The organism is Paenibacillus ginsengarvi (assembly GCF_003626695.1).
Lineage (GTDB): Bacteria > Bacillota > Bacilli > Paenibacillales > NBRC-103111 > Paenibacillus_AB > Paenibacillus_AB ginsengarvi.
In genome coordinates, this window is record NZ_RBAH01000007.1 from 1 (window position 1) to 56,293 (window position 56,293).

Annotated in this window: 62 protein-coding genes, 1 tRNA gene and 1 other annotated feature (1 of these 64 cut by a window edge); of the genes, 6 read left to right on the forward strand and 57 right to left on the reverse strand. The window is 54.4% G+C overall.

What is annotated here, in order from left to right; genetic code table 11:
* The 27 genes from D7M11_RS11220 to galT form a co-directional block, all read right to left on the reverse strand.
* On the reverse strand, positions 1 to 1,511 hold a 1,511-nt coding region (locus D7M11_RS11220), incomplete at its 3' end, for a hypothetical protein (RefSeq protein ID WP_205127047.1).
* 690 nt (positions 1,512 to 2,201) lie between these two features.
* A complete protein-coding gene (gene trpA, locus D7M11_RS11225) occupies positions 2,202 to 3,008 on the reverse strand; it encodes a tryptophan synthase subunit alpha (RefSeq protein ID WP_120747309.1) in 807 nt (268 codons plus the stop codon).
* Positions 3,005 to 4,207 (reverse strand): tryptophan synthase subunit beta, encoded by a 1,203-nt coding sequence (gene trpB, locus D7M11_RS11230; RefSeq protein WP_120747310.1) that lies wholly within the window; start codon positions 4,205 to 4,207, stop codon positions 3,005 to 3,007. Before trpB ends, trpA begins: the two co-directional genes overlap by 4 nt.
* Complete coding sequence (locus D7M11_RS11235) at positions 4,185 to 4,883, reverse strand: phosphoribosylanthranilate isomerase (RefSeq protein ID WP_120747311.1); 699 nt, start codon at positions 4,881 to 4,883, stop codon at positions 4,185 to 4,187. Before D7M11_RS11235 ends, trpB begins: the two co-directional genes overlap by 23 nt.
* Positions 4,884 to 5,684 carry an indole-3-glycerol phosphate synthase TrpC gene (gene trpC, locus D7M11_RS11240; RefSeq protein WP_120747312.1) on the reverse strand — a complete coding sequence of 267 codons (801 nt, stop codon included), beginning with the start codon at positions 5,682 to 5,684 and terminating at the stop codon, positions 4,884 to 4,886.
* The gene (gene trpD, locus D7M11_RS11245) at positions 5,674 to 6,714 is read right to left on the reverse strand and encodes an anthranilate phosphoribosyltransferase (RefSeq protein ID WP_120747313.1); all 1,041 of its coding nucleotides are present in this window, start codon (positions 6,712 to 6,714) and stop codon (positions 5,674 to 5,676) included. The genes trpC and trpD overlap by 11 nt, the downstream gene beginning before the upstream one ends.
* Positions 6,715 to 6,731: 17 nt before the next feature.
* Complete coding sequence (gene trpE, locus D7M11_RS11250; RefSeq protein WP_120747314.1) at positions 6,732 to 8,267, reverse strand: anthranilate synthase component I; 1,536 nt, start codon at positions 8,265 to 8,267, stop codon at positions 6,732 to 6,734.
* Positions 8,268 to 8,668: 401 nt separating this feature from the next.
* Entirely contained in the window at positions 8,669 to 9,043 is a 375-nt protein-coding gene (aroH, locus tag D7M11_RS11255; protein WP_120747315.1) for a chorismate mutase, read from the reverse strand.
* A 6-nt stretch (positions 9,044 to 9,049) separates the two neighbouring features.
* Entirely contained in the window at positions 9,050 to 10,144 is a 1,095-nt protein-coding gene (aroB, locus tag D7M11_RS11260) for a 3-dehydroquinate synthase (protein WP_120747316.1), read from the reverse strand.
* Position 10,145: 1 nt separating this feature from the next.
* Entirely contained in the window at positions 10,146 to 11,309 is a 1,164-nt protein-coding gene (gene aroC / locus D7M11_RS11265) for a chorismate synthase (protein ID WP_120747317.1), read from the reverse strand.
* A 195-nt stretch (positions 11,310 to 11,504) separates the two neighbouring features.
* Complete coding sequence (locus D7M11_RS11270) at positions 11,505 to 11,798, reverse strand: hypothetical protein (RefSeq protein ID WP_120747318.1); 294 nt, start codon at positions 11,796 to 11,798, stop codon at positions 11,505 to 11,507.
* Positions 11,776 to 12,873, reverse strand: coding sequence for an ABC transporter substrate-binding protein (locus D7M11_RS11275; RefSeq protein WP_120747319.1), 1,098 nt, complete (start codon positions 12,871 to 12,873; stop codon positions 11,776 to 11,778). The genes D7M11_RS11270 and D7M11_RS11275 overlap by 23 nt, the downstream gene beginning before the upstream one ends.
* A gap of 162 nt (positions 12,874 to 13,035) precedes the next feature.
* Positions 13,036 to 13,188 carry a hypothetical protein gene (locus tag D7M11_RS36720; protein ID WP_168928301.1) on the reverse strand — a complete coding sequence of 51 codons (153 nt, stop codon included), beginning with the start codon at positions 13,186 to 13,188 and terminating at the stop codon, positions 13,036 to 13,038.
* 56 nt (positions 13,189 to 13,244) lie between these two features.
* On the reverse strand, positions 13,245 to 14,033 hold the full coding sequence (locus tag D7M11_RS11280) for a CheR family methyltransferase (protein WP_120747320.1): 789 nt from the start codon (positions 14,031 to 14,033) through the stop codon (positions 13,245 to 13,247).
* Between the two features lie 162 nt (positions 14,034 to 14,195).
* Entirely contained in the window at positions 14,196 to 14,639 is a 444-nt protein-coding gene (ndk, locus tag D7M11_RS11285; RefSeq protein ID WP_120747321.1) for a nucleoside-diphosphate kinase, read from the reverse strand.
* A 66-nt stretch (positions 14,640 to 14,705) separates the two neighbouring features.
* Positions 14,706 to 15,680, reverse strand: coding sequence for a heptaprenyl diphosphate synthase component II (gene hepT, locus D7M11_RS11290; protein WP_120747322.1), 975 nt, complete (start codon positions 15,678 to 15,680; stop codon positions 14,706 to 14,708).
* Between the two features lie 4 nt (positions 15,681 to 15,684).
* Entirely contained in the window at positions 15,685 to 16,536 is an 852-nt protein-coding gene (locus D7M11_RS11295; protein WP_120747323.1) for a menaquinone biosynthetic enzyme MqnA/MqnD family protein, read from the reverse strand.
* Between the two features lie 2 nt (positions 16,537 to 16,538).
* Positions 16,539 to 17,147, reverse strand: a complete 609-nt coding sequence (locus D7M11_RS11300) for a UbiX family flavin prenyltransferase (protein WP_120747324.1) — start codon at positions 17,145 to 17,147, stop codon at positions 16,539 to 16,541.
* Positions 17,141 to 18,016 (reverse strand): UbiA-like polyprenyltransferase, encoded by an 876-nt coding sequence (locus D7M11_RS11305; RefSeq protein WP_120747325.1) that lies wholly within the window; start codon positions 18,014 to 18,016, stop codon positions 17,141 to 17,143. Before D7M11_RS11305 ends, D7M11_RS11300 begins: the two co-directional genes overlap by 7 nt.
* Positions 18,006 to 18,737, reverse strand: coding sequence for a demethylmenaquinone methyltransferase (locus D7M11_RS11310; RefSeq protein WP_120747558.1), 732 nt, complete (start codon positions 18,735 to 18,737; stop codon positions 18,006 to 18,008). Before D7M11_RS11310 ends, D7M11_RS11305 begins: the two co-directional genes overlap by 11 nt.
* Positions 18,738 to 18,756: 19 nt before the next feature.
* Positions 18,757 to 19,620, reverse strand: a complete 864-nt coding sequence (locus tag D7M11_RS11315) for a heptaprenyl diphosphate synthase component 1 (protein WP_120747326.1) — start codon at positions 19,618 to 19,620, stop codon at positions 18,757 to 18,759.
* Between the two features lie 141 nt (positions 19,621 to 19,761).
* Positions 19,762 to 20,301, reverse strand: coding sequence for a hypothetical protein (locus D7M11_RS11320; protein ID WP_120747327.1), 540 nt, complete (start codon positions 20,299 to 20,301; stop codon positions 19,762 to 19,764).
* A 93-nt stretch (positions 20,302 to 20,394) separates the two neighbouring features.
* Positions 20,395 to 20,622 (reverse strand): trp RNA-binding attenuation protein MtrB, encoded by a 228-nt coding sequence (mtrB, locus tag D7M11_RS11325; protein WP_120747328.1) that lies wholly within the window; start codon positions 20,620 to 20,622, stop codon positions 20,395 to 20,397.
* A gap of 183 nt (positions 20,623 to 20,805) precedes the next feature.
* Positions 20,806 to 20,879, reverse strand: a tRNA-Pro gene (locus tag D7M11_RS11330).
* A 163-nt stretch (positions 20,880 to 21,042) separates the two neighbouring features.
* Positions 21,043 to 22,032 carry a UDP-glucose 4-epimerase GalE gene (gene galE / locus D7M11_RS11335; protein ID WP_120747329.1) on the reverse strand — a complete coding sequence of 330 codons (990 nt, stop codon included), beginning with the start codon at positions 22,030 to 22,032 and terminating at the stop codon, positions 21,043 to 21,045.
* A 37-nt stretch (positions 22,033 to 22,069) separates the two neighbouring features.
* Positions 22,070 to 23,269, reverse strand: a complete 1,200-nt coding sequence (locus tag D7M11_RS11340; RefSeq protein ID WP_120747330.1) for a galactokinase — start codon at positions 23,267 to 23,269, stop codon at positions 22,070 to 22,072.
* Positions 23,266 to 24,249 carry a galactose-1-phosphate uridylyltransferase gene (gene galT / locus D7M11_RS11345; RefSeq protein WP_120747331.1) on the reverse strand — a complete coding sequence of 328 codons (984 nt, stop codon included), beginning with the start codon at positions 24,247 to 24,249 and terminating at the stop codon, positions 23,266 to 23,268. Before galT ends, D7M11_RS11340 begins: the two co-directional genes overlap by 4 nt.
* 252 nt (positions 24,250 to 24,501) lie before the next feature.
* Between galT and D7M11_RS11350 the strand changes: the two genes are divergently transcribed.
* The gene (locus D7M11_RS11350) at positions 24,502 to 25,725 is read left to right on the forward strand and encodes an ROK family transcriptional regulator (RefSeq protein WP_240041057.1); all 1,224 of its coding nucleotides are present in this window, start codon (positions 24,502 to 24,504) and stop codon (positions 25,723 to 25,725) included.
* 123 nt (positions 25,726 to 25,848) lie between these two features.
* On the opposite strand, the gene D7M11_RS11355 is transcribed toward D7M11_RS11350, so the two are convergent.
* Complete coding sequence (locus D7M11_RS11355) at positions 25,849 to 26,133, reverse strand: HU family DNA-binding protein (protein ID WP_476703835.1); 285 nt, start codon at positions 26,131 to 26,133, stop codon at positions 25,849 to 25,851.
* A gap of 212 nt (positions 26,134 to 26,345) precedes the next feature.
* A complete protein-coding gene (gene spoIVA / locus D7M11_RS11360) occupies positions 26,346 to 27,824 on the reverse strand; it encodes a stage IV sporulation protein A (RefSeq protein ID WP_120747333.1) in 1,479 nt (492 codons plus the stop codon).
* A gap of 443 nt (positions 27,825 to 28,267) precedes the next feature.
* Here spoIVA and D7M11_RS11365 point away from each other — a divergent pair, with 443 nt between their 5' ends.
* Positions 28,268 to 29,167 carry an AraC family transcriptional regulator gene (locus tag D7M11_RS11365; protein ID WP_240041077.1) on the forward strand — a complete coding sequence of 300 codons (900 nt, stop codon included), beginning with the start codon at positions 28,268 to 28,270 and terminating at the stop codon, positions 29,165 to 29,167.
* 13 nt (positions 29,168 to 29,180) lie between these two features.
* Here the strand turns inward: D7M11_RS11365 and D7M11_RS11370 are convergent, their stop codons facing one another.
* From D7M11_RS11370 to D7M11_RS11390, 6 genes are all read right to left on the reverse strand, one after another.
* Positions 29,181 to 29,936 (reverse strand): hypothetical protein, encoded by a 756-nt coding sequence (locus D7M11_RS11370; RefSeq protein ID WP_240041058.1) that lies wholly within the window; start codon positions 29,934 to 29,936, stop codon positions 29,181 to 29,183.
* 25 nt (positions 29,937 to 29,961) lie between these two features.
* On the reverse strand, positions 29,962 to 30,306 hold the full coding sequence (locus D7M11_RS11375) for a 2Fe-2S iron-sulfur cluster-binding protein (RefSeq protein WP_240041059.1): 345 nt from the start codon (positions 30,304 to 30,306) through the stop codon (positions 29,962 to 29,964).
* Positions 30,303 to 30,956, reverse strand: a complete 654-nt coding sequence (locus D7M11_RS11380; RefSeq protein WP_120747335.1) for a nucleotidyltransferase family protein — start codon at positions 30,954 to 30,956, stop codon at positions 30,303 to 30,305. The genes D7M11_RS11375 and D7M11_RS11380 overlap by 4 nt, the downstream gene beginning before the upstream one ends.
* Complete coding sequence (locus D7M11_RS37740; protein ID WP_275671685.1) at positions 30,919 to 31,047, reverse strand: hypothetical protein; 129 nt, start codon at positions 31,045 to 31,047, stop codon at positions 30,919 to 30,921. Before D7M11_RS37740 ends, D7M11_RS11380 begins: the two co-directional genes overlap by 38 nt.
* Before the next feature lie 22 nt (positions 31,048 to 31,069).
* Positions 31,070 to 31,240 (reverse strand): DUF2768 family protein, encoded by a 171-nt coding sequence (locus D7M11_RS11385; RefSeq protein WP_338042486.1) that lies wholly within the window; start codon positions 31,238 to 31,240, stop codon positions 31,070 to 31,072.
* A gap of 288 nt (positions 31,241 to 31,528) precedes the next feature.
* The gene (locus tag D7M11_RS11390) at positions 31,529 to 32,839 is read right to left on the reverse strand and encodes an ABC transporter substrate-binding protein (protein ID WP_120747337.1); all 1,311 of its coding nucleotides are present in this window, start codon (positions 32,837 to 32,839) and stop codon (positions 31,529 to 31,531) included.
* 276 nt (positions 32,840 to 33,115) lie between these two features.
* On the opposite strand from D7M11_RS11390, the gene D7M11_RS11395 reads away from it, so the two are divergent.
* Positions 33,116 to 33,988, forward strand: a complete 873-nt coding sequence (locus D7M11_RS11395) for an ArsR/SmtB family transcription factor (RefSeq protein WP_240041060.1) — start codon at positions 33,116 to 33,118, stop codon at positions 33,986 to 33,988.
* Between the two features lie 102 nt (positions 33,989 to 34,090).
* Here the strand turns inward: D7M11_RS11395 and D7M11_RS11400 are convergent, their stop codons facing one another.
* From D7M11_RS11400 to D7M11_RS11495, 21 genes are all read right to left on the reverse strand, one after another.
* Positions 34,091 to 35,314 (reverse strand): fibronectin type III domain-containing protein, encoded by a 1,224-nt coding sequence (locus tag D7M11_RS11400; RefSeq protein WP_120747339.1) that lies wholly within the window; start codon positions 35,312 to 35,314, stop codon positions 34,091 to 34,093.
* A 177-nt stretch (positions 35,315 to 35,491) separates the two neighbouring features.
* Positions 35,492 to 36,217, reverse strand: coding sequence for a hypothetical protein (locus tag D7M11_RS11405; RefSeq protein ID WP_120747340.1), 726 nt, complete (start codon positions 36,215 to 36,217; stop codon positions 35,492 to 35,494).
* A gap of 2 nt (positions 36,218 to 36,219) precedes the next feature.
* Positions 36,220 to 36,966 carry a hypothetical protein gene (locus D7M11_RS11410; RefSeq protein ID WP_120747341.1) on the reverse strand — a complete coding sequence of 249 codons (747 nt, stop codon included), beginning with the start codon at positions 36,964 to 36,966 and terminating at the stop codon, positions 36,220 to 36,222.
* A gap of 11 nt (positions 36,967 to 36,977) precedes the next feature.
* Entirely contained in the window at positions 36,978 to 38,195 is a 1,218-nt protein-coding gene (locus D7M11_RS11415) for an SPFH domain-containing protein (RefSeq protein WP_120747342.1), read from the reverse strand.
* Positions 38,196 to 38,370: 175 nt separating this feature from the next.
* On the reverse strand, positions 38,371 to 38,649 hold the full coding sequence (locus tag D7M11_RS11420) for a stage VI sporulation protein F (RefSeq protein ID WP_120747343.1): 279 nt from the start codon (positions 38,647 to 38,649) through the stop codon (positions 38,371 to 38,373).
* Positions 38,650 to 38,724: 75 nt separating this feature from the next.
* Positions 38,725 to 39,771, reverse strand: a complete 1,047-nt coding sequence (locus tag D7M11_RS11425; protein WP_120747344.1) for an NAD(P)H-dependent glycerol-3-phosphate dehydrogenase — start codon at positions 39,769 to 39,771, stop codon at positions 38,725 to 38,727.
* Positions 39,768 to 40,400, reverse strand: a complete 633-nt coding sequence (gene plsY, locus D7M11_RS11430; RefSeq protein ID WP_120747345.1) for a glycerol-3-phosphate 1-O-acyltransferase PlsY — start codon at positions 40,398 to 40,400, stop codon at positions 39,768 to 39,770. Before plsY ends, D7M11_RS11425 begins: the two co-directional genes overlap by 4 nt.
* A 13-nt stretch (positions 40,401 to 40,413) precedes the next feature.
* Positions 40,414 to 41,736 carry a ribosome biogenesis GTPase Der gene (gene der, locus D7M11_RS11435; protein ID WP_120747346.1) on the reverse strand — a complete coding sequence of 441 codons (1,323 nt, stop codon included), beginning with the start codon at positions 41,734 to 41,736 and terminating at the stop codon, positions 40,414 to 40,416.
* A gap of 216 nt (positions 41,737 to 41,952) precedes the next feature.
* On the reverse strand, positions 41,953 to 42,135 hold the full coding sequence (locus D7M11_RS11440) for a capping complex subunit for YIEGIA (protein ID WP_120747347.1): 183 nt from the start codon (positions 42,133 to 42,135) through the stop codon (positions 41,953 to 41,955).
* Between the two features lie 3 nt (positions 42,136 to 42,138).
* The gene (locus tag D7M11_RS11445) at positions 42,139 to 43,050 is read right to left on the reverse strand and encodes a YIEGIA family protein (RefSeq protein WP_120747348.1); all 912 of its coding nucleotides are present in this window, start codon (positions 43,048 to 43,050) and stop codon (positions 42,139 to 42,141) included.
* Positions 43,047 to 43,676 carry a hypothetical protein gene (locus D7M11_RS11450; protein ID WP_120747349.1) on the reverse strand — a complete coding sequence of 210 codons (630 nt, stop codon included), beginning with the start codon at positions 43,674 to 43,676 and terminating at the stop codon, positions 43,047 to 43,049. The genes D7M11_RS11445 and D7M11_RS11450 overlap by 4 nt, the downstream gene beginning before the upstream one ends.
* A 165-nt stretch (positions 43,677 to 43,841) precedes the next feature.
* Complete coding sequence (rpsA, locus tag D7M11_RS11455; RefSeq protein WP_120747350.1) at positions 43,842 to 45,068, reverse strand: 30S ribosomal protein S1; 1,227 nt, start codon at positions 45,066 to 45,068, stop codon at positions 43,842 to 43,844.
* Between the two features lie 122 nt (positions 45,069 to 45,190).
* The gene (locus D7M11_RS11460; RefSeq protein ID WP_120747351.1) at positions 45,191 to 45,766 is read right to left on the reverse strand and encodes a lysophospholipid acyltransferase family protein; all 576 of its coding nucleotides are present in this window, start codon (positions 45,764 to 45,766) and stop codon (positions 45,191 to 45,193) included.
* 1 nt (position 45,767) lies between these two features.
* Positions 45,768 to 46,451: a (d)CMP kinase gene (gene cmk, locus D7M11_RS11465; protein WP_120747352.1), complete on the reverse strand. Its 684-nt coding sequence runs from the start codon at positions 46,449 to 46,451 to the stop codon at positions 45,768 to 45,770.
* A 121-nt stretch (positions 46,452 to 46,572) separates the two neighbouring features.
* Positions 46,573 to 46,890, reverse strand: coding sequence for a hypothetical protein (locus D7M11_RS11470; protein WP_193556180.1), 318 nt, complete (start codon positions 46,888 to 46,890; stop codon positions 46,573 to 46,575).
* 41 nt (positions 46,891 to 46,931) lie between these two features.
* A complete protein-coding gene (locus tag D7M11_RS11475; RefSeq protein ID WP_120747354.1) occupies positions 46,932 to 47,585 on the reverse strand; it encodes a flagellar brake protein in 654 nt (217 codons plus the stop codon).
* A 175-nt stretch (positions 47,586 to 47,760) separates the two neighbouring features.
* Complete coding sequence (gene ypeB / locus D7M11_RS11480; protein WP_120747355.1) at positions 47,761 to 49,113, reverse strand: germination protein YpeB; 1,353 nt, start codon at positions 49,111 to 49,113, stop codon at positions 47,761 to 47,763.
* Positions 49,114 to 49,266: 153 nt separating this feature from the next.
* Positions 49,267 to 49,422 (reverse strand): hypothetical protein, encoded by a 156-nt coding sequence (locus D7M11_RS36725; RefSeq protein WP_168928302.1) that lies wholly within the window; start codon positions 49,420 to 49,422, stop codon positions 49,267 to 49,269.
* A 52-nt stretch (positions 49,423 to 49,474) separates the two neighbouring features.
* The gene (prsW, locus tag D7M11_RS11485) at positions 49,475 to 50,170 is read right to left on the reverse strand and encodes a glutamic-type intramembrane protease PrsW (protein WP_120747356.1); all 696 of its coding nucleotides are present in this window, start codon (positions 50,168 to 50,170) and stop codon (positions 49,475 to 49,477) included.
* Positions 50,171 to 50,301: 131 nt separating this feature from the next.
* The gene (locus tag D7M11_RS11490) at positions 50,302 to 50,904 is read right to left on the reverse strand and encodes a genetic competence negative regulator (RefSeq protein WP_120747357.1); all 603 of its coding nucleotides are present in this window, start codon (positions 50,902 to 50,904) and stop codon (positions 50,302 to 50,304) included.
* A gap of 184 nt (positions 50,905 to 51,088) precedes the next feature.
* Positions 51,089 to 51,418: a hypothetical protein gene (locus D7M11_RS11495; protein WP_120747358.1), complete on the reverse strand. Its 330-nt coding sequence runs from the start codon at positions 51,416 to 51,418 to the stop codon at positions 51,089 to 51,091.
* A gap of 157 nt (positions 51,419 to 51,575) precedes the next feature.
* On the opposite strand from D7M11_RS11495, the gene D7M11_RS11500 reads away from it, so the two are divergent.
* Positions 51,576 to 52,412 (forward strand): polysaccharide deacetylase family protein, encoded by an 837-nt coding sequence (locus tag D7M11_RS11500; protein WP_120747359.1) that lies wholly within the window; start codon positions 51,576 to 51,578, stop codon positions 52,410 to 52,412.
* Positions 52,413 to 52,583: 171 nt separating this feature from the next.
* On the opposite strand, the gene D7M11_RS11510 is transcribed toward D7M11_RS11500, so the two are convergent.
* A complete protein-coding gene (locus D7M11_RS11510) occupies positions 52,584 to 53,192 on the reverse strand; it encodes a CPBP family intramembrane glutamic endopeptidase (RefSeq protein ID WP_120747361.1) in 609 nt (202 codons plus the stop codon).
* A gap of 78 nt (positions 53,193 to 53,270) precedes the next feature.
* On the opposite strand from D7M11_RS11510, the gene D7M11_RS11515 reads away from it, so the two are divergent.
* Both D7M11_RS11515 and serA read left to right on the forward strand, forming a co-directional pair.
* On the forward strand, positions 53,271 to 54,194 hold the full coding sequence (locus D7M11_RS11515; RefSeq protein WP_120747362.1) for a hypothetical protein: 924 nt from the start codon (positions 53,271 to 53,273) through the stop codon (positions 54,192 to 54,194).
* A gap of 269 nt (positions 54,195 to 54,463) precedes the next feature.
* Positions 54,464 to 54,701, forward strand: a binding site (T-box leader).
* An 86-nt stretch (positions 54,702 to 54,787) separates the two neighbouring features.
* A protein-coding gene (gene serA / locus D7M11_RS11520; RefSeq protein WP_120747363.1) for a phosphoglycerate dehydrogenase crosses the window boundary here: on the forward strand, positions 54,788 to 56,293 show its 5' portion. The gene runs 87 nt beyond the window's last position; only the first 1,506 of its 1,593 coding nucleotides appear in the window; its start codon is at positions 54,788 to 54,790; its stop codon lies beyond the right edge, outside the window.

Below are 56,293 nucleotides of genomic sequence, written 5' to 3' on the forward strand. Positions count from 1 at the left end.
GCATGGCAGTCTTCCAGCGTCAGGTCCGTCAGCCGCTTGTTCGCGATGATCCGCGACGCGATATGCTTCTTCACCGTCACCCGCTTCGCGCTGTCGCCCCATGTCGTGCCGCTGTTCGCAAACGACAACATCCCCGAGTTGTTAATGTACGTCAGGTCGTGCTCGAACTGCCCGTGCGTCACGAACGGACCGTACTCGTCTCCGTCTCCGTGGCAGTTCTCGACCAGGCAGTACGCCGCGCACGTAAAGTCGTTCAAGTGGCGCGCGTTGCTCGTGTTGCAGTCCTTGATATGCCCGTACAACACGTTGATCTGCTGCGTCAAATAACCCGTTCCGCCCCAGTCGCGCTCCTCCGGATTCATCAGCTGGCACCGCTCCGTCACATAGTGCGAGTTGTACCGCCGCATGACAACCGGCCAAAATACTTTCGTCGCCTTGATCCCGATCGCGTCGCATTCCACAGCGTATTCGTACGCCACCGGGTTCGAGCCGAGCATATCCCAGTCCGGCGTCGGACGCTGGCTCGTTCCGTTCGGCGGTACCGGGACACCGACGAAGTTCATATTTTTCACGACACAGCCGATCGCCGGATTGATTTTTTTGTATGTGATTTGCCGTCCCGCCGCCAGCTGCCAGCCGGATTTGTAGTTCAGCCGCACTCGCGTCGCATCGAACACTTCCGTCACTTTCACCAGGTAGTCCAGCTCGCGCTGCGCGCTGCCTCCGGAATTGTTCTTCACCTGCGCATGCCACCAGCTGCCGACCTCGAATACCGACGAATCCGCCACCTCGTAAATGTCCGCATACTCTTCCACGTTCGACGCCAACGTCACCGTTTGCGTCACACCCGTTTGCGTTCCTTGGAAAAACAACACCGCCCCGAACGGATTGTCGATCGTATTCAGTTCGATCCCTTCCGTCGTCACCGTATGATACAGAAAGTCGACCTCGATGTTGCTGCGATGATACACGTGGCGCTTCTTGAAATTGAGGTCGCTATGCGCTTCGATCCGGTGAATCGTCTCGTCGTTCACCATCGCGTCCAGCGCAGCGTCCGGCTCCTGTCCCGGACCGAACACGCCGAACCAGCGGAAGTCCGCTACACCGCTATGTACCGTCTCAAACCGGCCGCTTGAGCCGTTCGTCCCGTCCAGACTATGCACCGTTCCGCCGTTATGAGGCTTCGTGCTGTTCGCTGCCCAGCGGACAAGCTTGCCGCCTCCGTCGCCGCTTGTTTTGAATCCGCTTACAAGGATGTGCTGACCGTCTTTCAGCTTTCCCGGAGGTAAGGTAGACAGAGCCGCTACGTTTGCGACTTGAATTACTTTTTTGCCATCCAGAGCTTCGGCCGAAGGCTCACTGGCCGCCATCGCCATTTTCGATGCGAACGCGCTGCCGGCCAGCACCACTCCGCCAATGCCAAGCGTGCGGAGAACATTTCTTCTGCTGATCGATGGCAGCTCGCTGTCTGCCGCGATGTCCGTCTTCCCCTTGCTCTTGCTCTCATTCATTGACAACAGCTCCTTTGTACAAGGTCGGTTCGGTCGCTCACAATCTGACTCAACCCTGATTTGGAAAATAGATGAAATCAATCCTGTTTACTGCTTTAAATCATTTTCAGGTTTGATCCTGATTTGTTTTTATTATAGCTCGGTGATGAAAACGCCGTCAACGAGACATTTCAACTTTTTCGACAAAGAAGTTAAGCGGCAGTTTTTCTTCCTCATCGCCCGATCCGCGGCGTTCCGTCAGCCATAGCGGAACTCCCGCTTCCGCTCCCGCTGTCTCAGCGGAACTGTCAGTTCCGTTATTGCCGTTTCGTGAACCTCCCACACCTACATAAAGGAAGTCCCACTTCCTTTATGGCTCCATAACCCGGCTCCACTCGAGCTTTTGGCTGCTTTAACGGAACTTTTGCTTCCGTTATCATCCGACCCGCGCAACCCCGCCAGCTATAGCGGAACTTTCACTTCCGCTTCCCCGCTCGCCCCTCACCAGCTCCAATCCTGGCATGAAGGAAAAACTTCCAGGGCATGGCTTAGGAAGGTATTCCGTCCCAAAATCTCTATAACAACGTTTTCTCACCATACTTGGGCCTGCCACATTTTAACGCTTTACCGAACTTAAACTTTAACGTTAAAAAACAAAAAGCCTTAACCGGATAACCGGTTAAGGCTTTTTGCAAGGCTGCACGTATGCGGTTATCCCCGCAGCTGTCTGACGAATTCGCGAACTTGCACCAGACCGTCGGAACGCGACGACTCGGACAGTAGAAGCGGCGTCGCCTCTTCGATTTTGCGGACGATCGCGCTGCCGATCACAACGCCGTCGCAGGTTTGCGAGAAATGAACGAACTGCTCGCTCGACGAGATGCCGAAGCCGATCGCGATCGGCAGATCGGTCGAACGGCGTACCGAGGCAAGGAAGTCGTCGATTCCCGAGAAGAAGTCGGAACGAACGCCTGTAACGCCGAGCGACGATACGCAGTATATGAAACCCGAAGCCGTAGCGGTTATTTTGGCGATACGGTCGTCGGAAGTCGGGGCAACGAGCGGAATCAGATGAATGTTATAGCGATCGGATAAGGCCTTGACCGGGCCGTTCTCCTCGAACGGCAAATCCGGGATAATGATACCGCTGATGTCATGCTCCACGAGCAGCTCGAAAAACCGTTCCAGTCCTAGCTGCAGCACCGGATTGTAATACGTAAACAGAATAAACGGCAAATTGACGTTATGCTCGCGCGCCTGCTTGGCAATCCGGATGCAATCAAGGATCGTAATCCGATGCTTAAGCGCGCGTTCCGACGCTCGCTGGATGACCGGACCGTCTGCAAGCGGGTCCGAGTACGGAACGCCCAGCTCGACGATATCCGCTCCCGCCAGCTCCAGCTCCCGGAGCAAGGAAAGCGAAACTTCCGGGCTCGGGTCGCCCATCGTAATATAGGGGATAAGCGCCGTACGGCCCTGGCGCTTCAGCTCCGCAAACTTCTCGTCTATGCGATTCACTGTGCGCCACCTCCCAAATAACCCATAATCGACTCCACATCTTTGTCGCCGCGGCCCGAGAGGCTGACGACGATAACTTGATCCTTGCCCATCGTCGGAGCTACCTTGAGCGTATGCGCGATCGCGTGGGAGCTTTCCAGCGCGGCGATAATGCCCTCGGTCCGACTGAGCAGCTGGAGCGCGTCCAGCGCTTCCTTGTCCGTAACCGGCACATATTCGGCGCGGCCGCTGTCCTTCAAATAAGCGTGCTCCGGTCCGATACCGGGATAGTCGAGCCCGGCCGATATCGAATGCGCCGGCAGTACCTGACCGAATTCATCCTGCAGCACGTAGCTGAGCGAGCCCTGGAATACGCCCGGGCTTCCTTTTGTCATCGTAGCCGCATGCTCTTCCGTATCGACGCCGCGCCCCGCCGCTTCCACGCCGATCAGACGCACCGATTCGTCCCCGACAAACGGGTAAAACATGCCCATGGCGTTGCTGCCTCCGCCTACGCAGGCGATGACGGTATCCGGCAATCTGCCTTCCTTCTCCACGATTTGAGCGCGAGTCTCGTCGCCGATAATGCGCTGGAAGTCCCGTACCATCATCGGATACGGGTGAGGTCCCGTCACCGAGCCAAGAATGTAGAATGTGTCGTGCACGTTGCTGACCCAGTAACGGAGTGTTTCGTTACAGGCGTCCTTCAGCGTTCTCGTACCGGAGGTAACCGGCACGACTTCCGCGCCGAGCAGATTCATCCGGAATACGTTGAGCTGCTGCCGCTTCGTATCTTCCTCGCCCATGAACACTTTACATTCCAGACCGAGCAGAGCCGCGATCGTGGCCGAGGCAACCCCGTGCTGCCCGGCGCCGGTTTCGGCGATCACTTTTTTCTTGCCCATCCGTTTGGCGAGCACCGCCTGCCCGATCGTATTGTTGATTTTGTGGGCTCCGGTATGGTTCAAGTCTTCCCGCTTCAAATAAATCTTCGCTCCGCCCAAATGCTCGGTCAGCCGTTCAGCATAATACAGCCGGGACGGCCGCCCTGCATATTCGTTCAGAAGCTTCTGTACGTCCTTCATAAATTCCGGGTCTTGCGAATATTTGCGATACGCTTCCTCCAGCTCGATTAAAGCGTTCATTAACGTTTCCGGTACGTAACGGCCCCCGAAGGCACCGAAACGTCCCTGCTCGTCAGGCACTGGCATGCGGCTCATGAAGTTTCACCCTTTCGACGAAAGCTTGTATTTTCGTAATATCTTTAATTCCATCCGTTTCGACGCCGCTGGACACATCTACCCCGTCAGGCGAATACTCGGCAATTAGCTTCTCCACATTATCCGCCGACAGTCCGCCGGCGACGAGCAGAGGTAGCCCAGCCGATCTGGCCCAAGCGGCATATGCCGGGATCAGACTCCAGTCGAACTTCCGCCCCGTGCCGCCCCCGGCCGTATCGAGCAGCAGACCGTCGATGCTGCCCGCATAAGAAGCGAGCGAATCGGTGATCGCCTGCGCACGTTCGAGGCCGTCCGCGGAAGCGGCCGCTTCGGGAGCCGAAAACACCCGATACACACGTACGCCAAACCGCTCTCGCACGAGCTGGCAAAAGTCGGCCGACTCCGCTCCATGAAGCTGCACGATATCGAGCGGAGCGATCCGAAGCGTCTCCTCCAGCTGCTCCATGGACGGATTCACGAACACGCCGACGGTGAGCGGCACAGGCTGTCCGCTTGCACGGCGTTCCTTCACTAGACGGACAAGCTCTCCCGCTTCCCCCGGAGTCACCTGCCGCTTGCTTTTGGCGAATAAGAAGCCGATATGGTCGACCGGCAATTCCAGGACGGAAGCGAGCGTGTTTCTATCTTTCAACCCGCATATTTTGACCGTCGTCATTTACTTGGCCTCCCGGGCCGCCGCTTGTACCATCAGCTCCAGAACGGCATCCTCGATAACCGGCTTGCGCATGAAATGCTCGCCGACGAGCACTGCATTCGCGCCGATCGATTGCAGGTAGGTTATCTCGCCGGACTCAGAAATGCCGCTTTCGCTGACGATCGTTTTGCCGGCCGGTATATCGCGAATCAGCTCTTCCGTTGTCTTCAAATCGGTGACGAACGTCCGCAGGTTGCGGTTATTGATGCCGATCAGGGTGGCGTCGAGCGTCAGAACGCGCTCCAGCTCTTCGCGGTCGTGCACTTCCACCAGCACGTCGAGTCCAAGCTTGCGGGCAAGCGCCAAATAGTCGCGCATCTGCTCCGTCGTCAAGATAGCCGCGATCAGCAAAATCGCATCCGCGCCGATCAGCCTTGCCTCATAAATTTGCGTCTCGTCTATCGTGAAATCTTTGCGCAAGATCGGCACGTCGACCGCTTCCCGCACCGCCTGCAAATAGTCGTTCGAACCCTGGAAATAGTCCACGTCGGTCAGCACGGACAGGCAATCCGCACCTGCCGCTTCGTAGGAACGGGCGATCGATACCGGATCGAAGTCGGCGCGAATGAGCCCCTTCGATGGCGATGCCTTCTTGACCTCGGCGATTAGTCCCATGCTTCGATTCCGACCGATGAGCGCTTTCTCGAAGCCCAGGCAAGCCGGCATCGATGCGATACGACGCTCGGCGTCTGCTATCGACAACGCCGATTTGAGACGCTCGACCTCGATTTTTTTGGTAGCTACAATTTTATCAAGAAACATGTGTTTGTTCTCCCGTTACTTGGACTAGCTGCCCCAGCTTCTCCGTCGCTTTCCCGGAGTCGATGACCGCACCCGCTAATTTTACACCTTCCTGCAAAGTGGAGCAACGTCCGGTCACGTAGAAGCACGCTCCCGCGTTAGCCAGTATGATGTCGCGGCAAGCGCCCGGAGCGCCTCCGAACACGTCGCGAATAATTTCCGCGTTGCGCGCGGCATCGCCGCCGACGACGTCGCTCATCGGATAAGCGCGAAGTCCGAGATCGTCCGGGCTAATATCAAACGTACGAATGGCGCCGTCCTTCACTTCTGTCACCTTCGTCGCCGACGAAATGCTGATTTCGTCCAGCCCGTCATAGCTGGCGACAACGAGTCCGCGCTTGATGCCAAGCGTGTGCAGCACCTCGGCGATCAGCTCCGTCCGGTTGCGGTCGAAAATGCCGAGCAGCTGCCGGTCGGCCCCGGCCGGATTCGTAAGCGGACCGAGCAGATTAAAGACGGTGCGGATGCCGATCTCCCGGCGCGGTACGGCCGCATGTTTCATCGACGGATGATGCGCCTGCGCGAACATGAAGCAGATGCCGATGCGGTCCAGACAGCGGGCCGCCTCTTCCGCGTTCAGGCCGATGTTCACGCCGAGCGCCTCCAGCACGTCTGCGCTTCCGCTTTTGCTGGACATCGCCCGGTTGCCGTGTTTCGCTACGCGGATGCCTCCCGCGGCCGCCACGATTGCCGATGCCGTCGAGATGTTGAACGTATCCGCCCCGTCGCCGCCCGTGCCGCACGTATCGAGCAGATCGGACTGCTCCGAGCGAACCGCATTCGCCTTGCTGCGCATCGTTTCCGCGAAACCGCCGATCTCGTCGGCCGTTTCTCCTTTCATCCGAAGCGCTGTCAGCAAGCTTCCGATCTGCGATTGCGAGGCTTCACCGTCCATGATGACGTTCATCGCCGCCTTCGCCTCGTCTCGGGTCAGATGAGCGCCCCCGACTACCTTCGAGATTGCTTGCTGGATCGTTTTTCCGGTTGTCATCTTCCTTCCCCTCCCTGTCAATAATAGTCCTGATTCGTTACGACAGCCGCTTTCTCCGACTCGCCGAATATCGCTTCGGCCATCCGTACCGCCTTGAGCATCCCCATCGCTTTATTGACGGTTTCGTTATATTCCATCTCCGGTACGGAGTCCCATACGATCCCGGCCCCGGCTTGCATATAGGCTTTTCCGTTTTTGAAAATTAGCGTCCGGATCGTAATGCAGGTGTCCATATTGCCCGAAAAGCCGAGATAACCGATCGCGCCCGCGTACGCCCCTCGCGCTTCGCTCTCAAGATCGGCGATAATTTCCATCGCCCGCAGCTTCGGTGCGCCCGAGACCGTTCCCGCCGGCAGGCAGGAAATGAACGCATCGAAAAAGTTTTTATCTTCCCGCAGCTTGCCGGACACGTTCGAGACAATGTGCATGACGTGCGAGTACCGCTCGATCTCCATGAACATGTCGCACTTGACCGAGCCGAACTCGGATACGCGGCCGATATCGTTCCGTCCCAGATCGACGAGCATCAGATGCTCCGCCCGCTCCTTCTCGTCGGCGAGCAGCTCCTTCTCCAGCGCGATATCGTGCTCCGGCGTCTTCCCTCTCGGCCGGGTGCCCGCGATTGGCCGCGTCTCGACGCGATCGCCGTTTACCTTTACGAGCGCTTCCGGGGACGTTCCCACGATAACCTCGTCGTCCATTTTCAAATAATACATGTAAGGCGAAGGGTTCATCGTGCGCAGCACGCGGTATACGTACAGCGGATCGATTTCCGTCTCGATATGGAAGCGCTGGGACAGCACGACCTGGAAAATGTCTCCGGCACGGATGTACTCCTTCGCTTTCTCCACATTGCCTATATACTGCTCCTTCGTGAGATTCGAGTGAATCTCGCCTAGATCGATATCGGCAGGTATCGCATTTTGCTTCGTCGGCTGCGGCACGGGCTGCTGAAGTCTATCGATCGTCGCATCGATCTTGGCGCAAGTCCGTTTGTACGCTTCGGCAATTTGCGCGTCGGTCGCATGTTTCTCAATGTGCACGTTGCCGATCACTTTAATCTGCTGTTTGAAATGGTCGAATACGATGACCTGGTCGCAGAACATGAACTCGATATCGTTCATTGTCAAATCGTCGTGCCGGTGCGCCGGGAGCTTCTCGTAATATTGCAGCAGATCGTAGCCGAAAAATCCGATGGCGCCGCCGCTGAACGGAGGGAAGTCCGGCAGCTTCGGGCTGGAATACGTCCGCAGCAGCCCTTTCAGCATCTCGAGCGGCTTCTCGTCCACGACGCGGCGAACGCCGTTCAGCTCGACTTCCATGACGCCGTGTTTGCCCTTCACCATCAGGAACGGGTCCGTACCGATAAACGAATACCGCGCCCATTTTACGCCGCCCTCTACGCTTTCCAGCAAGAAAGCCCGATCGTCCTCGTAAAAATGCTGAAACACGCGAATCGGCGTCTCGGTGTCGGCCATCAAATGACGGACAACCGGAATCAAATTATAATCGTCTGCGAGACGAATTACTTCTTTCAACTCGGGAGTATACATCGTCTTCTCTCCTCTGCGGCTACGGCCGGTATAGATGCAAAAAAACCTCTACCTGAAGGTAGAGGTTTGTTGAAATCGATAGTTTCGTAGAATAGGGCTGTTTCAGAATGCAACGAAAGAGAGGATCGTCCGATAAACGCGGCTCGCTTATCCGGCACATCCATATCAAGCTCTTCTCCATGTAAGGTAACAAACGATAGACGGAACCCGTCCATCTCGCACCTTGCCATTCGCTGATCTGATCTCGAAGCGCCGGCCAACTGATGGCAACGCCGTCTTACCCTTACCTCGACTCTGCTCGACTCGCTCTCAAAACTCTAACTCCTCAACTCAGCTAAACCATTGCTTTTGTTCACTATACCGCAAGACCGGACTCCGGTCAATCCTTTTCGGGCAAAAACTTAATTCGCCGCTTTGGACAAATCCGGACGCAGCTTGATCGCATTGTTCAAGTAAACGTGACGAATCTCCTTCTGGGATTTGTCGGTATTCACCGTGACCATAAGCCGGATGCACTTTTCCAGGCCGCCCGGAACTGGAATTTCCAGCGCGCACATAAGCGGGACCAGCTCCCAGCCCTGCATTTCACGTATGACCTTGGCCGGAAAAGCCGCATTCAAGTCCTGCGTTACCGTCACGAGAACACTTGCGATATCCTCCGGCTTGATGGCGTTTTCGGCCACGATCTGCCCCAGCAGCTCGGCCGTCGCATATAGAATTTCCGCTTCCTCGTTGCGTTCCACCGTGATAGCCCCGCGTACTCCCCGTACATACATGTCGACTTAGTCCTCCCTTTTCAATCCCTCGACGACTTCCTTGACCCAAACGGACGAGACATTTTTGTTAATCTCAACGTCTCCGATAGCTTTGGGTATAATAAACACCATGTTGCCTTCCGAAAACTTCTTGTCGTGCATCATCGCGCTCATGATCGCGTCCGTATCCATATGCGCCGGAATACGCACGGGCAGGCCGAATTTGCGTAAAATCCGCTCCGTTTCCGCCGCAATCGTCTCCGGATTGCCAAGCTTCGCGGACAATCGGGCCGCGCCGACCATGCCGATCGCGATCGCTTCGCCGTGAAGCAGCTCGCCGTAGCCGGCTACAGCTTCAAGGGCATGGCCGATCGTATGGCCGAGGTTTAAGATGGCGCGAAGTCCGCCTTCCTTCTCGTCCTCGGACACGACCTTCGCCTTGACGCCGCAGCCGATATACAAAGCGTGCTGCAGCGCTTCCGAGTCCAGCGTCAGCAGCCGCTCCGCATTGGTGTCGCACCAGTACACGAACTCGCGGTCGAGGATAAACCCTTCCTTGACGAGCTCGGACAAGCCTGCGCGCGCGTCTCGCTCCGGGAGCGACTTCAGCGTGGCGATATCGTACAAGACGAACTCCGGCTGATGGAATGCCCCGATTACGTTTTTGGCGAGCCTGTGGTTCACCGCGACTTTGCCGCCGACGCTGCTGTCATGCGCCAAAATGGTCGTCGGGATCTGTACGAACCGGACGCCGCGCATATAGCTGGCTGCGACGAAGCCGGCCAAGTCCCCGACAACGCCCCCGCCGAGAGCGATCACCGCGGAATTGCGGTCCAGCCCGGCCTCCAGCGCTACCGTGATTACTTCCTCGAGCACGGCCAGCGACTTGGACTTTTCTCCTGCGGCCACAACCGCCGTAGCGATCCGGTAACCGCCCGCTTCGAGCAGGGACTGGACGCGTTCCAAATAATGCTCCGCCACATTCTCGTCAGTAACGATCAGATGAGGCGACTTCGTGCCGATCTGGTGCTTGCCGAGCGTGTCGGCCAAGTCGTTCAGCAGGCCTTCCCCGACATAGATCGGGTAGGAGCGTTCTCCGAGATCCACAGTCAGCTTTTTCATATTAATACCGCCCAACTTGAGCGAGGTAACTCTCATAGTTGGCGCGAATTTCCTCCATCGAGTCGCCGCCGAACTTCTCCATGAACGCCTTCGCCACTTCCCAGGCAATGACGCTTTCCATAATAACGCCGGCTGCCGGCACCGCGCACGTATCAGAACGCTCGACCTGCGCCGAGAACGGCTGTTTCGTATCGATGTCGACGCTGGCAAGCGGCTTGTACAGTGTAGAGATCGGCTTCATGACGCCGCGAACGACGATCGGCTCGCCGGTCGTCATCCCGCCCTCGAAGCCGCCAGCGCGGTTCGAGCCGCGACGGAACCCGTTTTCCTCGGTGTACAAAATTTCGTCATGCACCTTCGAGCCTCTACGCTCGGCTGCCTCGAAGCCGATGCCGAATTCGACGCCCTTGAACGCTTGAATCGAAACGACAGCCTGAGCGATGCGTCCGTCCAGCTTGCGGTCCCACTGCACATGACTGCCCAGTCCGACAGGCACGCCCTCGACGATGACTTCGACGATACCGCCGAGCGTGTCGCCTTCCGCCTTCGCCTGATCGATCGCGGCGATCATGAGCGCTTCAGCGTTTTTGTCGACGACGCGCACCGGGGATTCCTCGGTGATGCGGATCAATTCGTCGATCGCCAGCTCCTGGCGGTTCACTTCGATCTCGCCGATCCGGATGACTTGTCCGGCTACCTTAATGCCGAACTGCGCCAAAAACTGGCGTGCGATCGCGCCTACAGCTACGCGCACCGTCGTTTCCCGGGCGCTTGAGCGCTCCAAAATGTTGCGCAAATCTTTCTGATTATATTTCAGCCCGCCGTTCAGATCGGCATGTCCCGGGCGCGGACGGTTGACGCGGCGTTTGCCCTCGCTGCCCTCTTCCACGTCTTCGATGCTCATGACGGTCGTCCATGCTTTCCAATCTTTATTTTCTACGACCAGCGCAACCGGAGCTCCGGTCGTTTTGCCGTGGCGGACGCCTCCGACGAGCTGCGCCGTATCTTTCTCGATCTGCATCCGTTTGCCGCGCCCGTGTCCTTTTTGACGTCTAGCCAGTTGCTCGTTAATCGGTTCGCCGGTAAGCGGCAAATTGCTCGGCAACCCTTCCACGATCGCCGTTAGCTGCGGTCCGTGTGTTTCTCCTGCTGTCAAATATCTCATTGCCCTAGTCCCCTCTCATCCTGATCCGATACCGTACGCTTATAGGAAGAAAAGCATCGCATGCGAAGCCTTTTCGATCAAGCGAACATCGCCTTCGGAACGTTCTAAAAGCTTTAGCGCTTTTATGTACCGAAATTATCATGCTAATTATAGTATAGCGTCCGGTGTTTGACAAGAAAGAGGGGCTCGGCGCCGTCATTTTTTCGCCGCGAACTCGTCGTCGATCGCCTGCTGCACTCGTTTCTCCAGCGCGGCAAGTCCGTCTGCCGCCCGCTTCCGGTCATATATAACGTTTAGCAGCTCTTCGCTCGTCATCTCGATCACTTTCTGCGATAAGAGCTGCGGCCATACACTCTCAGTATCAAGTGTGCTTCCAAGCATATAAAAAGCTTCCAGCTTGCGACCTTCAACCATCAGAACGGAATCGCTGCGCGTCGACAGCTTGCGCGACTTCAGCTTGTCCAGCTCAACCGCCATTTCGCGTCCCATTAGCGTCTTCACAAAGGTCCATGCGGCCGTTTTGTTCGGCGAGTCCATAGCGATGGCGACCGGATCGTTTAACCGGATCGTTTACAACAATGCCGAATAACGGCTCGTTCGGCTTGTCCGCTTTGACAGGTCCGGTCACGACGTCCCACTTGATCGGAGCGATCCCTTGGGCTACGGCGTCATTCATCATTTCTATTAGTCCGGTATTATAGATGGACATCGCCGCTTCTCCGGCAATAAATTTGTTTTGGAGCAGGCTTTCCTTTTTATTTGTCGCCGGTACCTGCTTCTCGGGCGGCAAGTACACCGCGTTCGATTTGAATGCGTCAACCCCAACCGATATAGCGGACACATACGCGTCCGAGGCGTACATCGCTTTTCTTTTATCCGCACTCAAATAATCCGTGCCGACTCCCTTCGCATATGACTGGACGATGGAGAACGGCAAATAGTTCGTATAAATGCCGTAAAGCTGTTTCCCGTTTTCGGTTCGCGCCGCTTTTTTGGCCAGCTCGAGCAAACTTGGCCAGGTCATCCGGTTTGTCGGGTAAGGGATTCCGAGCCGGTCGAACATGTCCTTGTTATAATAAAGCCCCGTGGCATTAAACGTAGGCGAAAGGTTCGTCAGCCGCCCCCCTCCGATGGCCCTCGATTGCTCGACGGCCGCGCTCGTTAACTGGTTCAGATCGTAATTGTCCTGTTTGAGGAGCGGTGTCAGCTCCATTACCTTGCCGCTTTTGCTCAATTGTTGCACCGAGGCGAGTCCAAAGATCAAATCCGGTTTTTGTTTCATCAGCTCATCGGGATCGACCGGCACGCTGAATTTGTTTTCGATTTTGACCGAGGGGATCACTTCGAATTCGTAATCCGGCAGCAGCTTTTTGAGCGCATTCCCGTAGACCAGATTAAACTCCTGCTGGTTAAAATAGGCGACCTTCAATTTTTTCGAGCCCTGCTCCTCTGCCGGCTTTACAACAGGTTGATCCTGCTTCCCCGAACAGCTGGACAGCAGCACCATCACTGCAAGCATCGCTGCCGCCTTCACTCCGAAACCGCTTTCAATCCTTCCCTTCATCCGACAACCACCATTCTTTTAATTTGTATTTATACTAAAATATGGTATCAAATCCATTTCGTTGTTTCAGCTATTTTTACGTTTATTCTACGAATCTTCATACGCAACAAAAAGCACGCCCTTTGTTCAAAGGGCATGCTCTGCATCTAACATCATGTACAGTTAGCGCGCCGTGTACAACCGCGCCGAATCGGGCTGTTTCTGATCGTCGACCATTCCGACTACTTGCATCGAATCGATGCCGAGTATTTGCGCACATTCCTGAATCGTGATAAATCCGCGCCGGTACGCCGTAATGACCTTGCGTTTGTCCATAGCTGTAAAACCTCCTGATCGGTTTACGCTATTAGTATAGGAATATATGGAAGCGTTTATACATGGTCCGTCCGTTTGCGGTAAATAAACGTGTCGGCCGTTTCCATTCCGTATTGCCCCGGCGAAAAAATCTGTTCCGTGCTGCCTACAAACAGCAGGCCGCCCGGCTTCAAGGCGCGGCTGAACTTATGATACAGCTCGTGTTTGGCTTCTTCGGTAAAATAAATCATCACATTGCGGCATACGATCAGATCGAACTGGCTGTCGAACGGATCGTGAAGCAAATTTTGCTTGGCGAAGCGGACATGCTTTTTCAGCGAATCTGCGACTGAGAAGGTCATATCTCTTTGCGTAAAATATTTTTTGACGTAAGCCGGAGGCACGTCGCGTAGCGATCGGTCCGGATAAACGGCCCGCCGCGCTTTTTCCAGCGCCCCCTCGTCAATGTCCGTCGCATGCAGCTGCGACGTCTCCAGCACGCCGAGCTCGGCCATAATCATCGCCAGCGTATACGGCTCCTCGCCGGTCGAGCAGGCCGCGCTCCAGCATTTCAGCTTGCGCGAGCCGCGCGCCATATCCGGTATTACTTTTTTCTCGATAATCTCCCACCGGTTCGGATTGCGCCAAAACTCGGACACATTAATCGTCATCCGGTCCAGAAACTCGTAATACATCTCCTTGTTCTTAGCCATTGCATCGAAAAACGAAGCGAACGATGTAAACCCTTTTTTCGTATACAGCGTCGTCAGCCGCCGCTTCATCTGCGCTTCCTTGTACTGCGAAAGATCGATCGCCGAATAGTCCTTTACTTTTTTGATGAACAGGGCATAATCTTTGTCATCCATCTGCGTCACTCTCCCGAAAATAAGCCGTCTGCCTGAGGCCGAGGTCCTAAGCTATATGATTGTGCGGTTGTTTATAGGCACAAAAAAAACCCGTTAGCACATAATTCCATGCAGACGGGATTTTTTCCTTCTCGGGAAGGCGAAATATGTCGAAGTTTTGGCTCAAATCCAGGTTTGGATCGTCTTGTTGTAGCTCACAAGCTCGTGCGGCTCGAAAAAAATCGCCATTTCCCTTACGGCATTTTCAGGCGAATCGGACCCGTGGATCAAGTTGCGGTTCGTATGTACGGCGTAATCTCCGCGGATCGTACCCGGCTGCGCTTCCAGCGTATTCGTCTTGCCCATCATGATCCGGGACAACGCAATCACCTGATCGCCTTCCCACACCATCGCAAACACTGGGCCGGAGGTAATAAAGCTCATCAGATCATCGTAGTACGGTCTGCCGTGATGTTCGGCATAGTGCGCCTCCGCCTTTTCCTTCGGAACCATCATCAGCTTTGCAGCTACCAGCGTAAAACCTTTGCGCTCGAACCGATGTACGATTTCCCCGATCAGTCCGCGTTGTACGCCATCCGGTTTGACCATCAAAAACGTTCTTTCCATATACCTATCCCTCCGTCTCTCACAAAATGTATCCATCAGTGTTAACCGATAAATCGCCATTCATACTTAATAGGAACGGTCGCCGATAAAATGCGCGATGTCGACCAGATCCCGCTTCGCCCGATTGCTCGGGAGACCGGATAACGCTTCTATGGCGCGATCGATATAACGGGACGACAATTGGTCCGCTTGCTGCACATACGTGCCGGAACGGATCATCCGCAAAAAAGGTGTAACATCCGTCTGCCCGTCGACGAGGCGAATGCGCTCAATCTCGGCCAGCAGCTCGCCACGGATACTCGGGTCCGCTAGCGCGTACAGTACGGGCAGCGTAATATTGCCCTGGCGAATATCGCTGCCCGGCGGCTTGCCCAGCTCTTTCTCCGTACCGGTCAAATCGAGAATATCGTCCCGGATCTGGAACGCCATGCCGACGTTATAGCCGAACTGGTACAGCTTCTCGCTCACGTCCTCATCCGCCTCGGAAGCGACTGCCCCGAGCTGGCAGCTGATGGCAATAAGCAGCGCCGTTTTCCGCTTGATGCGCAGCAGGTAGTGACGCAGCGTCTGATCGGTGCGGAAAAAGTAACGGATTTGCTCGATTTCGCCAATCGTCAGCTCGACGATGGCCGAAGACAATATTTGGTGAATCCGCGGATTGCTTAGTTCGGTCGCTACCGTAAGCGCCTTGGCGAAAATATAATCGCCGGTATACATCGCGATCCGGTTGTCCCACTTCGAACGGACCGTTAGTTGGCCCCGTCTCGTATCCGCGTCGTCGATCACATCGTCGTGTACAAGCGTAGCCATATGAATCAATTCTAGCGGTACTGCGATATGCTTGATACGCTGTACGTCATAACGGCCGAATTGCGAGGAGAGCAGGACGAAAACCGGACGAATCCGTTTCCCGCCCGCCTTCAGCAAATGCAGCGAAGTTTCCTTCAGCATCGCGTGTTCGGTATATACGCTCCCCTCCAGCTCCCGCTCGACGTAAGCGATATCTTTCTTCATTCGGGCATAAATATCCATTAGTTTCATTGCGTCACCTGGTTACGGAGTTATCAGACCACATATGGATCGGAGCCGGCTCGGACAACAGCCCCAGCTCGGCGGCGTAGCGGTAATAGAGGCTCAGGCCTCTGCGCTGCTCCGGCCCGAAGTCATGACTCAAGTTGCGAAAATAGCCGCGCCAATAGTCCGCCGTGCCGCCGATTTCGGCTTGCGCCGCCGCTACGATCGACTCCGGGTCCTTTTGTCCGGCCGCCTTGCTCTGGAGAAACGCTTCATGTACGGCTGCGACCAACTCGGGCTCGCGAGCGATCGTTTCCTTGCGTACCGCCCATACCGCAAATGTCATCCATTCGCCGGTATAGTGCTGCCACAGGCCGCCCATATCGGATACGTGATACGGCGTGTCCTGCCAGCTGGCGCGGATGGCATCGTCGCCGATGAGCAGCGCGGCATCCGCATGTTTCATCATTGTATCCAAAGATGGGGCCGCGTACACGTAGGTAGGCGTCACCCCGATAAACCGGCTCAATACAATCTTGAGCAAATTGACCGTCGTAGCCGAGCTCGTCGGCAGCATGACCGTGCAGCCGTCCAGCTCCTCCAAAGGCTTTTTATGAAACAGCAGCAGCGAATTCACATTGCCCAGCGCGCTTACCGACAGCTCGGGAAACAGCTCGTAACGCTCGTGCGACTCCCCGTAGGCGAACGACGAGATCGCTCCCATGTCAACCTCGCCGGCGAGCATCGCCCGGTTCAGTCCGGTCGGCACCTGCCCGATCCATTGCAGCCTGGAGCCGAATCGCTCATGCGGAAAAAAATGATAGATCGGCCAAACGTTCGTGTAATTGATTTTCCCGATGCGTATTAGCGAATCTGGTTGCATGATTAAGCATCTCCCCATCGTCGAAACAATTCGTTGTCGATCCCTATATTGTCAAGCACCTTGCCGACCATGAAATCAACAAGCTCGTCCATCGATAACGGTTTATGGTAAAAAGCCGGCATCGCCGGGATGATGCCGACGCCGAGACGGGACAGCTTCAGCATATTTTCCAGATGGATCGCATGCAACGGCGTTTCCCGCGGCACGAGGATCAGCCTGCGTCCTTCCTTCAGCATGACGTCTGCCGCCCGCTCGAGCAAATTGCCTGACGCGCCATGAGCGATCCCCGACAACGTGCCCATGCTGCACGGCACGATCGCCATGCCGGCGGTGCGGAACGAGCCGCTCGCGATGCTGGCCCCGATATCGTTTATCGGATAATAGCGAGGCTTCAGCGCAAAGCGCTCAAACTTCGACTCTAGCGTGCGCTGGCGATGGGCGGCATCCCAGCCCAGTTCCTCGTGCAGCACCCGCCAGCCGGCATCCGTAATGACGAGATGTACCGGAATATCCAGCTCGAGCAGCGCTTCGCACAGGCGCACCCCGTAAACCGCGCCGCTCGCCCCGGTCAGACCGACTACCCAGCCAGCGCGGCTTTTGCTCTCTACCATATATACCGCACCACCACATCGATGAATGTGAAACAAAACACAACCACGCTCAAAACGCCGTTCATCGTGAAAAACGCCGTGTTCAGCTTGGATAAGTCGTTCGGCTTCACGATGTAATGCTCATAGAACAAAATCAGATACGATACGATAAGTCCGATCAAGTACCACCAGCTCAGCTCGGTCATTATGAACAAGCTGAGGAGACCGACGGCCGTAATGAGATGGAAGAAACGGGCAAGCAGCAGCGCCCGTCCGATGCCGAAGCGGCTCGGAATGGAATGTAGCCCTTCCTTCCGGTCGTAATCCGCATCCTGGCAAGCGTAAATGACATCAAAGCCGGCTGTCCAGAAAGAAACGCTGAGGTACAGCACGATCGCAGTCCAGTCGATGCTGTTCGTTACGGCCACCCATGCTCCGAGCGGCGCGAGGCCGATCGTCAGGCCGAGAATCAGATGGCATGTCCAGGTGAAGCGTTTCGTATACGAATAAATAACGGTCATGAAGACGGCAATCGGCAAAAGCTTCATGGCTAGCGGACTCAAGTTAGCCGCCGCCCAAAACAGCAAAATGAAGGAAACCGCTATAAAGATAAGCACTTCGCTCGCCGACAGCAATCCGGCCGGAATGGCCCGTTTCGCCGTGCGCGGATTTTTTTTGTCGATCACCCGGTCAATCAGACGGTTAAGTCCCATCGCCGCGCTTCGCGCGCCGACCATCGCGACGATGATCCAGCCGATCTGCGCCCAGGAGGGCATCGAATCGAACCGGATCATCGATCCGAGAACGGCTCCCATAAACGCGAACGGCAGCGCGAACAGCGTATGCTCGAACTTGATCATTTCGAGAAAAATTTTGATTTTATTCCACAATGCCGGCACCCTCCCGTTTCCCCTTTGCCCCGATATGGAGAGCGGCAATGCCGCTCATCAGCGGGTAAGCGTGAACGTCCTCGAGGCCGATCTCGCGAAAAATGGCCGCAAGCTGTTTATGATCCGGAAAATGGACCAGCGACTCGGGCAGCCACTTGTACTGCTCGTACCGTTTCGCGATCAGCTTGCCAATGAGCGGGAGTACGCGCTGGAAATAAAAATAATAAATCGCCTTGAACGGCTGCCAGGTCGGCTTCGACAGCTCGAGCGAAACGACGAGTCCCCCCGGCTTTACGACCCGCTGCATCTCCTCCAGCACCTTGCGGAGATCGGGCACGTTCCGCAGCGCGAAGCCGATCGTTGCATAATCGAACGTATTGTCCTCGAACGGCAGCGCCATCGCATTACCGTGCACCAGCTCGATCTGCTTCTCTCTTCCGAGCTTCTCCACCTTGTGTTCCCCGAAATCAAGCATATTGCGGCTGAAGTCCAGCCCTACGATCTTCCCCGTGCTGCTGGCTTCGGCCAGGCTGAGCGTCCAGTCGCACGTTCCGCAGCATACGTCGATTGCGGTTGCGCCGGGCTGGACGTTCATCCGTTTCATCGTGAACTTCCGCCATGCCTTGTGCCGGCGAAAGCTGAGCACGTCGTTCATCAAATCGTACTTATGAGCAATGCTCTCGAACACGGAGTGCACGAACTGCTCCTTGCTCGTCTTCATCTCCACCTTCGCTTCCACCTCACACTTCTTTAAGCGCCCGCGAAGCGGTCAGTGCGCGCACAAACGGCTCGCCGATCTGATACAGTTCGCCAGCCAGCTTCTCCGAGTCGAATCCGCGGATCTTGTCCGACAGCAGCTCGAATTGCGAATCGAGCATTTGCAGCAGCGTCGCCTTGACGTTGTACTTGTGCAGCAGCGTGCGCTGCTTGCCCGTATCGGCGCCTCCCTGCTGCAGCTGCTTGCGCTCTTCTTTGCTGCCTACTTGCAGCAAATGCCAAAAAGCCCAACCGGAACGGAGATCGTCCCCCCGCTCGATACGGCGCAGCTCGTCGAGCAAAACTTCGCACCTCGTAAACCCGTGCAGCATGTCGTGCCAGCTGCTCGGCTTCATCCATTCCAGCGCCCGGGAAAAGGCGAGGTACAGCTGCATCCTGATGCTGACCGCTTGCTGCATATATTCGTCAGCCGTCATTTTCCAGCTTTTCATCCGCGTGTACAAATTCATTTTGAGCCGGTTCACTTCGCAGATGGAAGCGGCCATTTGCCGGGTCATTTCGACTTGTCCGGCTTTCGCCAGAAGCTCGTAAAACCGGCTGCTGAAGTAATCCCCCGCCAGTACCTTCAATTGCCGCGCACGAGCTTCCTTTTTTTCTTTGCGGTCATTCGTTTCCGCCACAAGGTCATGCGTATCGAGTCCCATCTGGGCCAGCGACACGACGATCGCATACAGCTCGCTCTGCTGGGCAGAAGCCGGGCTTTTGTGCAGAAACGTATACAGAAGCTGCGAACGAATATTCGGGAGCTCCGGCAACTCCGTATGGTCCCGGATCATATCGTATTCGGTGTAAGGTTTCGTCGCATCCGCAATCGAGTAAGTGTTCATACATGCCTCCGTACCGCCGACAAGCGTTCAAAATTGCGTTCATCTGTGCATCCAAACCATTATATCACAACCGATTGTTCAGCGCACAATGTAGTTCTGTATACCGGACGGCGAGCCTTGATCCGTTATCAGTATACCTCTTTACCTTCGATGGCGGTCAAGCCACTTATGGGTGTAAGTAAGGCTAAAATGTGAACTTAAAAACTGCTCCTTTGTTCCCTTCCGCTGCAGGGCCGCCTCGGGGGTACCGCCCCCCAGATCGGAGCGCTTCGCGTCCATCGCCAGCAATAGCTGCGGCGCCCCGACGCCGGTTGCAGGCGGCTCCATGACACGGACGAGAATCTGCTTTACATTTTTCGTGCCGGCAAAACCCAGAGAAGCAATGTCGTACAGATCGTCATAGATCGGCTCCATCGCCGCATCGTCGGGCTTCGACCGCAGATCGACCGACAATATTGTATTGTTCCATTCTACACTTGCAATATCAAGATGAAGCGTCAGCTTCGCAACTATATCGACCAGGTTCCGGTCGGACAGGACAAGAGGAGAATCCGCGCGAAAGGCGGGCGTTTCCGTCTTGCCGAGTCCCGTTGCGGCATCCAGCTTCAGCACGATGGATAGCGCCGAAGCGACGCCGATACACAGTATCGACGCAATCAGCACCCGATATAACGTCTTCATTGGCGATTCCCCCCTTTTGGGACGTACCAGCCTCCCTTACCTCATTGTACAAAATAAAAAGGCAGGCTATGCCTGCCTTTTTCGTCTATGTCATTACTCGTCGGTGTCGACCGTTCCGAACCGGGTGATGACCGTTGCTTTTCCGCGAATTTTCACGGCGGAAGTGTGCTCCGTAAATTGCGCGATCATCACTTCCCCCTTGTCCAGCTTTTCCGTATGATGGAAACGCGTATCGTGACCGCGTGTCAGTCCGATGACGTGAACGCCGTTTTCCTTCGCCTTGATTACGAAATAATCACCGTGCACCGTTTCGCTGCTCATCGTCCTACTCATCCTCTCTTCTCGTCTCAGCTTGGGGCCGAACCTGTCCGGTTACGCCCACTTCCATCATGCGCAAAACGGATGGATATGTCAATTGTCCAAAACAAAAACCGCCTGACGTGCGCATAATTATACGCCGGTCAAGCGGTTTACGTCTGCTCCGCTGTGCCTTGCAAGTTAAAATCGGAGTAACACGATTTGAACGTGCGACCTCACCCACCCCAAGGGTGCGCGCTACCAGGCTGCGCTATACCCCGTGAACTTCGATAGCGGAACTATACGATATTATAATGGGTTTATTTTCTTTTGTAAAGAGAAAGTAAACTTCCCCGCAGAGCCGTGGCATCAGGATTTTTCACGATCAAACAGTCGCTTCTCCCGTTCGCCGTTACCGTTCGCGGGGAAATTCACAAGAGCGGATCAGTCGGCGTAACCGTCCGGATGCCGCTTATGCCAGTTCCAGGCGGTGCCGATTATCGTCGCCAAATCGTTGTATATCGGCTTCCAGCCGAGCACGCGCTTCGCTTTGTCCGACGAAGCGATCAGCACGGCGGGATCGCCCGCGCGGCGCGGCGAAACGGCGGCCGGAATCGGATGATCCGTGACGCCCCGTGCCAGCTCGACCACCTGTTTGACCGAAAAGCCGGTACCATTGCCCAGGTTGAACACGTCGCTCGGATGGCCGGCGCGCAAATACTGAAGGGCGAGCCAGTGGGCGTTGGCCAGATCCATCACATGGATATAGTCGCGGACGCAGGTGCCGTCATCCGTCGGATAGTCGTCGCCGAACATACCAATAAACTCTCTCTGGCCGAGCGGTACTTGCAAAATGATCGGGATCAGATGGCTTTCCGGCTTATGATCTTCGCCGATGAGGCCGTCCGGATGGGCGCCGCACGCGTTGAAATAACGCAGCGACACGAATTTCAAGCCATAAGCACGGTCGCACCAGCGAAACATATTTTCCATCGCCAGCTTCGTTTCGCCATACGGGCTTTCCGGATGCGTGGGGGCGCTTTCCTCAATCGGCACCTGCTCCGGTTCGCCGTACGTAGCCGCCGTCGAAGAAAAAACGATCCGGCGCACGCCAAAACGCTCCATCGCGCCGACGAGCGAATGCGTGCCGAACAGATTGTTATCGTAATACGCGAGCGGCTGCTTCACGCTTTCCCCGACAAGCGAGCTGGCGGCAAAATGAATGACCGCCTCGATATCGTTTTCGCCGAAGACGCGGTCCAGAAACGCCCGGTCGCGAATATCACCTTCATAAAACTTGGCGTCCGTAGCTACCGCCGATCGATGTCCGGTCGACAAATTGTCGACGACGACGACCTCTTCCCCTTGAGAAAGCAGCTCCACAACCGTATGGCTGCCGATATAGCCGGCACCGCCGGTGACAAGAATAGCCATAACGAACCTCCTTAAACAAAAGTAATAATACTACCGATTAAATGTCCAGTTCCTTCGCGCCGTCGCCGATATCGCATACGTAAAACGACGGAACGAGCCCCGTCTTCGCCGTATAACGTTCGGCCACCATACGCCGGAATTCGTCCACCGCTTCGTCACGAACGACGCTGACGTTGCAGCCGCCGAAGCCCGCACCCGTCATGCGAGTGCCGACGCAGCCTTCGATCGCGCTCGCTACCTCGTACAACGTATCCAGCTCGAAGCCGGTTACTTCGTACAAATCGCGCAGCGATTCGTGGGAGGCGTTCATCAGCTTGCCGAAAGCGGCGAGATCGCCTTGTTCGAGCCGATCCTTCGCTTCCAGCACACGCGCGTCCTCGGAGACAACATGCTCCACTCTGGCGCGGATAAGCTCATCCGGGATCGCGGAGCGAACTTCTTCCCACTGCGCAAGCGACAGCTCGCCGAGACTGCCGAGTTGCGGCAGTTTTTCCTTAATCCACTTTAACCCATCCTCGCATTGCTGTCTACGTTCGTTGTATTTGGAGTCGGCGAGCCCTCTGCGTTTATTCGTATTCGTAATAATCAGCTTGCAGCCTTCGATTCGAAACGGCACGTATTCATAATCGAGCGTATCGCACTTCAGCATGACGGCATGCTCCCGCTTGCCCATGCCGACGGCGAACTGGTCCATAATGCCGCAGTTCACGCCGACGAACCGGTTTTCCGCCCGCTGCGACAGCTTGACCAGCTCCAGCATCGGAATGTCCAGCCCCGCAATCGCCGTGAACGCCAGCGCCGTTGCCATCTCGATCGAGGCTGACGAAGACAAGCCCGCTCCGTTCGGCACGTTGCCGTAATACAACACATCGGCGCCCTGAAGCTTGGCGGCATAAGCGCCGTCCGCATAACTGAGCAGCTCCGACAGCACGCCCTTCGGATAATTCGCCCAATCGTCTTCTTTGCGGAACGTTACGTTTGCAGCCGGCGTATCCGCCTGGGCCTCGAATTGCATCGAACGAAAACGGTACAGGCCGTCGGTGCGCGGCTTTACAAGCGCATACGTGCCGAATGTGAGCGCAGCCGGAAAAACGAGCCCGCCGTTATAATCCGTATGCTCGCCGATCAGATTCACCCGCCCCGGCGCGAAAAAGAGGCGCACCCCTTCGGCGTCGCCGAACCGCTCGGCGAAAGCAGCGCGAAGCTGCCGAATGTCCAGATCCGAAACCGTTGTCATGATAGTCGCCCTTCCTTTCTCAAATAGCGCTCATACGCTTCTCTCATTTTCGGCGCCGTCTCTTCGACCGCCATCGGATTGGCTGCCGCCCATGCTCCCATTTCGGAGGAGGCGTACCACTTGATTTTATCCTTGTCCCGGAGCGGCGGATAAAACTCGATATGGAAATGGTAATAATCCTCTACGTTGTCGCCGTTTACCGGCCTTTGGTGCATGACCATCATATACGGGAACAGCCGGTCGAACAGTTGATCCATCGTGCCGGTCGTATCCTTGAGAATCTGTGCCAGCGACTGCTTCTCCTCCGGCGTAAAATCCGGAAGCGCCGTCATATGTCGTTTGCTGACGATAAACACCCCGTACGGATAATCGGTGAAAAACGGCAGATAACATAAAAAGTGGTCATTCTCGATAATGACCCGCTGCTTGAATTCAAGCTCGCTGCGATTCATATCGCAAAGCAGGCATGTTCCGTTCTCCTCGTGATGAAGCCGGCAGCTTTCCAGCTCGGTCTTCAGCTTGAGCGGCATATGCGAATATGCGTATATTTGCCCGTGCGGATGCGGCATCGTTACCCCGCACTCTTCGCCCCGATTTTCAAAAATCATCACATACTGGTGGTTCGGGTCCTTCTCCATCTCGACGAAACGTTCCGTCCACACGTCGATCAGCTTGCCGATATGCTCGACCGGCAGCTCGGGAAGCGTCTTCGTATGATCCGGCGAATACAAAATGACTTCGCACTTGCCGAACGATTTGGCCGTCTTGTACAGCGTCGTATCCACGGGGTCCGGCTCAGGCGGATTCGCAGAAAGCGCGGGAAAATCATTCTCGTAGACGTGAACGTCATAGTCGTCCGGCACTTTCCCGGAGCCCGGGCAAAACGGGCAGTACCCTTTCGGCATATGAGGCCGGTTTTGCCGGTTGGACGCGACCATGATCCAATCGCGAAGCAGCGGGTTATATCGCAATTCTGCCAAATGAGACAACCTCCATTGCTATCTTAGTAAAATAATTTAATAAAGTTCATTTGACTTCATCATAAACGCTCCTAGCCGAGAACACAATATATATTTGCAAAAAACTAGATAGTTCCTGTCCCAATGCCGCCTTCCGACTTCCGATTGCTTTTGATAACTTAATTAGTTATTCTAATAAAGATTACTGCAATTGACGACTAAGGCCACATTCAAACTTGTGTCTGCTTACATGGCCCTAAGGAGAGAAACCGCGTGACCAAGCCGCTTATTGGCAGCTTTCAGCTGATGAAATCGCTCAACCGCTCGATCGTGCTGACTACGATCCGCAGCCACGGGCCCATATCCAGAGCCGAGATCGCCAAACGAACTGCGCTCACGCCTCCAACCGTGACCAATATCGTGGGCGAGCTGATGAACGAGAATTTCGTTGTCGAAAGCGAAATCGGAGCCTCCAGCGGAGGACGCAAGCCGATTCTGCTCCGGCTCAACGCCTCGTTTTATTCGATTATCGGCATCGACGTGGGCGTCGGCACGATCAAATCGATCGTAACCGATCTGGACGCAAACGTGATCCACGAGTGCCGCAGAAGCTTGCCGCCTTATCCCGATGCCGATACGTTCATGGAGCAGTTGAACGGCTCGATCGCCGAATTGCTGGAAGCGGTAGGTCCTGACCGGCCCGTTATCGGCATCGGCGTCGGCATGCACGGCCTCGTTAATCCGGAGGAGGGCGTCTCGGTATTCGCCCCGAACTTGCGGCTGCGGAATATTCCAATCCGCGAGTCGCTGGAACGGGAGTTCGGTGTGCCCGTTTACGTGGAAAACGACGTGGTTGCGATGGCGCTTGGCGAATTGTGGTTCGGGGGCGGGCAGGATGTCGATCATTTCATATGCGTCAATATCGGGGAAGGCGTCGGCGCCGGAATCGTGCTGAACCGGCAAATATTTCGCGGCAGCAGCTTCGCCGCCGGTGAGATCGGTCACACGACGGTTGATCTGAACGGTCCCCGCTGCAGCTGCGGCAATTATGGCTGCTTGCAGACGCTCGTATCCGGACCGGCGATAGCGGAAGCGGTTCAGAATGAAATCGCGCTCGGCAGACGCAGCGAACGGCTCGAGTCGGCCGCGGCGGGCAGCCTGCGGACGATAACGGGAGAGTTTGTGTATAAGGCCGCGCTCGAAGGGGATGAGCTGGCTCGGGAAGTGTTTCGAAAAGCCGGACGGTTGCTCGGCATCGGCCTGACGAACATGATTCATACGCTTAATCCGCAAAAGGTGATTCTCGGGGGCGGCGTATCGGCGGCCGGTCCGTTCATTACGGAGCCGCTGGAGGAAACCGTAAAAGCACGTGCGCTGGAATCGTCGATCCGTCATTTGACGATCGAAACTTCGCGTCTCGGCAACAGGGCTACCGCTATCGGAGCGGTCACGATCGTGCTCGAAAGGCTGTTTGCTCCGGCACAGCTTGCCGAGTAACGAAATATATTGGCCGAATCGTTACTTGCTAAACGTAAAAACAGTGCCTGCTTCGTAACAGGCACTTGGGACTACACATAATGTTCGGGTTTGAAGATTGTTCAGACTATGGGCTTAGAGCCGTTATTGCGCGCATACGTCGCGAAGCTGCTTGCCCGGTTTAAATGCAGGCACCTTGCTGGCCGGGATATCGATCTCCTCGCCGGTTTGCGGATTGCGACCTTTACGAGCGGAACGTTCACGAACTTCAAAGTTTCCGAAGCCGACAAGCTGCACTTTGTCACCGCTTTGCAGTGCGCCGGTAATCGCCTCGAAAACGGCGTCTATCGCTTTAGTAATGTCTTTTTTGGACAAGTCGGTCGTTTCGGCCACTTTGGCGATCAACTCCGATTTATTCATGCCATTCACCTCCCCCCACGAACTATACCGTTTGGCGACTTTCCGTACTTAAGGTACCGCCGGGGAACCCGGGAAAGCGCCGTTACTCTCTGTGTTCACCGTTTTCCCGCAAAATATACGTAACTCACGCATAAAATATGGATTCGAGCGCATAAACAGCAAAAAAAAGCGTACAGCCTTTCTCTCCGGGAGAAAGGCTGTACTTTTTTGGGCATGCCGGGTCACAAAATAATCGCGATCAGTCCGCCCGAGCCTTCGTTAATAATCCGGCCCAGCGTTTCCTGCAGCTTGTAGCGCGCGTTGTCCGGCATCATCGCCAGCTTGCCCTGAATGCCCTCGCGCACGATCGAATTGAGCGAACGGCCGAATATATCGGAATCCCATATTTTAAGCGGGTTTTCCTCGAAATCCTGCATCAAGTACCGGACGAGCTCCTCGCTCTGCTTCTCCGTTCCGATGATCGGGGCGAACTCGGACTCGACATCGACGCGGATCATGTGTATCGACGGCGCTGTCGCCTTGAGTCTTACGCCGAAGCGGGAGCCTTGGCGGATGAGCTCCGGCTCGTCGAGCGACATATCCTCTAGGCTCGGCGGAGCAATGCCGTAACCGGTTGTCTTGACCATCTCGAGCGCCTCGGCAAACCGGTCGTATTCCCGTTTCGCGTGAGTGAACTCCTGCATGAGCTGGAGCAGATGATCTTTGCCGCGAATTTCGACGCCGACGACTTCCATCAATATTTTATCGTACAGCTCGTCGGGCGCGTACAGGTCGATTTCCGCCACGCCCTGCCCCATATCCATGCCGGCCAGCGCCGCCCGTTCGATAAAGTCGTACGTGTCGAACTGGGTGACGACACGGTCGACGTCCCGCAGACGGCGAATGTCCTTCACCGTATTGCGAACGGAGCTTTCGAAGTGGGAGCGGAGCCAGTGGTTCTCGCCGAGCACCATAACCCAGCTAGGCAGATTGACGTTAACCTCGTGTACCGGGAACTCGTAGAGCACCTCGCGCATCACTTGCAAAATATCGTCTTCCGTCATTGTAGCGACGCTTGTCGCCATGACGGGAATATCGTATTTGGCGGCCAATTCGTTGCGCAGCTCGATCGTTTCCGGCGCGGTCGGCTTGAGCGAGTTCACGATCAAAATAAACGGCTTGCCGACTTCCTTCAGTTCGTTGATGACCCGTTCCTCCGCCTCCACATAAGAGGCGCGCGGAATTTCTGCGATCGTGCCGTCGGTCGTGACGACCACCCCGAGCGTCGAATGCTCCTGAATCACTTTGCGCGTCCCGATCTCCGCCGCTTCCTGGAACGGAATCGGTTCGTCGAACCACGGCGTCGTAATCATCCGGGGACCGCTTTCGTCCTCGTATCCTTTGGCGCCCTGCACCGCGTAGCCGACGCAGTCGACGACCCGAACGTTAACGTTCAGCCCTTCCGCGACGTTTAGGCGTACTGCGTTGTTCGGCACAAATTTCGGCTCGGTCGTCATAATGGTCCGGCCAGCAGCGCTTTGCGGCAGCTCGTCGGTTGCCCGGACCCGTTCGGCTTCGTTTTGAATGTTCGGCAGTACGAGTGTTTCCATGAACCGTTTAATAAACGTAGATTTCCCTGTTCGGACCGCGCCGACGACTCCAAGGTAGATGTCCCCCCCGGTGCGCTCCGCAATGTCCTTAAAGATATCCACTTTCTCCAATGAGATCCCCTCCTAGGCAGGATAATGAACGAAGCTGGTGTCGCTGGCCGGATGGTGTGCGGCGGCGGCCGCCATTTTCACTCGAGAGTAGCGACGAAACTCGTACATGTTTTTGACTAGTAAAAATATATGTACTAGGTTTTGCGATTATGACAGAGTCCATTTTAAAAGTTTTGCCTTGTAAATCGATGGAATCTATCGATCTATGAGCAGGTCGGCTTCGCTGTTACCCATTCACCACTATATGTCGGCCGCTCCCCGTTTATTCCAGTTCATTCCGACTTCGTCCGGACATGCCCCCAGCATAGGCCGACTTCAAGATGGGAGAAAATTTCCTAATCTGATTCGTTTTGTGGAGAAAAATTTGGTGCTAATTTTATAGATTTCCTTTATAATGCAAGGTAACCTGCCTTTGCTCGGAAAGGAGGAACATCCCCTTGAGTGTGGATTTGAGTCTGATCAATCATCGCCCGGAGACGAATAACGTCGTGGAGCGGCATTTTCGCCGGTTTCCCGTGTTCTCGCGCAAGGAATCGTTAAAAGCCCACCCGTACAAGCTGCATGTGCAGCCGGGTATCGAAATCAACCTCAGCCTGGCCGGTTCGGCCATCTACGTGATCGGCGAGCGTTTGTATACGACGACCCCGGGTCAATTGCTCATTTTTCCCGGCCATATCCCGCATCAGGTTTTCGTAGACAAAAACGGCTGCTACCGCAGAGCGGTCGTCTGTATCGACTATCCCACGATTCATCGGGAGCAGGACTCGTATCCATTCCCGCTCTCTTCTCTCGACTGGTTCGACAACGTGTCGTGCTATCAATTTCAGCTGCAGGCGAAACCGTTTACAACGATAAAAAAAGCCGCCGCGCAAATGCACAGCGAGCTGCTGGAACAAAAAAAGGGCTGGCAGCGAATGATCATCGCGGAGCTGCTCAGCCTGACTGTTACGGTGGAACGAGTAGTGGACGAGCAGCTCGCAGCCGAGCACCGCTTATCGCAGCGGCATACATCGCGGGACCTGACGGCGCAGTGCTGCAGCTTTATCGAATCCCGTCTGTATGACGACTTATCGCTAACAAGCGTCGCCGAACGGTTTTACGTCTCGCCCGAGCATTTGACCCGGACGTTCAAACGCGATACGGGCGTCGCCTTTTACCAGTACGTGCTGCAGGAGCGCATTCAGGAAAGCAAACGGATCATGCGGACGAATCGCGACCTTTCGCTGACGGAAATCGCCTATTCGCTTGGGTTTGCCTCCTCGTCGCACTTCAGCCGCACGTTCAAAAGCATAACCGGTCTGACACCCCGAGAATACCGCCTGCAATCGCATTCCGAGCCATGACCGGATAAACCGCCTAATCAGCTGCCGCTTTCGGTTCGCCGTCCATCCAAAAGTAAGGGAATGATTTGGCCGGGACATACGGGGATTCGGAGACAAGCAAGCTGCGCAGATCGGTATGCGCATCCGCCGACTTCAGCCCTTTACGCTCCATCGCCTGCATAACCTCGGGCGCGTAATCGATGCCGACTCGTCCGTCCCGATCGATAATATAGCCCAAATATTGCCGCGAGTATACGCTCTGCACCTGCTCCGGCTTTTTGCCCATTTTGGCGAAATCAAGCCGGTATACGTCGCGGCCGGCCGGCTCGCCGAACGGCAGCTCGCCGTATTTCGCTTTCCGAAACTCGTCTACCTGCTTCTGGATATCTCCCGCTTTCTGGTAGGCGGCGAGATCCATCAGTTTCACTTCCGGCTTCTCGTCCGGATTCACCAGCACGAACAGGAACGATCCGCCCTTCTCAAACGCTACGGACGGCACTTGTCCCAAGTAAGGTCCGCTCGTCATCTTTTTCAAATCCAGCACATACTTCTCATAAATCGGCGTATTCGTATCCGAGTTTTTGATCGGCAGCACGCCGTTTTTTTGTTTATAAAGATCGACTGCATTTTGCACGACCAAAATACTTTCTTTGGCCGTCACCTGATTTTCCTTGCGCATTTCCTTCGGATACATGCAGCCGGACAGCAAAGGCAGCAGCGCGGTAAGCGCGACGATTCCCTTCCACCTTTGCCCGCCTCCGGCTTTCAAACGTCTTGCAAATGCAAACATCGGTCTTCCCCTTTCTCCGGACTTCTTACCACAAATCCTCATCTTCCCGCTTCGCCAGCTGGGCGCGTATGGCCGCCTTAAGCGGGTCTTCCGGCACGGCGACGGTACAGTCGCCATTCACCTTCGCTTGACAGGCAAGCCGGTAGCCATCCGCCAGCAAACCGCCCAGCTTGTGCCGCTCGTTGTCCCCCGGAGCGGACAATCCGGCTCCGCCATCCGCCGCGACGACTTTGCACATCAGGCAGGAAGCGTTGCCGCCGCAGCGGGTACGAATAGCCACGCGCGCTCTCCGCGAAGCGTCGAGAACGGAAGTCCCCCGTTTGACCTGAGCACTTTTGTTATCCGGCATAAACCGAATTTCAGGATTCACCCGTTCCCACCTCCAAGCGGGGAGGGCAAACCAAGAAGCTCCGCTATCCAGTCTGCGTATGCCGTTCCTATCCGATTGCCGCGCATCAGCTCGTCCATCAAAGGCAGATGGCGCTCGGGGGCCATACGCATCGTCTCCGCAAGAAACCAGTAACGGTCTTGGCGCTCCCGCAGCACATTAAACAGCAGCTCGTGACCAAGCGGCATGAGCGGGATCCTAATGCCGTCCGAAACCGCCGTATCCGCATAAACGCTTAATAGCGAGCGGACTCTCACCTCATAATCGGCCTCGTCCAGTCTCACCTTCAAGCTGCCGACAAGCTCCACCTGAACACCTTCTATCGAATAATGGCTGAGCAGCGAGCCGTACATGCCAGTTTCGCTGTAAACCTGCTCGTCCGTAGAGAAGTCGGCCAGCGCCGCATGAATCCCCGGAGCATCCTGCACATCCGCATACACATCCAGATCGCGAGGAGCCGCAGGAAGCGGGACGTTCTGAAGCAAAGCTCCGCAGCTTCCTCCTACGAGCCATTTGCTATCGCCATGTTCTAGCCGCCCGCCTATTACCCGCAGAGCGCGCAGCACGGCGTTCGGCACCAGTCCCTCGGCAGGCTCAAAAATACGGTTTGTTGTGTACGGTAATTTCTCCATCGCTTGTCACCTTCGTCTGGCACCCTAACCGGAATCCTTGCTCTACCGACTCGACCGTTTTGCGTTTCAAGCGCCCCTTCAGCTCGATCAATCTGCTTTCCCTCCGTCTTCCGTTAAATAATCGATAGCAGCATATACACGACGGATACAAGCAAAATAACAAAGGCCACGATCGAAACGACGCCTCGTACGGCGCCCTTCAACTTCACCCTGGCAAACGTAATGAGAAACGAGGCCAGCACCATCAGCCCCATTCCGATAAAAGAGGCCCACATCTTATCCATGCTGCTCAAAAGGAATCACCCTATTTATGATTTGTTCGCCAATGATTATAGCATTTTCAATACTCGTTTGGGAAATAGATCGAGCCCGTGGCTGCAAACGGGAGGGATATGGGGGGGCAAAACGCAAAAAAAAGAAGAGGCTGTCCAATAAGTCTCCAAAATAAAAAGGTTGGACGAGAAAACGTAAGGTTTCCGTCCAGCCTTTTTATCTGCTTTTGCGAGTAAAGTAAAGCTAATTTCGTTCGGTGGAGAGATAGGGGATGAAGGCACTACATCGTAACGAAAAAACTAACCGCCGATCTGATCTTTAATGTATTGATTCAGCTTCTCTTGCGCGTTCCGCAAAGACGTATTGACATCGACGCCCTTAGTAGCCGTTTCCTCCGCAGCCGCGTTTATGATACTCCTGGCCTTCTGGTCGTATTTCGTATGCTGGTGCAGCCCTTGCGGGAGCATAAACAACGCATCCGTATGCTTGCCTTTCAAGAAAGACAGATCCGTGCCGAAGTCTTTCCGGATTCCTTCCGATTCCCGTAATACCGGTACTTCGCCGCCTTTGTTTTGCAGCTTCTGGACTTCTTCTCCAACGAGATAAGAGATAACTTGAAAAGCCTGCTCTTTATGTTTGCTTGCCGAGGAAATCAGGAAGTTCTGCGATTCCACCTGCCATGCGTAACCTTTGCCCTTGTCAAAAGTCGGGACCGTCGCCATATCCCAATTAAACGTTTGCCCATTCGTCGCCATTTTTTTCAACTCGCCGAACATATCGGCGGACCAGTAGGCTGCCATCCCGTTTGTTTGTTGTTTTATAAACTTGTCGACAGTAGTCGGTACTTTGCCGTCCGTTATGTATCCGGGTAGCGAGTAAATCGCCTTATACTGATTGAACAACCTCTGCCATCCGTCTGTTCCCAGAGCAGCCTCGTTCGTTTGTTTATTCACATAAGGCAATACAAGTCCCATCGCCATCCGGTCCGCCCCTCCGACCAAGAGTCCGTAATATTGCACGTTGCTCTCTTTTCGGGTCAGTTTTCCGGCCAGGACGGTGGCTTCCTCCCAAGTCATGCCGTCTTGCGGATAAGGAATGCCGAAAGTATCGAAAACATCCTTGTTGTAAAATAAAGCGGGAACGTTCATTCGGAAAGGAAGCGCCAGCATATCTTCTTTATCGCTAAACGTCTTGATCGCGCCAATCGCATCCGGGTTGTACTTCGATAGGTCGGTCTTGAACTTTTTGATGTACGGACCAAGATCTTCAATTACTTTTAGATCTTGCAAAGCAGGAATTCCCGGCAAACCGGACATTAACAGATCCGGTGTTTCGCCTGCGGCAATCAAATCTTCCAACTTGCCGCCGACTCTCTCTACAGTGATATTCGGGTACTTCTTGGCGAGTTGATCGACGAAGTAGGCCTGGAAATTTTCATCGTTAAAAGCGCCATAACTTACCATAAATTTGAGCGTAACGGGATCGGAGCTGATCTGAACCGCTTCCGAATTTACTCCACCCTGATCTTTCCCGCCGCTTTCTTGGCCACCGCAGCCGTTCAGGAACAACAATAAACCTGCCGCTGCTGCGCAAATGGTTGTTTTTTTCACTTGGATACCGCCTTCCCCTTTGAATAGTTTTGTTCATGTTGGGAAATCGCTTTCACACTAATACGGTTTGTTTGGTTTGTGAAAGAGCCTCAATTCGACAGGTAATGGGTCACCTCCATCTAATTAACAAAAAAACTATCTTAATTGTATTTTGGTTAATATAATAGATTACCTTTTTTATTTTGTCAACGCATATATTGACTAGTTAACAATTTGGTTATATAATCAGATGAGTTAGGAGTGTGCCGCATGATAGTAGACGTGACAACGAAAAATATGAAAGTGCTGGAGTGCTTTTCTTCCGAAACGCGAGTTCGGATCATCGAATTGTTGAACGAGAAGCCTTACAATATCGGGGAACTCGCAGAGGCATTAGGTATGTCCTCAGCCATCATTACAAAGCATATCCAGAAGCTGGAGGAAGCCAGGATTGTTTTTACGGAGAACACGGTAGGCAAACGAGGTACGCAGAAACGCTGTTCCTTGAATGTGGAAAAGATGACGCTGGTGCTCCGAACGGCCGAAAATAAAAAACCGCAAAGCGGATTTACTGTCGACTTGCCGGTCGGGCAATACACTCAGTATAAGGTTCGGCCAACTTGCGGAATGGCGTCCTCCGTCAAACGTATCGGCATGATGGATGACCCTCGTTACTTCGACGACCCCGAGCGCACGATGGCAGAGCATCTCTGGTTTGCAAGCGGTTTCGTCGAATATCGGATTCCGAATTTTTTGGTCGGGCAAGAAACCGCGTCCTGCATAACCATTTCTTTGGAGATCTGCTCCGAGGCGCCTTACTATAACGATAATTGGCCTTCGGATATTACATTTTCCATCAATAACACGGTTGTCGCTACTTGGACTTGTCCGGGGGATTTCGGCAGCAAGCGTGGACAATATACACCTGAGTGGTGGGTAGATACCCAATACGGGCTTCTGAAGGTCCTCTCCGTTACCGATGAAGGTACATTTATCGATGGGGTCAGGTTTTCCGATGTTCATATTCAACAACTGCATATAAAAACAGGACAGGAGCTGCTCTTTCGAATCGCATGTCCGGAATCCGCTGCGAATTGCGGAGGTGTCAGTCTGTTTGGCAAAAACTTCGGCAACTATCCGCAAGATATTCGGGTAACGGTTTCGGTTTAGGCTCATTCCTGCAAATACAGATACACAAAAGGCTGGCCGGAAAACATTACGTTTTCTCGTCCAGCCTTTTTCTTCTAAGCGTATGACTGGAGCGCCGGCTTGCTAACGCCGGGTATAGGCGTTCACCTCAAAAGAAATGATGCTGTCGAACGTCACGTAATCTTTGCGCGAAGCGAACGGTCCCCGGTTGTTGTCGTGGCGGTCCAGTACGTACACAGCCGGTCCTTGCCCGCCGGATCGTTGTGTGTACCAGAGGACGAATGCGTTCGCTTCCGCCGCGGACAAATCGTATTCCTTCATCAGGCGATCCGTCATCGTCAGAACAAGCAGCGCCCGATCGGGTGCAGCAGCGACGGGAGTCGCGGTTACCGGTCCGCTCGGATAACTTTCGCCCGAGCCGTTAAGAGCGGAGACGATGTAGGAGTAGGTCCGGCCATTCTCCGCCGAGTTATCCGTGTAATAGCCATAGACGGTTTGCGCTACCGTCGTATACGTATTGCCGGGTTGCTCCGCACGTTTCACGTTGTAATAAACGGCGCCCGTCACCGTTTCCCACTGCAGCAGTACCTGGCTATCGCCGGCAACAGCCGTCAGATGGGTCGGTGTGACCGGGGGCGGCAGCATCGGATAAGTGTACACCTGAGCCGAAGGAGCGCTCTCGCCAAATTCATTGAAGGCGGATACGACATAAGAATAAGAATAACCGTTCATGACCGAGTGATCCTCGTATTTCGTCGCGCCATAAACCGTCTGGATAACCGAGTAGGGGCCTCCGTAAGTGGAACGTTTGACTTTGTAACCGGTAGCGTTAGGCTCCGCGTTCCACTCCAGCTTCACGTTCCTATCCCCGCCGACCGCCTTCAAGCCTGTAGGCGTATTCGGAATAATGTGGGACAACGAGCCGTAAATGTCCATCTCGTACACACGTACCGGTTGTCCGGGATTCGCGGCCGTTACCCGGACCGACTTCACCTTCGATACTTCGATCGGAAAAGGCGCGGTAGGCACGGTCGTCGAAGCGCCTGAGGCGGCAACGCCGACACCATAAACGTCGAACAAATACAATTGAGCGTCCGGCGAATCGGCATAAAACACAAATCCGTTCACGTCGACGGGCCGATCGAAGTTCCATACGATCGCATCGCCGCTCACGGTCGCATACGTCTGCCAGTTACCGTCGGTGACCGCATATTGGCTGCCGGTTGCGGTCTGCCCCGGAACCCAGCGCAGCAGTCCGGGCGCGATCGGACCCTCTGCCGCATAGGCGGGCAAGCTCCCGAACAAGAGGCCAAACATCATAAGCCACACTAACCAAGTCTTTCTCATGATCCACTCTCCCTATAATGATAAGATGATGTACGTTTGGGAACGTACGTTCTCATTATAGGAGCACAGGCTGTTTGGAACAACTTTACATTTTGGACAATTCGGCGTTGCGCGTATAGCTTATTGTCCTGCAAAAATAAACAAACCCGGCGCAACGGGCCGGGTTTTGTTCCCATTTTATGTTTTAGCGGCCTTTGTCGGATATACCAGACTTGTACCGCAATAGTCGCAAACCACCGTCGCTCCCGGCTGGACCACACTGCGCGAGCCGCAGCCGGGGCATTCCACATCTTTGGGCTGCAATCCGGCTGGTTTTGGCGGCGGCGTTACCGCGGCGGCCTTCGGTTCGAAGCTGCCGCTGTACACCTCCGAACGATAATCCGAACGATGCTCCTTACGGTGGTAAAGATCAACCTGATATTCGCTTACCCGGCCGTCGAAATATCCAAGCCAAATCATCCGTTTCAAATCGTTGACAACCATCTTGCGGCGTTGCCGGGATAGCTTTGCGATCTCCTCTATCTTGGTTACGTTTCGATCCACGATCAGATTGTAATAGAGGGAATAAAGATCATCCAGCCGCTTTAATCTCCGATTGCTCTGCCACAGCAGGATAATAGCTGGAACAAGGAAAAAAATGATCATTACGACGATAATGCTGACTGTCCCCTGCCATGTAATCTCTGGATCGGTTGAAGTAACGAGCGGGAGAATGATCACATAGATAACGAAAAAAACGAGTAAAATAGCGCCGCCCGCTTTCATATCTCCGCTTTTTTGAACCTTCAAGTTGTAGTGCAGGATAATCCGGATCAATAACAACAAAAGCCCGATCGGGAAAAACACAATGAGACCCGCGATCAGCCAGCCGTTGGAGATTATCGGTTTGTCACTCCATTCCAAAGCTACACCCTCTTCTCTATCTTAAATTCTCCTGCTTGCCTGTTCCTGCGAGCCAAATCCTCGGTAATGTCGACGATCAGTTGACGGGATAGCTCAATATTGCCCTTATCTTCCTTATTCTGCTCCAGCTTCCGCACACACTGCTCTAGAGCATCGATCTGCCAAAGCATGCTGTCTTCAGCAATCGGCATCGTACCGCGAGGAACGGAGGCGCTGTACGTCAGCTTCTCCAACAACTCCCTTAGTTCGCCCCTCAACCCTTCATGATCGGCCCAGTCGAGCCGATCGAGTGTCTGCTGGATCGACCTGAGTTTCGCTCGCATGCGATCGATCAGTTGCGTTTGTGCGGTAGTCCGCTTCGCCTGGTCGCCAACGTATTTCGAGTAGGCGAGCGAGAGACCCATTCCCGTCCCCCAAACGACCAGCGTTGCCAGATGAATAAGGATATACGCAAACAACGAAACGGACCAAACAAGCCAAAACAAAACGATATGCAGCACAACAGCAGCACCATACAGCGTGGTAACAGTCACGAACAGCAGGCGAGCCGGCAAAGATTTCCCCGCTGCACCGGCGGCGTTCGCATAAACGATCAGCCGCCAGCCCATCGTTTCCGCGAACAACAGCGCGAGTAGGGAAACGAACCGGACTCCCGCATCTGCTCCCCACTCACCGGCGGCCAAAAACAGGACAACCGTCAGCAGCAAAACGATGCCGTACAAACTGGCAAATAGACGATTGATGTTCATCTCGACTCGTTTCACCCGACCTTATTGCCGCATTCGAGACAAAATTTTTGGCCCGGTTGAAACGGTTTCTGGCATCGGCCGCATGTACGCGTCAAATTCGTTCCGCACTCCCGGCAATACAACGCCTCAGGCGCATTATCCGCTTTGCAAGCCGGGCACGGGTTGTACGCATTGCCGCAATTGGCGCAAAATTTCGAGCCTTCAGGCAGCAAATGGCCGCACTCGTTGCAGGGCACCGTATTAGGAGGAACCGGCTGCGCCTGAGCAAGCTCGCTTCCGCATTTGCCGCAAAACTTGGCTCCCGGCCCGTTAGGGGCCGAACATTGCGGACATGTCCGGGAATCCGAAACGGTTTCGGTATACGGCATCACGCGTGGTATCGTTTGGCCGGCCGCAGACCCAAACGCTTTTCCCAGCTCGAAACCGAGCCCCGCCCCCGCATATGCAGATGGAATCCCTTCGCTTTTGGCCGCTTGTTCGATCGCGTTGAACGTTCGTTCCTGTCCATACGAATAACCCAGGATGTCCATCTCCGCTTTTTTGGCCAGCGCTTCCTTTAAACGACTGATCGAGGGGTCGTTTTCCGGCATATTGATCGAATCGATATTGAAATGCACGAGGCGAAGGCCGTATTCCGCAAAACTGGCGGCAACCCGGTCATAAATGCCTTGCGAGATGTCCGTGAGATACGCATGAATATCCAAAATGCTGATTTTTTTAAGGATGAGGTAAGAAGAGATCAGCTCTTTAATATTCATCATCAAAATGCCCCGGAAATATTGGACCAGCGAAGCCTGATCGAATTGCGAAAGCGTCCCGACCAGCTTCGAGACAAACCGGCGAGTATCCTCGACTTGGACTGCCATTTGGCCGAAGGCACGAACCGACACGAACATTTGATATTTCGGCTCCTGCAGTTGGATCGGCGTTTGCGTCCCCCATTTCGCATCCATCCGGGTCGTTTTGCTTACAAACACGACTTCAGCAGCAAACGGGGATTTGCCACCAAACGGCAAATTGACTAGGGTGGACAAAATCGGAATATTTTGCGTCGACAACGTGTGCGTGCCCGGACCGAACAAGTCCAGCGCTTGTCCGCCTTTATAAAACAACGCCTCCTGGGATTCGTTGACGATCAGCTGGGTCCATGTGCCTAACTGTTGATTCGGGTGTTTCCATACCAGTACGTCCGACGGACCGTCGAAGCGTAAAACGTCTATTATTGCCATCGCCAACAATTCCTTTCGCTACATATCGCCATAATTTGCTAATCTTAACTATACTACGAAAAAATCCGTTTGAGGACTCATTTTAGATGAAAAATATGGGCAAAAAAGACGACCACCTCCCAAAACCGGAACGGTGATCGTCTATTCGTTTCGCGCCTATATAAATCGGTTCAAGCTACTTCTTCATCATCATCTTCATCAATTGCTCCATGTTGTTCGGGTTCATGCCGCTTTTCTGCACCGCGTTCACGATCTCGTTCACGGTCGACTCCGACACGGGAACCTTCACCATGCTGGACACTTGCTTGATCAGCTGCCGCAGCTGCTTCTCGCTCTGAATCGTCGACGGTTTGACGCCGCTCGCCAGTTTGTGTATATCTTTCTCGGAGACGTTTTTGCCGGCTTTCTTCTTGACCGCGTTCAGTACGTCCTTCGAAATATCTTTTCCGCTCATGCCTGACCTCCTCATACGATGACATACCGTATTGTATGAGTGTCGGACTTATTGCGTGCAGGCGCGCGTCCAGCATCAAAGCATCCATTTATCGCCGAACGAATCGGCAAGCTCTTCGATTTCGTGGGTGCGAAGGCGACCCATCAAATGGCCGACGGCTTGGCGAGGTTCCTTGCCCGCGAACAATACCTCGTGCAACTGCTCCGTAATCGGCATCGATACTTCATATTGCCGGGATAGGGCGAATGCCGTCTTCGTCGTTTTCACGCCTTCCACGACCATCCCCATCGTCTCCAGCACCTCTTCGAGCGGTTTCCCTTGTCCCAATAGGTAACCCGCCCGCCAATTGCGGCTGTGCTTGCTCGTACACGTCACGACGAGATCGCCGATACCCGCGAGTCCGGAGAACGTTAACGCATGTCCGCCCATCGCCACCCCGAGCCGGGCAATTTCCGTTAACCCCCGCGTAATGAGCGCCGCCTTCGCATTGTCGCCGAAGCCGAGCCCGTCGGAAAGCCCGGCCCCGAGCGCGATAATGTTCTTCAGCGCGCCGCCGACCTCAACCCCGGTCACATCGGGATTCGTATAAACGCGAAAATACGAATTGATCAAAGCATCCTGCGCCTCTTCCGCCGCATCGAGCCGTTCGGCGGCGACAACTACGGTCGTCGGACAGCGCTGAATCACTTCCTCGGCATGGCTCGGACCGGACAGCACGACTAATCGGCCGGCGTCGATCTGGGGCAATTCCTCGGCCAGTACGGCCGTCATCCGTTTCATCGTACCGGGCTCGAACCCTTTGGTCGCATGAATGACCGTCACGGCCGAGTCCAAAAAAGGCTTTGCCTGCCTCGCCACCTCGCGCATGGCGTGCGACGGCGACACGAACAGCACAAGGCTTGCCCCGGCGAGCGCTTCCTCCATCTTAGCCGTGGCCCGTATGCGTTCCGGCAGTTCATAGTCGCCCGTATATTTGCGGTTCAAGCGATCCCGATTGATTTCTTCCGCCTGCGTCTCCGATCGGGTCCAGAGCATGACATCGTATTCATTATCCGCCAGCACCGATGCCAGTCCCGTTCCCCAGCTTCCGGCGGTAACAACTGCCGCTTTGCGCATGCTCATCCCGCCTTCTCCTTTCCGCCCGGCGCTGCGTTCGCTTTTTGCCCGAGTTTACTTTCTTTCCCCTTCACCAGCTTGACGATGTTCGTACGATGGCGCACGATCGCGAACAGGCCGATCACAATGGTAGCCCAGAGGGTCGAAGACGGGTAATCCATGAAAGCAACGATAATAGGAATGAGTACGGCAAACACAAGCGAGCCAAGCGAAACGTAACGCGTAAGCGCGATAAGCAAAATGGCGACGGCGCCTGCAATAAGCGCCGGTATGAAGCAAAGCGTTGCAGCTACGCCGATCGTTGTGGCGATGCCCTTGCCGCCCTTGAAGCCGAAATAGACCGGCCAGTTATGACCCGCGATAGCAGCAAGTCCGGCCAACGCCGGAATATAGCTGGCGTCCGCGTTCGCGCTGAACCAGATCCCGATCCAAACGGCCAAAACGCCTTTTGCGGCGTCCAGCAGCAGCACGGCGATAGCCGGACCGACGCCGATGACCCGCAGCGTGTTCGTCGCTCCGGCATTGCCGCTGCCGTGCTTGCGAATATCGATCCCTTTGAAAATTTTGCCGTACAAAAAGCTGAAACTGATCGAGCCGATCAAATATGCGAGCAATACCGGAACGATTTGTAACACAAGCTACCTCTCCCTATTCGTCGTCTGATTTTTTGCGCGTAAACAAGCGGATCGGCGTTCCTTCGAAGCGGAAAGCCGCACGGATGCGGTTTTCCAAATACCGCTCGTAGGAGAAATGCATTAATTCCGGATCGTTGACGAACAACAGTATCGTCGGCGGTTTGACCGACACTTGCGTCGCATAATTGATTTTGAGCCGTTTTCCTTTGTCGGTAGGCGGCGGATTGAAGGCAACCGCATCGGAGACGACATCGTTCAGCAGATGCGTCTGAACCCGCATCGCATGCTGCTCGCTTACCTCTACGACGACCGGCAGCAGCTTGTGCAGCCGCTGCTTCGTCTTGGCCGAGACGAATACGACCGGCGCATACGTCATGAACAGGAAATGATCGCGAATTTTTTGCGTAAATTGCTGCATCGTTTTGTCGTCTTTGTCCACGATATCCCATTTGTTGACGACGAAGATCGACGCTTTGCCCGCTTCATGGGCGTAGCCGGCGATATGCTTGTCCTGCTCAATGATGCCTTCCTCGCCGTTAATGACGACAAGCACGACGTCTGCCCGCTCGATCGCATGCATGGCGCGCATGACACTGTACTTCTCGGTCGTCTCGTACACTTTGCCGCGCTTGCGCATGCCCGCCGTGTCGATGAGCACGAACTTCTGCCCGTCTTTCTCGAAGGGCGTATCGATCGCGTCGCGGGTCGTCCCCGCCTGATCGCTGACGATAACCCGCTCCTCGCCCAAGATGGCGTTCACGAGCGACGACTTGCCTACGTTCGGGCGTCCGATGAGCGCGACCCGGATCGTATCCTCCCCGTACTCCTCGTCTTCCTTCACCGGCAGCTTCTGGGCGACCGCCTCCAGCAGATCGCCGATGCCGATGCCGTGCGCGCCGGATATCCCGATCGGATCGCCGAAACCTAGCGAGTAAAACTCATAAATGTCGTCCTGCCGCTTTAAATTGTCCACTTTGTTAACGGCTAGAATAACCGGCTTTTGCGCCCGGTACAAAATTTGCGCCACTTCCGTATCCGAGCCGGTCATGCCGGCCTTGGCGTCGACCATGAAGACGATTGCATCCGCCTCTTCGATCGCCAGCTCCGCCTGCATCCGGATCGACCTTAGCATTTGATCCTGACCGTCTATCTCGATCCCGCCGGTGTCGATCACGCTGAAAGAAGTGCCCATCCATTCACCGACACCGTATATCCGATCACGCGTAATACCGGGTTTATCTTCTACTATTGCGAGCCGATCGCCGATTATTCGATTGAAAACCGTCGATTTCCCCACATTCGGGCGTCCTACGATCGCCACGATGGGACGTGCCATCCGATTCAACTCCTACTTTCAAATTCCCTCGGTTATCGATCCGAAGCTTTCAGTCCTGTGCTGGACGACGGTCGTCGCCCTAGAGCTATACGGCTCATAATAATCACGCCTTCCATCATAACAAATTCGCCCGACAAAGTGAAGAAGCGCCCTTCTCCTGTATTTCGCCTGTATCCGTCATTCCCTAAACGGCAGACCGACACGATTCGACCGGCCTCACCCCTTATGGTCGACCAGTATCATCGTGCCGTTCTTCAAATCGTGTGCGTTAGCGTCCAAAATCTTTTCCAGCAAAAACGCGACCTCTTGCTGCTCCTTCTCCGTTTCGACAAGAAATATCGGTGCCCCACCCCCGACTTTGTGCGGTATTGTCGAAACGACAGCTAAAATTTTTCCCACCTGCTAAGCTCCTCCCTTTTTCGGCTGAGCTGCCGATTCGGACGGCATACGCACCGCGCTTTCGAGCAGCGGCACGCGCAGCAGCACCTTCTGGGCTTTCTCGGCATCCGGCTCCTGAAGCGGAACGTAAAGCGCCAGCCTGCCGTCGTTCATATCGAGCTTGCCCATCGGGACGAGCGCCGGCTCTCCCGAATCCCGGTATACGCCGAGAGTCGTCGCAAGATCGTGCAAAATCGCCTGACGCTGCCCGAGATTCGCCAGCGACACCCGGAAATTGCAATTTTTCGGCTTCAGGATGAAGCCGAGCGCTTGCTTTCGGATCGTATCGCGGTCCGCAGACAACCCGACGTTCATCATATAAATATTGCCGACGTACAGATCGGGTCCGTCGATCCGCACCTCCGCGCTTTCCACGTCGGCAGCGTGGGCGATTGATTTGCCGGATTTGAATATTTGCGAGACGAGCACGGCGGCCGCGCCGCAGGCGATCCCCCAGTAAATGCCCCACAGCACGGTAAACAGCGATCCGACAAAAGCGGTGAAGATAACGAGGTAATTGCGTCCCTCGAATACCATCGCGATCCCTTCGATATACGTGCCGCCGCGGGGAACAAGTTCCATTTCGTCCAATTTGCTGAGCGTGTTTCGCTCCATATTGCGAACGTCCCGGAACTGCTGGGCGGCCACAGTCAGAAAGGTGATCGCCGTATAATTTTTATCGAAAAGCGCCGGGACCGCAACCGAGCCAAGCGCCGCGGCAATGACGCCGAGCGCAATATGAATAATTCGCCCGTGCGGGTACGTCGGGTATTGCCTGTAATCCGTACGCAGCATCGTCAGTCTGGCTACCAGGCCAAGCACGATGCCGACAATAATGCTGGCCGTATACCGGTGAGCGTATGCTTGTTCGATCATTTTTTAGTTCCTTTCCATTTTCCCATAATCGTGCGGGACGCTCCCCGCGCCATAACGATCGTCGTTTCGCCGGCCAGCGACAGCAGGCGTGCCGTGAACAGCGCGAGCCACCACTGGTCCTGAAACCGCAACCCGCCGAGCGATATGCCCGTCCGCTGTTTATGAAGCCTCATATACAGGACCGTTCCAAACAGCAGCGCCAGGCTGAGGACTGCAATCTGATCTTTCGGGTTACGTACGAGCATCGCAGCCGCCACGGCAACCAGAAGACCCGCCGGAGCCCAACTGCCGTGGGGCCAAAAAAACGGGTTCAGCTCGCCGAGACGGGTAAACAGGTAATAGACGGAGCCGAGGAACAGTCCTATCGAGAACAGATGAACCGCGTGCAGCGGGAAGCGGCCTCCCAGCGCTCCGAGCACCGTGACAGCCAGCAGCGCCGCGACAGCTCCGTCGATAACTGCGGCATCCGCATGTCCGATTCGCAGCAAGCCGACCACAAGCCATAGGCCGAACACCGCCGCAATCGCTCTGTCCGATATACCGCCCAGCAAAGTGAGCTTCCAGCCGCTTGCCAGTAATATGAGCGAGATGCAAATGAAAATAAACGAGGGAAATCCGGGATTCATGACTCATCCCCTTATGGCGTAATAACCCATAGTATTTGTGAAACCCGCCCTTTTTAAGCAATAAGACAAAATAACCCCACAAAGTGGAATCTGAATTTGATGATGGGGGCTCGCCCAAATACGAAAAAGACGGCTTCGCGAGGAAGCCGTCCGTAAGAATTTATCTTATTTGAATTTGCTGAGCTTGTCGCCAAAACGCTCGCCGAGCGTCATGTTGAGGCTCTCCCGCGGAGGGATCGGTTCGTTGTGGTTAGAGCCGCGCGAACCGCCGCGATCGTTTCTGCGCTCGCGCTCCGGTTTCGCCGGCGCTTCAGGCGCTTCTTCCGTTTCTTTGATGCTGAGCGACACGCGCTTTTCGGCCGGGTTGAAATCCAAAATTTTGACGCTGACTTCTTGCCCTTCCTTAAGCACTTCATGCGGAGTGCCGATATGGCGATGCGCGATTTGCGAAATATGAACAAGGCCTTCGACTCCAGGCGCGATTTCGACGAATGCGCCGAAATTGACCAGACGTTTCACTTCGCCCTTCACGATCTCGCCGATCTGGAAGCTGCCCGCTGCTTGCTGCCAAGGACCCGGCTGCGTAGCGCGAATGCTGAGGCTGATCCGGTCATGTTCCGGGTCGACCTTGAGCACTTGCACTTGCACCTTGTCGCCTTCCGCAACAACGTCAGACGGCTTCTCTACATGATGCCAAGCCATTTCGGAGATGTGCACGAGACCGTCGATGCCGCCGATATCCACGAAGGCGCCGAATTGCGTTAAACGCTGAACCGTGCCGTCAAGCTGCTGACCGACTGTCAGGTTGCTCATCACCTGCTTTTTGTTCGCTTCGAACTCTTCGTCCAGAACGTCCTTCTGCGACAGAACGACTTTGTTCTTCTCGCGGTCGAGCTCTTTCACTTTCAGACGAAGCGTGCGTCCTTTGTAATCCGAGAAATCTTCCACGAAATGGCGTTCCACCATGGAAGCCGGAACAAATCCGCGAAGTCCTACGTCAACGACGAGACCGCCCTTAACGACTTCCTTCACTTGCGCTTCGATGATCGTGCCCTGCTCGAGCTTCGCTTGCAGCTCGTTCCAGGACAACTCGTTATCAACAGCGCGTTTGGAGAGCAGGAGCTTCTCCTTGTTATCGTCCAGGCTAAGCACCTTCAATTCGACTTCTTGACCGACTTGAACCGCTTCGGCTGCATTGTCCACGCTTACGCTCGACAATTCTTTCAGCGGAATGATGCCATCGTATTTATAACCGATATCGACAATAGCTTGATTGTCTTCGATTTTGACAATTTTGCCCTTGACGATATCGCCTTTTTTGTAGGTGGCTACGCTGAGCAATTCTTGATTGGCCGCTTCTGCGGATTCTTGAACATTGATTTCTTCTGACATTTGATTAACCTCCTCGACTGACAAACCGAACTGCGCGTTTACTTTTTCGCTTAGTATAATTCCAAGATACCATTTCCATACGCTCGAAGCAACGTTTGGGCGAATCTGCGAGCAAATGCAACTTACGAATGCGCCTGCTTGAGACTTTTTATGGTTGACATAATATGCTCGGTGGCCTGTTCGAGCGAATCCGAGTTTGCCTGTTCGCTAAAAGAAGTTAAGTCTACGGGCTCGCCGTAAATGACCCTCATTTTGCGAAACGGCTTGTACTCCCCGATAATCGCCACCGGAATCACGGCTGCGCCGGAACGAAACGCAAGACTTGCCGCCCCTTTTTTACCCATGCCGCCGCCCCGCGTTCCTTCCGGAAAGATGCCCAGCACGCCATCGTCTCCGAGGAGCTGCAGCGCCGCACGGATCGACTCTTTGCTTACACCGCCGCGTTTTACCGGAAAAGCGCCCAAACCTTTAATCATCGATCCGAATACCGGGATTTTGAACAGCTCCGCCTTGGCCATGAAATGCACCTTGCGTGACAGCGCAATCCCGACAAGCGGCGGGTCCAGCGTGCTGATATGGTTCGAGCACAGGATGACCGGTCCTTTGTCCGGAATGTGATGAAGCCCGGTCGTCTCGTACCTGTAAACCGTTTTGTAAAAGACGCGGCATACGAATCTGCCGAATCGGTATAACGACATATTATCGGATCCCCTTGCCTGCTGCCGCTTGCGCCAGCTCCAGAATGCGCTCCGCGACCTGGGTAACGGTGAGGCCGCTCGTGTCGAGCAGGACCGCATCCGGCGCCTGAACAAGCGGCGACGCTTCGCGCTGCTCGTCCTTGCGATCCCTCTCGGCTATTTCTTGCTCCACCTGCTCGAGCGTGACGTCTTCGTGCTTCGCTTTCATCTCCAGGTAACGCCGCTCGGCCCGTTCCCTCACGCTGGCCGTCATGAATATTTTCAGCTCCGCGTCCGGTAAAACATGCGTGCCGATATCGCGCCCGTCCATCACTACGCCTTTGGAGCGCGCCATGTCCTGCTGCTTATCTACAAGCAGACGACGGATCTCCGGAATCGCCGCTATAGCGGATACGTTCTGGGTCACCGCTATAGAACGAATATAGTCGGTCACGTCTTCGCCGTCCAGCAGCACCTGCTGGGCTTGTTCGCCAGGATGCAGCTCGATGCGAAGCGCGGAAGCCATCTCGGTAAGCCGCTGCTTTTCCGCAGGCGAGATGCCCGCTTGAAGCGCTTTCCAGGTCACTGCACGGTACATGGCTCCGGTATCAACATAAACAAAGCCGAGCAGTTTGGCGACGATCCGCGCAACGGTGCTCTTGCCGGCAGCACCCGGTCCGTCGATCGCAATATTAAATTTGTCCAACGAAAAGCGTCCTCCCTTACGACTGTGCAGGTTGCTCCGATCGACTGAACTGGAAAAAAGCAGGCCATGCCTGCATTATCGTAAGAAATTATACCATACCCTCACTGTCGTTGCAAAACAATTACGGCCCGTCCTGAGAACGATAGCGCTGAAACGGGACGCCTTCCATCCGCTCTACCGGGACGATCCATGCCCTGATGACCGGGACGGATAGCAGCAGCTGCGCAGCGACTAGAAGTACCAGTCCCGTCCCTGCCGCCCGGCGCAAAAACGTCTCGAAACGGCTGGAAAAAGCGATAAAGGTGTCCTCGTAGCAGGCACGATTCGATACCGAATCCGTATGCTGTTGTCCGTCCGCTGCATTGGCAGCATTATCCGTATAGTCGTCAGGCATGCCCAGTTCCCACCGTTTTTGGTTCGATCGTAGCAGTATGCCCACGATCGCGGCTGGGCATTCGCTTCCAAAGGCTTGCCTTCCTGTTACTGCTTGCGGATGTCCAGCTGACGCTCGAAGCAGTACCGGATGACGCGCTGTCGCTCGATATCGGGAATGTCTGTGAACTGAACCATCACAATGTTTTTCCCGTTCTCGAGCGGCTTCACCCGAACGATTTCCCCTTTGAAATAAGCATGTTCGATCGTGCCGTTACGATACGGAATGAGCACCCAGCATTCGATCGCGGAGCGCTCTTTGACTGCAATCCGTTCGTCGCACTCCAGCGAAACGCCTCCGCCGCTTACGTCGTTCGTCAGAGCGGTAAACATCAGCTTGTCCGACGCCTTCACAGCTATCTCAAGCTCGGCCGGCACGCGCAAAAAATTGCGCCGCTGCACCTTCGTAATCTGATCCGGCTCCGGCGGTTTGATCAGGACTAGCCGGATCACTTCCTCTTTGAAGCCTAACACGACCGTATTGAAGTAATGTTTGACGCCGCCCTCCATCATAAAATAAACGCTGAGCTGGTCGCCGGAGTATAGCCGCTTCAAATGACCGGTCTTGTCGTGGATCGGAACCTCCATCGATATGTAACTCGAGTTGATATCGGCAATTCGCGCCTTAAACTCCTGACCCGCCTCTTCAGGATCGATCGAATTTACTTGCACGTATAAAATCTGGTTCACTTTTGGAAGCACGTCATGGTCCTCCCGACCCCTATGATACTTTAGTCCTACGAATTGTCAGGTAGTACAATTATACCACGGGCGGATGACATGCGAACATCAAATTTATGAATTCCCCCTACACAATACCCCAAAATCAGCGCAACGCGCAAAAAGCCGTCTTTTGACGGCTTTTGTCGATTGCTCTTCAAGATACGGCTTCGGCCTCGGCGTGACGCAGCTGCTCGACTTTCTCTTCAGCTCCCGTATCTCCATTAATATAGATCCGGTACGTCGAACCGTTTACGCCCCCAGTGAACTGATAGCAGAGCACTTCCTGGTCGATATCGTTTTTAATAAGCGCCAGCGACTGGTTGAGTGTGTTAAAGTTCGAATGCAGCGACTTTTTCGCCTCCTCCATCGTAAGCGCCGGCGTTTTTAGATCGCGCTTTTTATGCTCGAAAATGTAATCGGCGGCCTGAATGCCCATCACATCGCCATTATCGAGCGCCACCTTGACGGTCACCTTTTCCGGGAAAACAATCACGTCGTTTTGCTTCGCCGCGAACGTCAGGCTGGCGATATGATGACTAGCGTCATAGCTGATCGGCGTCATGTCGGGATAGTCGTGCGCGGCCAAATACGTGCCGGCGGCATCTCTCGCCTGCTCCGGGCTAATTCCGGTTGAGGCCACGTCGCGCGGGTTCATGAACCAGATTAACTGGCCGCCCTTTTTCGTAAAATCCATCGAAACGTCTCCGCCGCTTTCGTTTTTGCCGGATAAGCTGTACGAATGGTACTCGGTGCCGGCGCCGTTTTCTACGACACGAACGTCGGACAGCGGTTTGTCGTTCATGATTTTGGCCGCTTTTTGTCTGATTTCGTCCTCTGTGGCTTCTTGACCGGATAAAGCCGTGTACGTCCGCTTCTCGAACATGGCGGCCATCGAAGGACCCCAGTTCATTTCCTTATATTCGCTTACCTTTTTATCCACCGTCTGGAATCCGTCGATAATCGTATTGTCGAGCATTTTTTCTTCCGAGGCGAGCGCCACCTCGACATCCATCCAGCGCAAGCTGCTTGCAATTACTTTGGACTGCACGTCGCGCAGATCACTCGAGATTTGCTTCGAATGCTCGTACAGCGCCGTTAATGTTTTCATCTCGTCTTCGCTCAGCGGCTCCTTCGTCAAATCCCGGACCGAGGCGCGATACGAGAAATTGGCGATATTGCTGAGAAGTTCCTCCGTTTTGTTGAACGGAAGCAGCGTAAGCGGAAGCTGGTTGATTTCGTTTTGCGCTTCGCTCGTGATCCGCCATACGTTGATAAGCCCTTTGCGCTGTGAAGCGTAAGACTGCGAGTTCAGCGCAAGCGTATTGCCGAGCTCCGAATGAAGCTTGTCGACATGGTACGACAAATCGTGAAACGCCCGCTGGTACTGATTTTCCGCCTTGATCAAAATCGAGTTTTTCTCCTGGTTGACCTGATACCCCCACAACACCGCACCGACAAGCAGCACCGTCATGATCGGAAATAGGATGGCACTCAGCCTTTTGTACATGGTGTTTTCGCTCCCTTCCATTACCACATTTGAGATATAGTTTTCGTTATTGCCGAATGTTTATGCATGTCCGGCGCGCCTAAATATGCGTCCTGGAAAAAACAAAAAGAAGTCTTGCGTTATGCAAGACTTCCTTCGCTTGTTCGCCCAAAGTTATGGGGTCGGTTCAATCTCGAAGTCGACTTGATTGTTGCACAGACACATCTTGAATCCTGTTTCGATGCGTCCTTTTTCCTCCTTGCCGCGAAGCACGAACCGTTCTCCGCACCGCAAGCATCGGATCGATACTTTCACTCTCGTTCCTATCATATGTTTCCTCCGGTTTTCTCATTACCTTATACCGGAAGTATAACCGGATTTTTCATATTTCAATCTCTTCCTCCGGGCGTACGGAGCGAAAAGGCGATTTGGCATTCGCCCGGTTGACGTTGCCGATGCCGCGAACCCATAAATAAACCATGACCGGTACGATGAACCAGATCCAGTACGTTTTCGTTTGCAGCAAAATATAATCGAACGTCCCGTGCCAAAAGATCGGTACGGCGAGCGAAGCGAGCAGCAGCCTCGATTGGTGCTTCGGATTGCCGAACTTCGCTTTGCCCATATAATAGCCCATCATGACCGCAAACAAGGCGTGGCCGGATACAGGCAGAAAAGCGCGGAACAGCAAAGCAGAGAACGAAAATTGATTCAGCAGCGCATAGATGACGTTCTCCAGCGTAGCGAAACCGAGCGATACGGCGACCGCATACACAATCCCGTCATAAGGCTCGTCAAACACCGTATGCTTGTATATCGCATAATATAAAATAAACCATTTGAAAAATTCCTCGATCGTACCCGTTATGCCAAAAGCGAACACGGCCGGGTTATCGCCGAAGCCGAGCACGAGCGCTCGCTGCAGCACCATCGTAGGAAATACGAGCAGGACGCCATATAAGAAAAAGCGGGCGACCATATGGATCGGCTCGGAGTGGTACCGATCTTTCAAATAGAAATAGGATAGCAGTGCGATTCCGGGCGCTACAGCGGCTGTAACGACCGAGAGCCATTCCATCGATCATCCCTCCTAAAACTCCTTATTCCAAAACCTTTGCGGGGAGCCCCGGAACAGGAAAAAGCATCCGCAAAAACGTTCGTTTTCGAAGATGCTGCTCGTTATCCATTATGGCGATTTCCGAGTATCCGTTACTTATGGAAATGCTCGCATAGCGTTTGAATAGCCGCTCCATCGATAATTTTTTTGCCGTATTCGTCCAAAACCGCGGTTGTAACCGAGGTAGCGTCCCCGTATTCGGACAAGATGGCGATTAGGGCCTGATACAGAGGCTCCTCCATCTCTTCCGGGTCGATCTGCAAAATGTATTTATTTTTATAAGAATAAAGAACTCCTTCGGTAACGCCGATTCTGGACGCTACGTGAGAAGCCTTAAGCAAATATTCGAAGTCGTGAAAGGCATAGGAGATGACGTCGCTTTGCTCCAGGGTCACTTCCATTTCGTAAACTTCTTCCGCTTCTTCTTCGTCGACCGGGTCCGTCGGATTTTGAACTTTACCTCGAGTTACGATCACAACCATTCCTTGTGCCGGAAGCGCGAAAACTTCCACCGCAAGCGGTCCCGATGCGTCAAAGCCGAGCTCTGTATGTGCCTGCTCCATCATCTCGCTGAACAGTTCATGGACTTTCGGAATTTCGCGCCACATATCCTCTTTTTGGATGCCGCGCTCCGTCAGGTCGTCGAATGTCAGGAAAATCCTTATCTTATCTACACTCAGACGTTCAATTCTCATGACAGGACCTCCCTTCCACCTCTGTTGTAACAGAGTATGATGCTATTCAAAAAATGGTGAGTTGAAAACATGGGCATGTATAGTCCATGTTACCATGTTTTTTTTGCCGACGCTACTTAAAACTTAACTAAAAAAAAGCCCGCTTCCCCTGAAGGAAAACGGACTTTTTTTTAGACCCTCTATTTTACTGTGTATACGACCGACCCGATTGGCCGAGTATTTCATCAACCTCTTTTTTCACGTTCGGATCGCTCTTGATCATGTTCTCCATTTCCTTGAAATCCGCATCGTCGCGACCGGCGTTACGACCGTTATCGCGGCTCATATCCCGGGTATGAGAAGACGACGAGGAGGAGCGGAAATGCCGATTGTTTCTTTGATTCGCTTTGGCTCCGTTCATCGAAGTGCCGAACATATCCGACATTCCGGCAAACGACCAGGAGCCGCCCCGGTTCATATACATGACGGCAGCCGCGCCAACGATACCGCCAAGCAGAAAGGCGCCCATTTTCATCGCTTGTACCTCCTTGATGTGTTTAAGGTTCAAGTGTAGGTTGTCCCTCGGCCGCTGCGTCATACGTGAAAAAAATAGGAACCCGATCCGTTTATTCCTCCTGTACTCAGGCCAAAATAGTCCCGAATCTCATCTCAGACGTCGGGAGTCGAATACAATGATCCCCTATTTGCGGCACGGCAGCCCCCTTGCCCTTGCTCTCTTCGCCTTAAGCTTCCTGCTTGCAGGGTGTCACGCCAACCAACCGCCGGCTGCCGCCGCCGAAGCGTCACTTCAGCAATCGGCGCCGGAGGAGCACAGCGGAAGCCTTGAAAAACTCAACCTAGTCGGTGCCGCCGCTGCGGCTAAAACGTACATCATGAACAGCAATTACGATATTGTTCCGATAGATCCAAGCGGCGACAAGAAGGTCGTGCTGCTCACGTTTGATGACGGGCCGAATGACCGCACTCTTCTCGAGCAGATGACGTCCGCTTTGGCCAAACACCGGGCAAAAGCAATCTTTTTCGTAAATGGCTATCGCGTGCAAAAACATCCCGAGCTGCTCCTGCTTCTCCATGAGCGAGGCCATACGATCGGCAATCATTCGTGGGACCATATCGATTTGAAGCGGGAGCCGGAAGAGCAGGTGATCCGGCAGATCCGGAGCGTTCAGCAGCTCGTAAAAGAGACGATCGGAGCGGCTCCGACGTTTTTCCGGCCTCCTTTCGGTTCGAGCGGGGCGCTCGTCAAAAAGAAGGCGAAGGAAGAACATCTGCTGTTCATGACGTGGTCGAACGGCTCGGAGGACTGGCTCGTTCAAAACCAAAAACCGGAACGTGTCATCGAACGGGTTTTGCAGCAGCTGCATCCGGGAAGCAATATTTTAATGCACGAGCTGCCCTGGACAGCCGCAGCGCTCGACGATCTGCTAACAAAGCTCGAAGAGAAAGGCTACTCCTTCGTCGACCCTGCATCGATTGACACGGCTAACTCCTACTCCCCGTACATCTGATACCAGAAAATGATTCCCATTGTTAACAGGATGAGCAGTACGACGAGACTTGCGTGAAAAATGCGGGTCGCTTTCGTATTATCGGTTGCGTGGATGACCCTTCTTGGCGGAAGGCGCATTTCATCTTCGCCTGGCATTTGCTGTTTACCCTGCTGTGTACGGCTCTTGCTGTCAGCCTTCCCCATCTTGTTCATCCTTTCCGTAACGAATCAGGCAGCCCATCACAAAATCGATGGCAAAGTGAGCGGCGATCGGCGTCCACAGCGAGCCGGTCAACAGGTACATTTTGCCCAGGCCGTAGCTGATCGCAAATACCATCCCCGTCATCAGCCAATGGCGCAAATAACGAACGTGAATCGCGGCAAAAAGGATGCTCGTCCAATACGGGCCCAGCGCATGCTGGATCGCGCCGCGAAACAGCAGTTCCTCGCAGACTGCGACGACGAACGACAGGACCGCAATATGCCATAACGGGCGCAGCCGGAACAGTTTCTTGTTGATTCCGCCGTCGTCCGTTACTTCCTCGGGCACCCAGCGGGCGATCAGAAAATCCAGCAGCAGCACGGCCGCCGTAAACAGAAGCGCCCATCCCCATGCCGACAGCCGATCTGGAAGCCGCAGCAGATCAATCAGCGATTGGGACTGAAATAATACGATGATGATGCCGATAATAAAAGTAATGGCTTGCGTCATGTACAAATTGATCAGCAGCAGCCGGTCGTCCAACTCGCTCGGATCGATTTTGCGGATGCGGAAACGTTTGAAGTTTATTTTTTTCATGGTCCCTCCGGGGCACACGGTTCACATTTTAGGTAGAATAGCCTATACTAAAAAACATTCTGGACAAGGGGTCATATTATGGAATCGCGTCTTACCCGCACGGACTACATTTTTTCGCTTATTCTCGTATTTATGCTCGTCTGTGTAGCCGGGGCCTTTTTCTTTGGCTTTCAGATCGGTCAAAACCGCGCGGAAGCCGAATTTTTGGCGAAAACAACACCGAAGGAAGAAGCCGCCGCGAGGCCGGGAGCTTACGATCAGCAGTATCTCGTTTCCTTTTATCATACGATCTACGCGCCTTATCGCGAATTTACGAACCGCTGGTTCGACAAAATGAAAGAGCTTGAGCTGCAAAACGGAGTCGATGCCTCCGCGGTTATGAAGGAATTGTCCAAAAGCGCCGACGAGAAGTATTCCGCTCTGGCAAACGCCGCTACGTCCGACACGTCTCCGCTGCTTGGAGAAGCGCATCAAAATTTGGTTAAGAGCATGAAGCTGTTTGCACAAACAACGAAACAATATCAATCGAAGGCCAATGCGATGAAACCGGGCGCTCTGATTGACGAGATCGACGGCGATTCCTATACGCGCGAAGCAAAGAAACTGGCGCTGCAGGCCCAGCAGCAGTATTATGCCGCCATCGTCAAATGGAACGAAACGATCGAAGCCGAGGTGAAAGGCGTCAAACTGCTCGGTTTACCGAATTTGACAGCCAAAGACTGGAGCCAGATGAATTTGAACGTCAAAAATGCAGCCGTATCCTCGATTATGCTGAAGGATCAACGTTTCGGGCCGCAATACCCGCAGGATTTGACGGTCCGGGTGGACGAGATGTTATCGAACGGGCAAGCCAAAAAAATGAACCTGAACGATATCGAGTCGATCGTGAACGTGCTGATCGATACGAACGCAGCCCGTAAAGGCGATTATCTTTCGAGCAAGGAGAAATGGTATTCGGGCGAAACGATCCCGCAGCTGCCTTTCTTTTACGAAAATAAGTAGCTCCAGGTTACAAGGACCATCGCCTCTCATATTTAGAAGATAGCGAAAAAGACTGGCAAGTTCAAGTTTGCCTGCCATACAAACCGCATTCCGGTTACCGGCGGCTCGAATTGTGTCCATTTTTCGAAGAACCCGTCCTCTCTGTTTCGTGGTGTCATAAATGTGTCTTAAATTCATTGACACGCCTGCGTCAGCGTGGTAAAGTATAAAAAAGCTTCTGATCGAAGTTCTTCGTAAAGATTAGCAGCTGATCAAACAACGAAATCTTGTAAATGACAATGACGGAGAATAGTAGGAAGGAAGCCTACAGAAAGCCGGTGGTTGCTGCGAACCGGTGGCGAACGTCTTACGATCCACTCCCGAGTCGATGCGCGAAACCGTACGCCAAGCGCAGCCGGCTGAGCCCGTTAACGCTCTGGTCCGCCGACAGGCCGGACCGACTAAGGCGGTACATGCGAATGTATCGCGAATTAGGGTGGCATCGCGAACCAGACTCTCGTCCCTATATGCGGATACATATCTGCATGGGAACGGGAGTTTTTTGCTTTTGTATAACACATACTGACAGAAGACTTAAGGAGGAGTATTCACAAATGTTTAAAGTATTGGTATCGGACCCGATTAGCGATCTGGGCTTGCAGCAGCTTACGGAAGCAAGCGATATCGAAATCGTCAAACAAACGGGGCTCGGCGAGGATGAGCTCGTTAAAATCATTGGCGGCTTCGACGCTCTGCTCGTTCGTTCGCAAACCAAAGTGACGCGCCGGATCATGGAAGCCGGAACGAATCTGAAAGTCATCGGCCGTGCGGGCGTCGGCGTAGACAACATCGATCTGGAAGCCGCCACAAGCCTCGGCATCGTCGTCATCAACGCGCCGGACGGCAACACGATCACAACCTGCGAGCATACGTTCGCCATGATGATGGCGCTCGCCCGTCACATTCCGCAAGCGTACATGAAGACGGTAAACGGCGATTGGGACCGCAAGTCGTTCGTCGGCGTCGAACTGCGGAACAAAACGCTCGGCGTGCTCGGACTTGGCCGCATCGGTGCCGAAGTAGCGAAACGCGCGATCGCGTTCGGCATGTCCGTGCTTGGCTACGATCCGTTCATGACGGAAGATCGCGCCGAGAAGCTCGGCATCAAGCTTGCAACCGTTGACGAAATCGTGCGGAACGCGGATTTTATGACCGTGCATACCCCGCTTACGAACGAAACGCGGCATATGATCAGCAGACCGCAGTTCGAAGTGATGAAGAAAGGCATGCGTATTGTGAACTGCGCGCGCGGCGGCATTATCGACGAGATGGCGCTCGTGGAAGCTGTGGACGAAGGCATCGTGCACGGGGCGGCTTTCGACGTATTCGAGCATGAGCCTCCGGCTGCCGATCATCCGTTCCTGAAGCATCCGAAAATTATCGTGACGCCGCATCTCGGCGCCTCGACAATAGAAGCTCAAGAAAACGTCGCGATCGACGTAGCCGAGCAAGTGATTCACATCCTGCGGAACGAGCCGTTCAAAAACGCGGTGAACATGCCGCCGATTCCGGCCGAGCTGCTGAACAAAATCCAGCCTTACTTCAAGCTATGCGAAAAACTCGGCAATTCGCTGGCGCAAATGACCGATGGCGCCGTTCGCGAAATTACGATCAACTACTCCGGCGAGCTTGCCGATCTCGATACGAATCCGCTCAGCCGTTACGTGCTGAAAGGGATTTTGTCCCACCACCTGGGCGCCGAGCAGGTCAATGCCGTCAACTCGATGCATTTAGCCAAGCAGCGGGACATCAATATCGTGATCCAGAAATCGCTCTCGTCGCAAGGTTTCTCGAACCGGATTACGCTTTCGCTGAAAACGAAAACGGAGGAGCGCTGGTTGTCGGGTTCGCTCTTGTCCGGCTTCGGCGAACGGATCGTGCAAATCGGGCCATACCCGGTGGATATCGCAACGGAAGGTCATCTGCTGCTGATCTCGCATATGGATAAGCCAGGGATTATCGGCCGTGTGGGCACCCTGCTCGGCAACAACGATGTCAATATCGCTACGATGCAGGTCGGACGTACTGATGTAGGCGGCTCGGCGATTATGGTGCTGACG

What these genes read in the sequence shown, in the direction of transcription:
- trpB (WP_120747310.1), bottom strand. Translation starts at nt 4,207, where the DNA reads ATGAGCCGCATGCCAGTGCCTGACGAGCAGGGACGTTTCGGTGCCTTC.
- D7M11_RS11235 (WP_120747311.1), bottom strand. Translation starts at nt 4,883, where the DNA reads ATGACGACGGTCAAAATATGCGGGTTGAAAGATAGAAACACGCTCGCT.
- trpC (WP_120747312.1), bottom strand. Translation starts at nt 5,684, where the DNA reads ATGTTTCTTGATAAAATTGTAGCTACCAAAAAAATCGAGGTCGAGCGT.
- trpD (WP_120747313.1), bottom strand. Translation starts at nt 6,714, where the DNA reads ATGACAACCGGAAAAACGATCCAGCAAGCAATCTCGAAGGTAGTCGGG.
- trpE (WP_120747314.1), bottom strand. Translation starts at nt 8,267, where the DNA reads ATGTATACTCCCGAGTTGAAAGAAGTAATTCGTCTCGCAGACGATTAT.
- aroH (WP_120747315.1), bottom strand. Translation starts at nt 9,043, where the DNA reads ATGTATGTACGGGGAGTACGCGGGGCTATCACGGTGGAACGCAACGAG.
- aroB (WP_120747316.1), bottom strand. Translation starts at nt 10,144, where the DNA reads ATGAAAAAGCTGACTGTGGATCTCGGAGAACGCTCCTACCCGATCTAT.
- aroC (WP_120747317.1), bottom strand. Translation starts at nt 11,309, where the DNA reads ATGAGATATTTGACAGCAGGAGAAACACACGGACCGCAGCTAACGGCG.
- D7M11_RS11270 (WP_120747318.1), bottom strand. Translation starts at nt 11,798, where the DNA reads ATGGGACGCGAAATGGCGGTTGAGCTGGACAAGCTGAAGTCGCGCAAG.
- D7M11_RS11275 (WP_120747319.1), bottom strand. Translation starts at nt 12,873, where the DNA reads ATGAAGGGAAGGATTGAAAGCGGTTTCGGAGTGAAGGCGGCAGCGATG.
- D7M11_RS36720 (WP_168928301.1), bottom strand. Translation starts at nt 13,188, where the DNA reads ATGGACAAACGCAAGGTCATTACGGCGTACCGGCGCGGATTTATCACG.
- D7M11_RS11280 (WP_120747320.1), bottom strand. Translation starts at nt 14,033, where the DNA reads ATGGATGACAAAGATTATGCCCTGTTCATCAAAAAAGTAAAGGACTAT.
- ndk (WP_120747321.1), bottom strand. Translation starts at nt 14,639, where the DNA reads ATGGAAAGAACGTTTTTGATGGTCAAACCGGATGGCGTACAACGCGGA.
- hepT (WP_120747322.1), bottom strand. Translation starts at nt 15,680, where the DNA reads ATGAAACTAATGGATATTTATGCCCGAATGAAGAAAGATATCGCTTAC.
- D7M11_RS11295 (WP_120747323.1), bottom strand. Translation starts at nt 16,536, where the DNA reads ATGCAACCAGATTCGCTAATACGCATCGGGAAAATCAATTACACGAAC.
- D7M11_RS11300 (WP_120747324.1), bottom strand. Translation starts at nt 17,147, where the DNA reads ATGGTAGAGAGCAAAAGCCGCGCTGGCTGGGTAGTCGGTCTGACCGGG.
- D7M11_RS11310 (WP_120747558.1), bottom strand. Translation starts at nt 18,737, where the DNA reads ATGAAGACGAGCAAGGAGCAGTTCGTGCACTCCGTGTTCGAGAGCATT.
- D7M11_RS11315 (WP_120747326.1), bottom strand. Translation starts at nt 19,620, where the DNA reads ATGAACACTTACTCGATTGCGGATGCGACGAAACCTTACACCGAATAC.
- D7M11_RS11320 (WP_120747327.1), bottom strand. Translation starts at nt 20,301, where the DNA reads ATGAAGACGTTATATCGGGTGCTGATTGCGTCGATACTGTGTATCGGC.
- mtrB (WP_120747328.1), bottom strand. Translation starts at nt 20,622, where the DNA reads ATGAGCAGCGAAACGGTGCACGGTGATTATTTCGTAATCAAGGCGAAG.
- galE (WP_120747329.1), bottom strand. Translation starts at nt 22,032, where the DNA reads ATGGCTATTCTTGTCACCGGCGGTGCCGGCTATATCGGCAGCCATACG.
- D7M11_RS11340 (WP_120747330.1), bottom strand. Translation starts at nt 23,269, where the DNA reads ATGACAACGGTTTCGGATCTGGACATTCGGCAGCTTCGCGCTGCTTTC.
- D7M11_RS11370 (WP_240041058.1), bottom strand. Translation starts at nt 29,936, where the DNA reads ATGTTTGCATTTGCAAGACGTTTGAAAGCCGGAGGCGGGCAAAGGTGG.
- D7M11_RS11380 (WP_120747335.1), bottom strand. Translation starts at nt 30,956, where the DNA reads ATGGAGAAATTACCGTACACAACAAACCGTATTTTTGAGCCTGCCGAG.
- D7M11_RS11385 (WP_338042486.1), bottom strand. Translation starts at nt 31,240, where the DNA reads ATGGATAAGATGTGGGCCTCTTTTATCGGAATGGGGCTGATGGTGCTG.
- D7M11_RS11395 (WP_240041060.1), top strand. Translation starts at nt 33,116, where the DNA reads ATGAAAGTGCTGGAGTGCTTTTCTTCCGAAACGCGAGTTCGGATCATC.
- D7M11_RS11400 (WP_120747339.1), bottom strand. Translation starts at nt 35,314, where the DNA reads ATGAGAAAGACTTGGTTAGTGTGGCTTATGATGTTTGGCCTCTTGTTC.
- D7M11_RS11410 (WP_120747341.1), bottom strand. Translation starts at nt 36,966, where the DNA reads ATGAACATCAATCGTCTATTTGCCAGTTTGTACGGCATCGTTTTGCTG.
- D7M11_RS11415 (WP_120747342.1), bottom strand. Translation starts at nt 38,195, where the DNA reads ATGGCAATAATAGACGTTTTACGCTTCGACGGTCCGTCGGACGTACTG.
- D7M11_RS11420 (WP_120747343.1), bottom strand. Translation starts at nt 38,649, where the DNA reads ATGAGCGGAAAAGATATTTCGAAGGACGTACTGAACGCGGTCAAGAAG.
- D7M11_RS11425 (WP_120747344.1), bottom strand. Translation starts at nt 39,771, where the DNA reads ATGAGCATGCGCAAAGCGGCAGTTGTTACCGCCGGAAGCTGGGGAACG.
- der (WP_120747346.1), bottom strand. Translation starts at nt 41,736, where the DNA reads ATGGCACGTCCCATCGTGGCGATCGTAGGACGCCCGAATGTGGGGAAA.
- D7M11_RS11445 (WP_120747348.1), bottom strand. Translation starts at nt 43,050, where the DNA reads ATGATCGAACAAGCATACGCTCACCGGTATACGGCCAGCATTATTGTC.
- D7M11_RS11450 (WP_120747349.1), bottom strand. Translation starts at nt 43,676, where the DNA reads ATGAATCCCGGATTTCCCTCGTTTATTTTCATTTGCATCTCGCTCATA.
- rpsA (WP_120747350.1), bottom strand. Translation starts at nt 45,068, where the DNA reads ATGTCAGAAGAAATCAATGTTCAAGAATCCGCAGAAGCGGCCAATCAA.
- D7M11_RS11460 (WP_120747351.1), bottom strand. Translation starts at nt 45,766, where the DNA reads ATGTCGTTATACCGATTCGGCAGATTCGTATGCCGCGTCTTTTACAAA.
- ypeB (WP_120747355.1), bottom strand. Translation starts at nt 49,113, where the DNA reads ATGTACAAAAGGCTGAGTGCCATCCTATTTCCGATCATGACGGTGCTG.
- D7M11_RS36725 (WP_168928302.1), bottom strand. Translation starts at nt 49,422, where the DNA reads ATGATAGGAACGAGAGTGAAAGTATCGATCCGATGCTTGCGGTGCGGA.
- prsW (WP_120747356.1), bottom strand. Translation starts at nt 50,170, where the DNA reads ATGGAATGGCTCTCGGTCGTTACAGCCGCTGTAGCGCCCGGAATCGCA.
- D7M11_RS11490 (WP_120747357.1), bottom strand. Translation starts at nt 50,904, where the DNA reads ATGAGAATTGAACGTCTGAGTGTAGATAAGATAAGGATTTTCCTGACA.
- D7M11_RS11495 (WP_120747358.1), bottom strand. Translation starts at nt 51,418, where the DNA reads ATGAAAATGGGCGCCTTTCTGCTTGGCGGTATCGTTGGCGCGGCTGCC.
- D7M11_RS11500 (WP_120747359.1), top strand. Translation starts at nt 51,576, where the DNA reads ATGATCCCCTATTTGCGGCACGGCAGCCCCCTTGCCCTTGCTCTCTTC.
- D7M11_RS11510 (WP_120747361.1), bottom strand. Translation starts at nt 53,192, where the DNA reads ATGAAAAAAATAAACTTCAAACGTTTCCGCATCCGCAAAATCGATCCG.
- D7M11_RS11515 (WP_120747362.1), top strand. Translation starts at nt 53,271, where the DNA reads ATGGAATCGCGTCTTACCCGCACGGACTACATTTTTTCGCTTATTCTC.